We start from the raw sequence: 57671 nt of genomic DNA, 5'->3' as shown, positions 1-57671 counted from the left end.
ATCGAGCCGATGCTCGTCACGCGCGACAACGTGAAGGGCTACAAGGGCTGGAGCAGCCCGCGCTGATCGCGCGACACCAATCGCGATCCCCGGCGGTGCCGGGCCGCCTCGCCGCGCGCGGCGCCCGGCCCTGCCCGTTCCCTCACCTCAACCTGGTCGTGTCGAAACAGCCGCCCGATTATTTCTTCATCGGCGAAAACAGCGCCGATCTCGCGTTCGATCCGGCCGACTTGCCCGACGGCGCGCTCGACGCGGCCGAGATCGTGCACGTCGGCTCGCTCGGCGTCGTGCGCGAGCCGCTTGCGTCGCGCCTGATCGAAGTCGTGCAGGCTGCACGCGCCGCCGGCAGGCGAATCTCGTTCGATCCGAACTATCGCGCACCGATGGCCGCGCCGTCGTATCGCGACACACTGCGCCGGCTGGCAAGTCTCGCCGACTGGATCAAGGTCTCCGACGAAGATCTGCGCGGCCTGTTCCCCGAACTCGATGAAGCCGCCGCGCTCGCGCAATTGCGCGCGTGGGCCCCCGATGCGAGCCTGCTCGTCACGCGCGGCGCGGCCGGCATGCAGCTTCTGCATCGCGATACCGCACTGTTCCAGCCGGCGTTCGCGACCGAGATCGTCGATACCGTCGATACCGTCGGCTGCGGCGACGCCAGCATCGGTGGCTGGCTCGCCAGCCAGCTCGTGCACCCCGGCGCATCGGCCGCCGATCATCTGCGCTACGCGGCAGCCTGCGCGGCAGTCGCCTGTGCGCATGCGGGCGCGTACGCGCCCACGGCTGCCGAGGTAGCAGAGGTCATCGCGAATCCGGCGACCGCCGAATCGGCCGACGCCGCGCTATCGCACTAGGCAGCACCGGAACGCGCTGGACGGCGCGTTCGCCTCACATCGTCACGCATCGCCCTGCGCGCCCTTCCCACCATTGCCGCCATTTCCGCGCGCCAGCAGCAATTGCAGGCTCTCGTCGACACTCAGTTCGGACATCGCGTCGTCGCGCAGCGTCTCGTCGGCCGCGCGGCGCAGCGCATGCAGCGCGTGCTCCTTGAGCCGCACGATCGCGAACTGCAGCCCGCGGGCCGCGCATTCGGCCGCGAACGTGCGCAACGACTCGATCGTCGTGCCGTCCACGTCCGGCGTTTCCTCGAGACTCAGCAGCACGGTACGCGCATCGGGCGCGGCCTTCATCAGCACACGCACGCGATTGAGCATCCGGTCCGCGTTCGCGAAGAATAGCTGCGCCTCGGGCCGCACGATCAGCACTCCGGGTACCGGCTTCGCATCGGCGTGATTCGCGACGTCGACGAAGTCGTGCCCGTCGCGCAGCCGGCCGAGCACGCTCACGTTCGGCTCCGACAACTTGCGCAGCGTCAGCAGCAGGTTCACGCCGATGGCTGCGAGCAGTCCGTGCAGCACGCCGAGCACGAGCACCGCGAGCAGCGCGGCGATCACGACGAGCCGGTCGCGATGCCAGACCCAGTACGGCCGGAACACCGACGGATGCAGCGAGTGGCTGACCGCGAAGATCACGATCGCCGCGAGCACGGGCTCCGGCGTGCGCGCAAGCTGCGGCAGCAGCAGCCACACGATCAGCGCGACCACGCCGGCCGCCCACAAGCCCGCGAAACGCGACCGCGCACCGGCCGCCTCGTTCGCGGCCGTCGCCGAATAGCCGGCGCCGACCGGCATCCCGTGCAGCAGCCCCGACACGAGGTTCGCGCAGCCGAGCGCGACGAGGTCGCGGTTCGCCGACACGCTGTCACCGTGCTTCAGCGCGAAGTTGCGAATCGACCCGTACGACTCCGCATACAGGATCAGCATCAGCGCGAAAGCAAGTTCGACCGTCTGCATCCATGCATTGCGGTCGAGATGCGGCAGCCCGAATTCGATGTGGCGGAAATCGATGTGTCCGACGATCGCGATCCCGTATTGCTGCCAGTCGACCATATACCCGGCCGCGATCGACAGCACGATCACGACCAGTGTCGCGGGCACGCGCGAGCGCCGGCCGAGCACGAACAGCAACGCGAGCGCGGTCGTGCCGAGCGCGACGCTCGCGAGGTTCGCGTGCGATGCGCCGGCGACGAGCTCGAGCGCGACATGCGGCGCGTCACCGTGCTGCGCGGAGATCGCGAGAATCTTCGGCAGTTGCTTGATGACGATCGTCAGCGCCAGGCCGAACGTGAAACCGCGCAGGACCGGACGCGCGACGAAATCCGACATGCCGCCCAGTCGCGCGGCGCCCGCCAGGATGAACAGCACGCCCGTCATCGTGACGAGCGCGGCCGCCAGCGCGAGCTGCGCGACAAGCGCCATCCCGGACTCGGCCAGCACGGTCGCGGCGAGCACGGCCGCCGACGACGACGTCGACGACACGATCGCAAAGCGACTGCTGCCGGTCAGCGCATAGACGACGAGACCCGACAGCAGTGCGATGAGGCCGGCTTGCGGCGGCAGGTTGGCGAGACCCGCGTACGCGACCGCCTCGGGAATCAGCAGCCCGGCGATCGACAGGCCGGCCAGCGCATCGAGACCGATGCGCTGCGTGGCCGACGGCGTTGCCGCATCGAGTGCAGCGAAATGCCCGGGATGCTGCGGGCCGGCATCCGGATGGGGGGGGACGGTCGTCATGAAGTGGCAGGCGCCGGGCGCGTATCAGGGTTTGACGGCGATCACACCCGACCAGCCGGGCAGATAGCGGGCGTCTTGCTCATGCGCACGGCGCAGCGAGAGGTCGAGCGCCTTCGAGAAATTCTTGCGGATCTGGTCGAGCGTCACGTGCTGGCGCAGGTAGTCTGCCCACAGGAATTCGCTGAACGGCGTCGCATCCTTCGCGTAGCCGCCGGCCGTGCGCAGCTCGCCCGCAAGGCTCCGGTACGGATCGTCCTCGAGCCCCGTCAGCGCCTTCGGCAGATGTGCGTATTCGCGACGCGAACCATCCGCACCGAACGGATGCACCCACTGGTTGTGTTCCATCATCCGCCAGAAGATCGTGTTGTCGAGCCAGGACAGATCCTTCAGCAGCATCGCGTTCACACGCGTCTCCCCTTCCTCGATCAGCGCGAGGCCGAGATGGTGATGGTCGGTGATGTAGTGCAGCCCGTCCGGGCCGAGGACGGCCGGAAACCAGTGCGACTCGATCGCGGCCTTGCGTGCGCGCTTGTCGAGCGTCTTCCAGTGCTTGCGCTTCGCTTTCACTTCGCGATAGCCGACCGTCATTTGCGTCGGACGCAGTGCGTCGAGCCGGACGGGAATGAGATGAACGTCGTTGCCCAGTGCCATGGTCGTACCCCATGTTACGAATTTCCGGCAACGATACTCCGGATCTTGCGAGCCGTTAATACGTCGCGGCCTCGATACGCATGCGCTTGACCATCTCTGACAACGGAGCGCACCACTATGCACGCAGGTCGTCGCGCTCGAGACGATGACGAACGTAGGGAATTCCGTCATGAACGACGCTCACGCGCCGCATCCCGAGCTTGCGTGCGACGTTCAGCGAACCCGTGTTCGCCTCGGCAATATCGGCGATCACGCGCGGCAGCCGCACGGTGTCGAACGCATGACGCACGACGGCCGTGGCGGCCTCGCATGCGATGCCGCGCCCCCACTCCGCGCGCACGAGCCGCCAGCCGATCTCGACGTCGCGCGCGCCGCCCGCATAGTCGGGAATCAACAGGATCCATCCGATGAACGCGTCGGGCGCGGCCTTCTCGAAGATCGACCAGTAGCCGAGGCCCGGCGGATACGCGCGTGTGATCCGGTGCGTGACGAAGCGGCGATGTTCGTCCGGGTCGTGCCACGGGCCCGAGATGTAGCGCGTGACCTCCGGATCGCGATCCATCTCGATGCTCGCGTCGAGATCTGCCAGCACGCGCGGGCGCAGCCACAGCCGCCCGGTCTCCAGGACGGGCAACGCGGCAACGGAGGGTTGGGTCATCGGGACTCCTGATTCGGTGGCGATGCGCATCGCGCACATTACATAACTGATACAAAAAGCCTTCCGGCATGATACAGACGCCTGTCGCCTGTCTCGTGCACGTTCATTTCCGTTTTCTCAACAACCCATTTCGTAGGGATTATTCCCGATTCGCGGTTATCGCACCCCACATCGTACGGTGCGGCGGCCTACACTCGATAGATGCCCCCGCACCGCGCGCAAGCCGGGCCGGCATCCGCCTGCGGATCGTGAGCGCGCAAGCTACGAGGAGACCTCGGACATGAGCTGGACCCGCGAACAACGCAACGTCACGATCGCCGCCTACCTGGGCTGGACACTCGACGCATTCGATTTTTTCCTGATGGTCTTCGTGCTGAAGGACATCGCCACCGAATTCGCGTCGACGATCCCCGCCGTCGCGTTTGCGCTGACGCTCACGCTCGCGATGCGCCCGATCGGCGCGCTGATCTTCGGCCGGCTCGCCGACCGCTTCGGCCGCCGTCCGACACTGATGGTCAACATCGCGTGCTATTCGCTGCTCGAACTCGCGTCGGGCTTCGCGCCGAGCCTCGCCGCGCTGCTGGCGCTGCGCGCGCTGTTCGGCATCGCGATGGGCGGTGAATGGGGCGTCGGCTCCGCGCTGACGATGGAAACCGTGCCGACCCACGCGCGCGGCTTCGTGTCGGGCTTGCTGCAGGCTGGCTATCCGAGCGGCTACCTGCTCGCGTCCGTCGTGTTCGGCCTCTTCTACCAGTACATCGGCTGGCGCGGCATGTTCATGGTCGGCGTGCTGCCCGCGCTGCTCGTGCTGTATGTGCGCACGCACGTGCCCGAATCGCCGGCCTGGAAGCAGATGGAAAAACGTGCGCGGCCGAGTCTCGTAACCACGATCCAGCAAAACTGGAAACTCACGATCTACGCGATCGTGCTGATGACCGCGTTCAACTTCTTCTCGCACGGCACGCAGGACCTCTACCCCACCTTCCTGCGCGAACAGCATCACTTCGATCCGCATACCGTGTCGTGGATCACGATCGTGCTGAACATCGGCGCGATCGTCGGCGGCCTGTCGTTCGGCGCGATCTCGGAGAAGATCGGCCGCCGTCGCGCGATCTTCATCGCCGCGCTGATCGCCCTGCCGATTCTGCCGCTGTGGGCGTTCTCGAGCGGCCCGGTCGCGCTCGCCGCCGGCGCGTTCCTGATGCAGATCTCGGTACAGGGCGCGTGGGGCGTGATACCGGTTCACCTGAACGAGATCTCGCCCGACGAGATTCGCGCGACCTTCCCCGGTTTCGTCTACCAGTTCGGCAACCTGCTCGCGTCCGGCAACGCGACGATGCAGGCGTCGCTCGCGGTTTCCCAGGGCAACAACTACGGTTTCGCCCTGGCGCTCGTGGCCGGCATCGTGGCCGTCGTGATCGCCGTGCTGATCCTGTTCAGCCGCGAACGGCGCGGTATCGACATGACGCAATCGGTCAATACGCGTACCACCGTCGGGTGAGCCTGCATATTGCCGCATCGCACCATCACGCGTGCCCCGTCCCGCCGGGGCCACGCGGCATACTTTCCGCAACTGCACATCGAACTAGAGGAATTTGTCCAGATTCCTCGCTTGCCCGTGCTGCCCGCGTTTTTTTATCTTAATAAAAACGGCTGTTTGAATCAGATAATCAAATCACCTGTTCGCGGCCGGGCGACCGGCATTGGGAGGCGGGACATGGCAGTCAGTCAGGAGGGGCGACCGTCGGCGGGACGGCCGTCCGGGACGCGGTCATCCGGCAATCGGCAGACCGGCGGGACGAAGGCGCGCATTCTCGATGCGGCCGAGGACCTGTTCATCGAGCACGGCTTCGAAGCGATGTCGATGCGGCAGATCACGTCGCGCGCGGCGGTGAACCTCGCCGCGGTCAACTACCACTTCGGCAGCAAGGAAGCGCTGATCCACGCGATGCTGTCGCGTCGGCTCGACCAGCTCAACCAGGAGCGCCTCGGCATCCTCGACCGCTTCGATGCGCAGCTCGGTGCGCATATCACCTGCGAACACGTGCTCGGCGCGATGTTCATTCCCGCGCTGAAGGCGTCGCGCGACCCCGACCGCGGCGGCCCCGCATTCCTGCGGCTGATTGGCCGCGCGTACACCGACCCGTCGCCGTTCGTGCGCAACTTCCTGACCGCGCACTACGCGAGCGTCGCCGGCCGCTTCTTCGACGCGTTCCAGCGCGCGCTGCCGCATCTGCCGCGCACGGAGCTCGGCTGGCGGCTGCACTTCGCGATCGGCGCGCTGTCCGGCGCCCTGGCCGGCGCCGAAACCGAAAGCCTGATCGACGAATTCTCGCAAGGCCGCACGATGAACGACGTGCAGATGATCGCGCGGCTGTCGTCGCTGATCGTCGCCGCACTGAAGGCGCCGATGCCCGACAGCGCGCAGCTGTCGATCTTCGCGGCCGTGCTCGACGATGCGGGTGCGAGTGAGGCCTTCGGGCTGTCCTCGAGCGCGCCGGCTGCCGATCCGGCGACGGTGCATTCGGCGAGCTGATCGCGCCGAGCCGCTCAGGCGGCGATTCACGATTTTGGCGGCCCGGACCGGCGTTGATGCGCTGGCCCGGGCCGAACGAATGTCATGCGGCGGGAGCCAACGCTGGCTTGCGCTCGTCGACAAGAAGGCATGGCGAGAACATCGCGCTGAAGCGTCGATTCTCGCCGAACGCAAAGCATGGGGTGAGCGTAAGCGCTGAAGCGCCAACTCTCACCCACAACGGAGACACATCATGTCATCATCCGCAGCAACCGCAGCGGCCCAGCTCCCGCCGAACACCGATGGCATCTGGTACGCGTCGTATCCGCCCGGCGTGCCGCACGAGATCGACGTCACGCAATACGCATCGCTCGTGCAATTCTTCGACGAATGCACGACACGCTTCGCCGAGCGGGTCGCCTACGTGAGCGCAGGCGCATCGATGACCTACCGCACGCTCGCGCAGAAAGTCGAGGCGTTCGCGTCGTATCTGCAAAGCACCGGCGTGAAGCCGGGCGACCGCGTCGCGATCATGCTGCCGAATACGTTCCAGTACCCGGTCGCGCTGTTCGGGACGCTGAAAACCGGCGCGATCGTCGTCAACGTCAACCCGCTCTATACCGCGCGCGAACTCGCGCACCAGTTGAAGGACAGCGGCGCGCAGACGATCGTCGTGTTCGAGAACTTCGCACGCACGCTGCAGGACGCGTTGCCGGAAACGCAGGTGAAGAACATCGTCGTCACCGCGCTCGGCGACCTGCTCGCAGACGGCTTCAATGCAAAGGGGCGCCTGATCAATTTCGTGCTGAAGCACGTGAAAAAGCTCGTGCCGCCCTACACCCTGCCGCAGGCGATCCGGCTGCGCGCAGCCCTCGCGCTCGGCGCACGCGGCAAACCGCAACCGGTGCGGACGACGCGCGACGATCTCGCGTTCCTGCAATACACGGGCGGCACGACAGGCGTCGCGAAAGGCGCGATGCTCACGCACGGCAACCTGATCGCGAACCTGCTGCAGGCCAAGGCGTGGATCGCCGACCAGGTCTCGGGCGACGTCGAGACCGTGCTGACGCCGCTGCCGCTCTATCACATCTATTCGCTGACGGTGAACGCGTTCATCTTCATGGGGCTCGGCGGTCGCAACATCCTGATCGCGAACCCGCGCGACATGAAGATGGTGATGAAGATCATCCGCAACGAAACGTTCACCGGAATCACCGGGATCAACACGCTGTACAACGCGTTCCTCGACAACGAGGAATTCCGCAAGCGCGACTTCTCGAAGCTCAAGCTCGCGATGGCGGGCGGCATGGCGATGCAGCGCGCGGTCGCGGAGCGCTTTCACGAGGTCACGGGGCGGCCGGTCGTCGAAGGCTACGGGCTCACCGAATGCTCGCCGATCGTCACGATGAATCCGGTGAACCTGAACGACATGGCCGCATTCAGCGGCTCGATCGGCCTGCCCGCGCCGTCAACGCTCGTGCGCTTCCGGCGCGAGGACGGCACCTGGGCCGGCATCGGCGAGCCCGGCGAGCTGTGCGTGCACGGCCCGCAGGTGATGCGCGGCTACTGGCAGCGGCCCGATGAGACCGCGAAGGTGATCGACGCCGAGGGCTGGCTCGGCACCGGCGACATTGGCGTGATGGACGAACACGGCTTCATCCGCCTCATCGACCGCAAGAAGGACATGATCCTCGTCTCGGGCTTCAACGTGTATCCGAACGAGATCGAGGAAGTGCTGGTCATGCATCCGGGCATCAGCGAAGCCGCCGCGATCGGCATCCCGGACGAAGTCCAGGGCGAACGCATCAAGGTCTTCGTCGTGCGCCGCGACCCGACGCTGACGGTCGACGACGTGCTCGCGCACTGCCGCAAGAACCTGACCGGCTACAAGATGCCGAAGTTCGTCGAGTTCCGCGACGCGCTGCCGCAGACGAATGTCGGCAAGATCCTGCGCCGCGCGCTGCGCGACGAGGAACTCGCCAAGCTCAACGCCGCGAAGCGAGGCTGAACGATCCATCGCCCCGGGAGACGCTGTCGATGAACGAAGGAACGAAGCGCCGCACGCGGCACGCCGCCGCGGCCATTGTGTGCATGCTGTCGCTCGCGCAAGCCGGCCTGCATGCGCAGGAAACCGCCGCTGCCGCGAGCGCGGTCCAGGAGGACGCACTGCCGGCGGAACTGGCGAAGGTCACGCGCGAGCCGGTCGCGCAGCAGGCGCGCTGGCTGCGCACGGCCGCCCAGCGCGGCACGCTCGCACAACTTGACGACGCGACGCTCACGGCGCTGTTCAAGACACTCGATCCGCTCACCGTTCCGCTCTATATCCGCAATGGTCCCAACGGCTATCCGTCGTACCAGTTCACGATGGTGCGCCAGGAGCGCATCAGCGGGAAATGGTCGGACACGCCCGACCGCATGCTCGTGAAGACGACCCGCGAACCGTTGCGGGTGTATGCGAAATGGCTGCCGGACGGCGCGCATGCGGGACAGGAGACGATCTACGACACGACCCGGCGCAAGGACGAGATGTACGGCCATCTCGGCGGCCTGCTCGGCAAGATTCCGCTGTGGACGGCGCTCGACGGCGCACTCGCACGCGCGCAGTCGAATCACCAGGTGAAGGATCTCGGCACCGAGTTCATCACGAACCTGTACCTGACCGAAGGGAAGAAATACCAGGAAGCCGGCGTGCAGCGGCCGACGCAGGTGGAAGCGAAGACGATCGGCGGGGTGCGCGTCGTCGCGCTCACCTACGAGACGCCGACCGGCCGCCCGCAGTTCTATGCGAAGAAGGAAACCCTCGGGCTCGACCTGCACGCGCCGTACTTCAGGACTGTCGAATCCTATGACAACGACGGCAATATCTTCGAACGGATCATCATCGAGAAGATCGCGCCGGCGACGCTCGACGAATCCGCGTTCGACCCGAAGAATCCGGATTACGCGTTCTGATCGTCACCGGCGCCGCGCGGGTCGCGCTCAATCGTCGTCATCGTCGTGATGCTTGTGCCAATGCCTGTGATCGTGCCTGCGCCATCTCCGGTAACCGTCGTCGTCCTCGTCACCGTAGTAGCCGTATCCGTAACCCGGATAGGCGACCACCGCCGGCTGCGGCGCCACATAGACCGGCGCCGGTTCGGCATAGACCGGTGCGACCGGCACGCCGATGCCCACCGACAGGTCGACGTGTCCCGCCATTGCACTGCCGGAAGCGAGCAACGCCACACTCCCGATCCACACCGCCAATCCCTGCTTGTTCATGTTCCCCTTCCCGGATCCGCCGGCCAGCCCGGCACGCGCGTCGAATGTAATCGCGCCCCGCGCCATCAGGTGCTACGCCGTTGCGAGAGTCGTAACGCGACGTAACGAAACGGCACTAGCCATTCGACCGAATCGCGCAAATGCACGGGAACGTCTATAGTGGGTTACGGTTCGACACAATCGCGACTGCGCACTGGTGGAACGAACAGGGTAAAATCCCGCCAAACCCTTGGTGGGCGACCACGCCACACACGCACAACATATTCTCTGACGCAGGCTCCTGCCGCACCTCAATGGCCAATCCCGCAGAATCCCATCCGCAAAACGACTTCATCAATTCGGCGCGCAAGGAACGTAAGCGTGTTGAAATCTATCTCGTCAACGGCATTCGTCTGACGGGGTGTATCGAGTCGTTCGACCAGTACCTGGTGATGCTGCGCACCCCCGTGGGTCTGCAAGGCATCTACAAGCGTGCGATTTCCACGATCCAGCTCGACACGGGCGGCTCGCGCCCGGGCGGCGGCGGCCCCCGCGGCCCGCGTACCGGTGGTCGGCCGGGCGGCCGCGAAGGCGGCGGCCACAGCCCGTACGGCTCGCACGGCGGCACCCGCGAATCGCGCGGCGACGGCGGCGGCTACGGCTCGCGCGAACCGCGGGAAGGTTATGGTTCCCGTGAACCGCGCGAAGGCTACGCCCCGCGCGAACCGCGCGACGGTTATGGCGCGCCGCGCGAGCCCCGCGAAGGCTATGGCGCCCCGCGCGAAAGCTACAGCACACCGCGCGAAGCCGGCGACGCATCGGGCAACACGTCGCCGTCCGACACACGCGGCGGCAATGGGCCGGTGATCGTTACGCGCCGCCGGCGAATCGTGCCGGACGGCCAGTAAAACGAAAGGGCAAGCCAAATGGCTTGCCTTTTTTCTGGTGGGTCGGCGCGGTATGTCGCCGCACCGGCCGTGCCGTGATCGCTCAGTGTGCCGTCGTCGGCAAGCCTGCGTCGGCCTCGCGCTGCAGCGAACGCACCTGCTGCTGCAATGCGCGCAATTGCGACTGAAGCTGCGCCTGTTGCGCCTGCAACGCCGCCGTTTCGGCGCGGACGCTCTTCTGGCGATCCGCGACCGTTGCCTGCTGCTCGCGTGCGATCGAGATGTCTGCCTGCAGACGCCGCGCCCGCTCCTGCGTGACTTCGATCTGCCGGTCCATCTGCGCCTTCTGCGATTCCAGCTTCGCCGCACGCAGCTCGTTGACGGCCAGCCGTTCCGCCTGACGCGAGAAATCGCGATAGATCGTTTCCGCCCGCGTCTCGTCGTAAGTCTTGATCACACGCCAGAACGCCTTCTGCTGGAACAGCGCGACGAAATAGGAACCGTCCTTCACGCTGAACAGCAGGCTCGCGCCGTAGCTGCCGTTATAGCTGGTGCGCATTTCCGTCAGCGAATGCGCCTGGATCTGGCGCTGAAGTTCGTCGACCGTGCTCTGCCCGGTCGTCTCGCCCGCCTGCGGCTGCACCGACGTCTGAACCTGCTGGTCGATCACCGGAATCGCCGCCACCGGTGCCGACGCCTGCTGTACCGCCGGCGATGCGTTGCCGGCCAACCCCTGCGCGAACGCGCCCTGCATGCCTCCCATCATGGCGAGCAACACACACGCCCGCCCCAACCCCGTCATATGGCTCATGAATATCAATTCCCCGCCCGTGTCGTTGTAATTCAGCGCGATTTTATCTCATTAATTACTCGCTTTCGCGGGTCTCGGGCTCTTCGTCGAATATCTGATATTTGCGCATCTTTTCCCACAGGACCTTCCGGCTGATGCCGAGCTGCTGAGCCGTATCCTGGCGCCGCCAACCGTTTGCGTCGAGGGCAGCGATCACGCGGCTGCGCTCGTTCATGTCCCACTTGCTGCGGTCGACGAAGACCTCTGCCGCACTCTCCACCGGCACCGGCTGCGCCGAATTGCGCGCATGGGCGATCAGCCGCTGCAGTCGAGCGGCATCCCAGCCGCCCGTTTGCCGCACCGTCACCCCGACGCGCTCCGCAAGGTTGCGCAGTTCGCGCACGTTGCCGGGGAAATAGCTGTCCGCTACCGCGTCCGCGAGCCAGTAAGGCAGGTCAGACAACTGCGCGAGCCGCTCGTCGCCCACCACCTCCGCGACGAACGACTTGAACAGCGCGATCTTGTCGACCGCGCCCCGTTCTTCCAGCGACGGAATGCTCAGCTCGATCACCGCGAGCCGATAGTAGAGATCCGCGCGGAACAGGCCTTCCTTCACGAGTTGCGGCAGCTTCTTGTTGCTGGCCGCGACGAGACGGAAATCGACCTTGATCGGCGTCGTCGCGCCGACGCGCAGCACGGTGCCGTCCTCGAGCACACGCAGCAGCTTGACCTGCTGGTACAACGGCAGGTCGCCGACTTCGTCGAGGAACAACGTGCCGCCCGCCGCCTGCTCGAAATAGCCTTTATGCGCAACAACCGCGCCGGTGAACGAGCCTTTCGCGTGCCCGAAGAACAGCGATTCGAACAGGCCATCCGGAATCGCGCCGCAGTTGACCGGAACGAATTCGCCGTTCCGGTAGCGCGAATGCTTTTCGTGAAGCAATTGCGCGATACGTTCCTTACCGACGCCGGTTTCGCCGTGCAGCAGCACGTTGGTGTCGCAGTCGGCGAACGTATCGACCTCGCGCAGCAGCGCCTGCATCGACTCCGAGTGCGCGACGAGTTCGGAAGGTTGCAGCGTATCGGCCGCATGCGCGCGCAGCTGCGTGACGAGCTTGCCGATCATCCCGCGCAGTTCGGCGCAGGTGAAGTCGAGCGGCAGGATGTGCGAATAGTCGGGCGGATACTGCGACGCGTCGTGGTCGCGCGCCGCGCCGACCCAGACAACCGGCATGCCGATGTTGGCCTGCCAGTCGCGCAGGAATGCCGCGCCGGTTTCGATCATCGTCACGCTGATGATCGCGAGCGACGGCCGCAATGCGGCGCGCTCCGGCGAGATTTCCGCATTGTCGGCGCGGATCACTTCGACGTCGAAGCTCGCCATGCAGCGGGCAACGCGGTCGACGATGTCCGCCTTGCCTTCCCAGACGTACAGGTCGAGTTCTGCGATTGCGGAAGTGGTTCTCATGATTCAGGTGCGGCTACGGTTATTGACGAGTGATGCGGCACTGCGGGCCAAGCGCGCGGCATGGGCGGAAGCGCTGCCCGCGCTCCCGACGCAAGTGGACGCCGCGATCTTCATTGCACGAGCATCGGATTGCCGCATTTGATCGAGTCCGGTGTATTTGTGACATAGGCATTCCCCAGACTCAAGCCGAGCAAGCCGGTGACCGAAGTCAGCAGGGAATCGATCGGCTGCAGGAGGAGCGGAACGAGCGTCGTTCCCAGCGCGGACAAAATCGGCCCGAGCACGACGTTCAACACTGGCGTGACGACCAATCCGAGCAACGAAAGCAAGCCGCTATTCGCCGTCAACTGCACCGACAGGCCACTGTTAAGCGCACTTTGGACCGCCGGTGACAGGAATTGATCGGTTCCTACGCTCAACATGTACGGTGATGCCGGACTGCCGGGATAGGTGAACGTCAAGGGCGTCGGCGTTTGATTGGCGACGGGGATCGTCAACTGCCCGGGCGTCAGGTTGATGTTGACCGAGATCTGGGTCAGGTCGAGGGCGCCGAAGGTCAACACGTTGACCAACGTCGTCAACCCGGAAATCAGTCCGCCAAGGTTCAACAGATTGAGCAGGCTCTGCAAGTTGACGGACACAAGCGTGATCGGCGGTGCAGCACTGGGCGTATATCCGCTCGGAGCGCTGAGATTGATCGGCGTATTGGCCGCTCCGCCGAGATACACGGCCACCACTCCGGTCTGCACGTTCACTGTCGCACTCTTCGTGCCGTTCGCGGAACAGGTGACGGAGGCGAGCCCGGCTTTCGCCGGCGCGACATACGCGGTAATCGGCAGTTGCACGGCGGCCAGCGGCGTCGCCTTGCCTGACGGGCAGGTGCCTCCCGGATAGACCAGGGATCCGTTGGAGCACGTCGACAGCAGCGATATCGACGTATTCAGGAACACGTTCCCTTGCGCTGTCGACGTATTGGTCAAGCAATTCGACGTCCCGCAATTCGACGGTCCGGGCGGGCCACTCGCGGTGGCCGGCGGCGTTCCGGCGAGTACGACGGAACCCGACACCGTCGCGTTCAGCAGCGGCGCGAGCGCGGTCGGTGTCTGGACCGTGATGTTCGGGATGGCAACAGGATTCGTGCCGTTCGCGACCTGAAGCGCGGTCGACAACAGTCCGAGCGCGTTGACGCTGGCGTCAACGGCAGAGCTTCCATTGGCCACCGCGGCTGAAACCAGCTGGTTAAGCGCGATCTGCGGTCCACCGCAGACACTGCCGGAACAAAGTGCAACGACGATCGCGTTAAGCACGTTCAGGTTCGCGCCCACCAGGTTCTGTTGGGTCGCCGCCTGCACCAACGCGTTGGCCAACTGACCAAGGGTCACGGAGCCATTCAGTACGGCCGTGCTCGAGCCGACCGGCAAATTGGCAAGAATGCCCGCCAGCTTCAGGTTGACTTGTGCCAGCCCCTGGTAATCGACAGCGTTGAGGCTCAACGCATTGGGCGAGCCGGTCAGCGTCTGGAGCAATTGATTGGCCAGCCCGCCATTCAACGCGGCGAGCGACGTAGTCAGCGTAAAGGTATCGGTCGGCGTGCTCTTCGCCATGGCCGACGCACTGATCGGCTTTACGCCGCGGAAAAAGCCTGTCACCGGTTCGGAAACGCTCACGCACACGGCGTTGGCCGACTGGCCGGTCGTTGATCCGGCAGGTCCTGCCGACAAGCCGCCGCATTGACCGTTGATCGGATCGCCAGCGGTCGGCGTAAACGTCGCCGCACCGCCACTGGTTTGAGGCGCAGTCCAGACGCCGCATGTCACGGAAACGGTGGCGTTTGCCGGTACGGAATTCGCTGTAGGGCTCGCGACCTGTTGGGCCGCCGTCTTCGCCGCCGAGCAGGTCGTATCCGCGCTGGCTTTCATGACCGAGGACAGCGCGGCCAGATCGGCAGCCGCCTGCATATGGCGCCGTTCGGAATAAAAGCGGCCGATATCGATCCCGCTGAGTACGATGACGGCAACCGACAGCCAGATCGCCGCCATGATCGCGATGGAGCCGTGCTGACGCTGCCGTGCCGGCCCGCCGGTGCCGTATCGCCGCCCCACCCGTGACTGATTCGCGCGCATCGCCATGTCGCTTACTGCGCGCCCGATCCGTTACCCGACATGCCACCGGACGAACCGAGCTGCGTGCTCATCGACTCAGGAATCTTGTTCTTGAACGAATCGAGATAACGCTGGTAGATCAACGATGCGACGTCGCCCAGCAACGGTTGCGTCGGCGCTGCCGCCCGATTTTCGCCCTGCATCGTGAGCCAGTCCCTGGTCGAGCGACCCACGTCGGACGCGACCGGTGCCGTATCCTGTTGCTGCGCGTATGCGGTGACGGTTCCGAGTGCCACGCAGGCAATTGCCCCCAGCATCGCAATCCGCCCCGCACGCATGTTCCGACGATCATTGTTGTTCATGTCGTTCCCCCGCCTGTTTGTTCTGTTCATTGTGCAAACCGTTGCAGCAGCGGCACGGTCTGGTCATAGCCGAAATTGTTTGCCATCGGCGTGATCGGCGCGGTCGCGGCGTGCCGCGATACCACCGGCGGCGTCGCGACCGCTCGCTGCAGTGCGCGTGCCGCGGCTGCAATTTTTCCGGCATCGCCAATGATGTCCTTGCGGATATCCGCCGGCAAATGCTGCTGATTCATCAGTCGCTGCGCATCCTGCGTGCGCCCGGAAGCGAGCAGATACAGCGCGAGGTTGCTGACGATCTTCGGATTGCGTTGATCCAGTTCCGCCGCCTTCATCAACGGCACCCGCGCGCCGACCACATCGCCGTTACGCAATTTCGCATAGGCGAGATCGGACAGCAGCGACGCGTCGGTCGGCGCAAGCTCCGACGCCTGCGTCAGTGCCTGCACAGCCAGGCCGAAATCACCGGCCGCACCGGCGATCAACCCCAGCCCCCGGTAACCACGCGAGGCGAGCGGCGTCTTCAGCAACTGCGTATACGCTGCCGCGCTGGCAGCCGGTTGGTCGGTCATCCGCAGCGCGTCCGCACGCAGCAGAATCGTGTCCGGCGACACGCCGTAGGCCTTGTCGTAAGCGTCGATATGCGCGAGCGACGCGTAATAGAGGCCCTGCGCCTGCATCCGCTGGATCAGACCGAGATACATCGCAGGCGTATCCGGCACCGCCTGCTTCTGGTCGGCCGCCTGAATCAGCGCCGCGCGTTCTGCCTGCGCGTTCACGCCGTACCCGCCCTCCTTGGTCGCACATGCGCCGAGCAGCGCTACCACCGCCACCACGCCAGCGTGCCCCGCCATTTCGCTGATCCGCTTCATCGTCTTTTCTTCCGTCCATCAATGATGATGCGCCGTCAGCGCACGCATCACGGCCAACAACCCGGGGCCGGCCGTCACGATCAGCAGTGCAGGCAGCAACGTCACCACCATCACACCGGTCATCTTTACGGTCAGCCGACCGATCCGGTCGCGCAGCATCGCGCGGCGCGTTTCCCGAAGCCGGTCGCCGAACTGCTTGAGCGGCTCCTGTACCGCGCCGCCGTGCTTGTCGACCTGCACCATCAGCCGCGCAATCGCGCGCAAGTCCTCGTTGTCGAATCCGCTCGATAGCCTCTGCATCGACTGCTCGCGCGTGCGGCCCGCTGCGAATTGACGCTGCGCGATCCCAACCTCCGACGACAGAACCGGCATCATCCCGCGGAAATCGTTCGTCACGACCTGCAGGCTTTGATCCAGTGACAATCCGACGCCCTGCAACAAGCGCAGCATGTCGACGAGCAACGGCAGTTCGTCGATGACACTCTGGCGCCGTGCGGCGGCACGACGCTGCAGGTAGAGCTTCGGCAACATGAAGCCGAACCCGAATGCGGCGAACATGCCGATCATCCACATTCCGCTCGTCGTTCGTCCGCTCGCGAATATCGCGAACAGCAACGGCAATGCAATCCCGCATGCAATTCGCGCGATCAGGAACAGCCCGCGCGTACGCGCGTCGACGTAACCACATTGCTCGAGCAGACGACGGTCCTCGTCTGCGACGATGTGCTTGCCGAACCCGGTATCGAGCCAGCGCATCCCCGTTGCCGAGAATCGCGCAAGCATGCGCTCGATGCGCTCGCGCCCGCGCGTGTCCGGTTTCGCGGATTGAGCATCATCCGCAACGGTCCGAGCCTTGGCTGCTTCGAGCGCTGCCATGCGCTGGTCGAGCGCATCGGCCAACGCACGTTCGGCACGCGACGCCGCGCTCGCACGCAACAACGCGATCATTCCAAACAACAGCACGCCCAGCGCGCCAAGTGCCAGTGCGACCGATCCGATCTGAGTTGCTGTCATCGCATCACCTGAGTCGAGCCATTCGATACAGCCACACGCTACCCGCAACCTGCGCCAGGAACGCGAACAGGAGGAGCATTTGTCCGCTCGGATCGTTCCACATCCCTTCCAGGTACTTCGGATTGGTCATCACGACAAAGCCGCCGATCCCGATCGGCAACATCACGAGCACGAATGCCGACAGCCGCGTCTCCGCCGACATCGCCGTCAGCTCGCGCTCCGCTTGCTCGAGGTCGCGCATGAATACGGCCATCCGTTCCAGCATGACGTCCGCGCGACCGCCATACTTCACCGACAACCGCAGTACCGAGCCGAGCAGTTCGAACTCCTCGGTACGGTAGATCCTGGCGATATGAAGCATTGCGCGGTCGATCTCGACACCCGTGCGCAGCATGCGCGACACGTGATCGAGACACCCCCGCAGCGGCTCCTCCGTCGTCAGCAGCGCAGCCTGGAATGCAGCCGGCACGCTGTTGCCGAGCGTCACCAGTCGCACGATCCCGTCGAGAAATGAGGGGATCTGTCGGACGATTTTCAGTCGCCGCTTCTGGATTCGCGACGTGAGCCAGACGCCGAAAATCGCGCCCCCGCACGCAAGCGCCGCGAAACACGCGAGCGCGCCGCCGCGGCTGCCCGCGATCGCCGCAACCGCGACGAGAACGGTCAGCGCGACGATCGCCTTGCCGCGTGCGCCTTCGATCCCCGCACGGTTCACGAGGTTGGTCAGATACTCCGTTGCAACTGCATGCCAGTGCGCCCAGAAAGCACGAGACGCGGCATTGCGCGCGCCACCGGAAGACGACACGGCCCGTGATGCAGCCGATGCCGCCGATCGTGCAGCCGGCGCCGCCACGCGCACGCCCGGTTCGAGCCGACTGTCGATGAAGCGCTTCGCATCGGTGCGTACGCGCCGGGTTTCCGCATGTCGCCATAGCATCAGTGCCGATGCCACGCACAGCATCGCGACCGCGAGTACCCAGATCATCGCGCTATACATTGAAGCCCCCGCCGCGGCCGAAACCGCCGCCACCAAAGCCGCCACCGAAACCGCCCCCGCCCATTGCGCTGTTCGTCAGTGTCTGGCGGAAGCGCGCGAGCTTCGGCGAATGCGGATGGATGCCGAGCGATTCCCAGTGATCGATTTCCTCGCCTTCCGGCGTCACGCGCGCTTCGTAGCGATACAGTTCCTGCGTCGCGATGATGTTGTCGGACAGACCGGTCACCTCGGTGATCGACAGAATCCGGCGGCGTCCATTCGACAGCCGCCCGATCTGCACGATGAAGTCGATTGCGTTCGCGATCTGGCGACGCAAGCTCGACTCGGTCCCCTGGAAGCCGGCGAAGCCCGCGAGCATCTCGAGACGGTACAGACACTCGCGCGGCGAACTCGCGTGCACGGTGCCCATCGAGCCGTCATGGCCCGTGTTCATGGCCTGCAGCATTTCGAGCACCTCGCCGCCGCGCACTTCGCCGACGATGATCCGGTCCGGACGCATCCGCAGCGTGTTGCGCAACAGGTCGCGAATCGTCACGACACCGCTACCGTCGAATCCGCCCGGGCGGCTTTCGAGCCGCACGACGTGCGGGTGATTCAGCGACAGCTCCGCCGTATCCTCGATCGTCACGACACGCTCGGCCTCCGGAATGTGGAATGCGAGCGCATTGAGCAGCGACGTCTTGCCCGAACTCGTGCCGCCCGACACGAGCACGTTGCAGCGTGCCTCGACCGCCGCCTCGAGCAGCGCGCCGATCTCGTCGTTGTACGTGCCGTTGCCGAGCAGGTCCGATGGCTTGAGCGGATCCTTGCGGAATTTCCGGATCGACACGATCGGGCCGTCGATCGACAACGGCTCGATCACGACGTTCACGCGGCCGCCATCGGGCAGTCGCGCGTCGACCATGGGATTCGATTCGTCGAGACGGCGCCCGATCGGCGCAAGGATCCGGCGCACGATTCGCAGCAAGTGCGCATTGTCGGTAAAGCGCACCGGCAGCTTCGCGAGTATCCCGTGCCGCGACACGTACACGTCGTTGTAGCCGTTGATCAGGATGTCCTCGACCGCAGGATCCGCGAGCAGATCCTCGATCGGCCCGAAGCCCGCGAGTTCCTTCGTCAGCGCCTCGGCGATCGCGCGCACCTCGTTCTCGTTGAGCGGAATGCGACGCAGGCGGACGAAGCTGTCGATCTCGAGATCGACGAACTGATTGATCGCCTGGCGCGACCATCGGCCGAACTCGGCGCCCAGTTCCTCGATCCGCGTCAGCAGGTGTTCATGCGCGGCATTCTTGATGTCGTGGAATTGCTGCGTCTGGGAGAACGGCGCTGCGCCGTCGGCGAATTGAATGTCGTGTGCCATCGGTTATGACCGCTTGGACGAGGGTTGAATGAAACGTTTGAGCGCCGACAGGCCGGGCGCCGCGCGCGACGCGCCCGCCATGCCCGAGATACCCGGCAGCCGCGTGGCGAGGGATTCGAGTGCGCGTACATACGGGTCGCGCTCCGCCGCGTCGACGATGAGTCGTCCCTGGTTCGCCGCATGGCCGATCGCGACGCGACGTGCAGGCAAGGTGCCGACCAGCGACAACCCGAGACGCTCGGCGATCTGCCCGGGCATCAGGTCCAGCGCGGAATCGTACTGGTTGACCACGAGCTTGACGCGATCGGTATCGACGCCCGCATCGCGCAGCCCGGTGAGCAGGTCGGCGGCCGAAACGATCGACGCGACGCCCTGATCGCAGACGAGCCACGCCTCGTCGGCCGATGCGGCGATCTGCGTGACGAACTCGCGATTCGAGAACCCGCCGAGATCGACGACCTGCTGGTCGAAGAACGCACGGAAACGGTTCAGCAGCCCGATGCATGACGCATAGGACACGTCGCGCAACCCGCCGAGGTCCGGCGGCAGCGTCGTCAGTGCGACGCCGCTCTGGTGTCGCGTGAGCGCGGTGTTCACGAACGTGCGATCGATGCGGCGCAGATTCTGCACGGCGTCGATGAAGTGAAATTCGCAGCGGGTGTTCAGGAACAGCGCACCGTCACCGGCCGGCAGCCCCAGGTCGATCAGCGCGGTCTGGCGCCCGGCCGGCGCGCCGCCGTCCGGTCCCCCCGTCGCACCCGGGCCGAGCGCCCGCTTCTGCAGCCAGACCGCGAGATTCGCGGCAAGCGTGCTGACGCCCATGCCCGCGCGCGCGCCGAGCAACGCGACGACCTTGCCGTGGCGGCTCGTCGGCTCGCCGACGTCGGACAGCAACCCACGCGTCGTTCGCAGCGCGTCCTCGGCCGATGCCGACACGTCGATGAAGTCGCGCACACCCGCACGCAGTGCGGCGAGCGCGCTCTCCGGCTGGGTGAGCGAGCCGAGCGCGACGATCGGCATCCCCGGATGCGCCGCACGTACCGTGGCCGCGGCTACGCTCGCCGCTTCGCTGCGCTCGGAGAAGTCGATGAATACCAGTGCCGGATTGAGCCCGGTGATGCGCTGTGCCAGCACACCCGGTTCCAGCGACGCGGCCTCGACCGCACCGGCCGAAACCAGCGTATCGGCCAACCAGCGCACATGCGCTTCCTTTGTCGACGCACAAACGAAATAGTCGGTCACGGCGGGTTCACACAATGATTGGGTTCGTGCATTCATGTCGAACACCCCCGATTACGCATGGCGTAGCGATGTGCCGCGACGCGCAATGCTTCAGATTCATTTCGAAAAACCCGGTGCTGCATCCGGCGACGCCACACCGCCCAGATAAGATCGCCACACCGGCCCGTCACGCTGCTCCGACAACTCGCCGGGCGTCGCAGGCAGTACCGCCCCCTTCGCAATCGGTGCGACGAGATGCGGTGTCACGATGATCAGCAATTCCTTGTCGTTCTGCTGGTAGTTCAGGTTCTTGAAGAACGTGCCGATGATCGGCAGGTCGCCGAGCAGCGGCACCTTGCTCACGTTCGACAATGTCTGGCGATCGATCAGGCCGCCGATCACGAAGCTCTCGCCGTCACCGAGTTCGACTGTCGTATCGGCACGACGCGTCGTGATGCCCGGCACCGCGACGCCGCTGATCGTCACGCTGTTCACGAAGTCGAGCTGGCTCGATTCCGGAGCGACCTTCAGCGCGATCCGGCTCGGGCTCAACACCGTCGGGGTCAGCGACAGCCCGACGCCGTATTGCTTCCACTGGATCGCGGTCGAGCCGAGTCCCTGTGGGGACGGCACCGGGATTTCGCCGCCCGCGAGGAAGCTGGCGCTCTGGCCGGACAGCGCGACGAGCGTCGGCTCCGCGAGCACGCGCGCCATGTTGTTCGCTTCGAGCAGCGACAGGTCGGCGAAGATGCCACGTCCCGCTGCATTCACGACCAGATTGAAGGCGGACGCAACCGGTGCGCCAAGCGTCGGAATGTACGAGCCCATGCCCGGGCCCGCTGCACCGTTATACGATTGCACGCCGCCCGGCGCGAACGAACCGAACGAAAAGCCGTTGCTTTGCTTGAAGAAATTGAAGCCGATTTGCTTGAGCACCGAACGGCTGAATTCCACCACCCGCACATCGACCTGCACGACGTTCTTGCCGGCCAGCGTCGAGCGATCGATCACCGCTCCTTTGGGGCTCATGTTTTTGGCGACCGCCGCGGCCCGTTCGTGCGCATCGAGCGACGCCGACGTTCCCCGCAGCACCGACGTCCCGCCGTACGCCTTCACCTGCGGCGTCGAACCGTCGAGTACCGCTTGCGCCGCCGCGTCGACAACCTCTACGCTCCACACCGTCGGCTCGTCGCGACCACGCTCCCACAACATCACGTTCGTCGCACCCGGCGCTTTCGCGGTCAGCAGCACCGAACCGGAACGACTGCCCTTCATGATCAGCACGTCGGCGATTGCCGGATCGCCGACGGCGACCCGCTGCAGCGCGTGGCCGGCGGAAATCTGCCGCTGCGCGCCGACCGCGAGCTCGATCGTGCCGCTCGCGCTTGCAATGGAGGCGAATGTCAGGGTCCAGAGAGCAATCGCGAATGCAGTCAGTGTATTTTTCATTGTTTGTTGGACCGTCGCACGGCCTTTACTTGTCGTCGCTGATATCGATGGCCATCGATGTTGTTCAATACGCGACCGTTTCCGACCGGCCGCCGCGGATCACCTCGATGCTGCCCCCGCCTCCGCTGCCGCCTGGTCGCGTCGCCGGTGGCAGGCGCGACGGCAGCGGCGGCACGTTCACGTTGGCCACCGCGGCCCTCGACGTGCCGGACAGCTGTTGCAGCGACACGCCGGCCGCGGCAAGCGCCGACGGCGACAGCTTGTTGTCGGTGCGCACCGCCACCGTCTGCGTCGCAAGCTCGTCGTCGCGCGGGTTGCGCAGCGCGAGCGTCAGCCGGCCGCTCGCCTCGCCGAGTGTCAGCGCATCGACCTGCGCGGTCGGCACCGCGAGTACCGCGATGCGCGTGTTGGTCGGCTGGCCGTTGTTGCCGTTCGTGTTGTTGCCGCTGTCGCGATCCGGCGTCGCGTCGCCGAACGACAGCACGCGAATCCTCGACATCAGGAGTCGTGCCTGCGTCTGCGAGACTTCACCGTCGAACATCGCGCCGCCCCCTTCCCGCTTCAGGTTCAAGAACACGTCGACGAAATTACCGGGCCGCAGCCGGTTACCGACCGCATTGGTCTCGTCGACGCGAACCGCGATTGCGCGTTCGCCCGGCTCGACGTCCTCGGCAAGGCCCGACACCAGTGCGCTCGAGACGACAGGCGCCGATGCCGGAATGTCGCGCGCCGGTACGCGACCGACCAGTGTGGCCGGATCGGAAAACGCCCCTGCCGGCGCTGGTGCGGTCGGCTGAATCTTCAATGCGTCTGCGGCAATCGGCTGACCGACCGACAGCGTGCGCGTCGCGACCACAACCGGCACCGGATTCGCGGCCGTTGCCGGTTGCGCCGGAACAGGACTAGACGAACTGCGCCCGAGCATCCATGCATAGATTCCGAGCAGAACGGCGATCGCAATCAGCAGCCCCGCGATGATCTTCGTTACGTTATTGGCCATGTTGTCGTATGGATACCGGATAAGGTCCGTTCAAATCTTTTTATCTGACAATTAGCACGACAAAAAACCGCCTCGTCGCGACGCGCAACTCATTGAAGCAACGACTGCGAAATCTGGACGACCGCTGTGCTTGTCAACGGCTGGGTCAGAATGGCGCCCACAAAGGGCATGGTCTTTACCCAAGCTTGCGGTGAATAGCTCACCGTCACCGACAGGCAATACAGCGATCCGTCGTATTTGCATGCAGGTGCCTGCACGACGACGTTCGGCGCACTGATATTTAGCCAACCGACGACGTTTTGCGCGGTCGCCTGCGCCTTCGCGGTTCGAGTCGCCAAATCCGGGGCGTAATTCAGGCCCGCGCGCGCACCCTCACTGGCGGCGAACGTCAAACTTTGCTGAATCACGAAAATCATTCCGAAACAAATGATCCCGTAGCAGATCACGAAGAAAAGCGGAAATATGATTGCGAATTCAACCGCAGTCGCTCCGCGCTGCCGCCCGTATTCGCACCGCTTTCTCTGCCGTTTCATCGCACGCCCCCTCCCGCAACGAGGCAGACGAGCCATACAGCCGCAGGGATGGCAAGGCACGCGCCATACGGTGTCGCGCGATATCGACCGATCGTCAATGCCGGTGGGCCACGCCGCCATAACGTACCGAGCGTCGTGCGAGACAGCAACAGCACGGCGAGCGCGTGAATCCCCGCCGCAATGCTCGCGGCGATCCAGAGCCACACCAGGCCATGAACGCCGCACCACGCGCCGAGGACGGCAAACACCTTCACGTCGGCAGCGCCCATCACCCCCAGGAAAAAGAACGGGAGAAGGCCGACCAGACCGACGAACGTGCCGAGCAGCGCCTGAACGCGCACGATGCCGAACGGATTTGCACCGCAAAAGGCACTTGCAAATGCGGCGACCAACCCGCCGACAACGAGCAAATTCGGAATACGCCGGGAACGAATGTCACTGGCCGTGACGAGCACTGCCCAAGCCAGGAACGCCCCGATAGAAAATAGATATGCCATCGCGCCAGACCGGTCGCGGATATAAGTCGGGCGGCTGGCCGGAGCAAGCCGCCCGATATCACGCTAAAAGACAATGATTGGGACTGCTTAGCCCAATTTGCACGCCGCGGTAGCGCCCGAGCTACCGACCGTGCTGACGCACGTGCCGATGGTCGAGAACATCGTATTGAGATTGCTGCCGAGCGACGATACACCGGCGATGATGGCGACGGCGACCAGCCCCGCGATCAGTCCATACTCGATCGCGGTAACCCCGTCTTCTTCCTTCAGGAAGCGCTTGATGAGTGCTTTCATTTTTTAATTCCTCGTGCCTGTATGTACGTTTTTTGGCCTTTTATACGTTCTACATCCCCGCATATCCGGCCCTTGCCCCGCGCCGTTCGTCACATCAGGTGTAACGACAACCGGGTGCGCCTTCTTTATATGTCACCCCGAAGGGTATGTATCAACATTTGATGCAAGTTAACATTCGCGATAGCGACCCTCCTCGAACGTCGTGTACCGAACTGTACATTTGCTTACATCTGCTCCGGATTCTATATCCGTTCCTATTTAACTTCCAACCTCTTTTAAGACCGGGTCGAAAAAACTTTCCGGGAGCACGACGTATTTGTACGGCGTTTCGGTACGATTTACACATAGGATTTACGATAGGTTAGATGTGCACACCTAGTCCACCAGTAAAACAATCAGACCGCCCGCCAGCCCTCCACGCCCCTCACGTTACGCCGCACGCGTAACGCCAATGTTGTGACGTTACGTTACGAAACGGACGAAACCGTTCCCATTCGACCGTTCTTAAACAGATTCAACAATCTTTCATTTTGCCTAAATCCTTTTTCCAACAAGGAATTGGCTCGTTTGAAACCAATCGTCGACTCGCCGACCGTCGAAATGGCACGACAGTTGCAGAGTAATCCTCGCATCACTCAACACAACATCAGCTTCAATGCGAGGACGAAATGGACATTCAGGTTATCCCTCATGGCACGCTCCGGACGACTATGATCGCGGCCACCGTGGCAGCCATGCTTTCCCTCTCCGCGTGCGGCGGTTCCGGTTCCATCAGCAAGGGGCTCAGCGGTGGCTCCAGCTCCGGCGGTGGTGATTCGATCTCCACATCGGGCGGCGGCACCTCGGGCGGTACCTCGGGCGGCACGTCCGGTTCAACGAGCGGCAGCACGTCGGGGAGCACCAGCGGCTCGACCAGCGGTAGCACGAGCGGCTCGACGAGCGGCAGCACCAGCGGCACCACGAGTGGAACAAGCAGCGGCACAAGCGGCACCTCCGGTGTGTCGTCAAACGCGGTGGGAACCGTCCTCGCAAGCAGCGGCAATCTCGTCACGAATCTCGGCGGCACCGTATCCGGCCTCGGCTCCGTGATCGGCAGCCAGTCGCTGCCCGGCGTCAACCCGGCCACGACGCAGGCCGCAGGCGGCATCGTGCAGAACGTCGGCGGTGCGGTGACTGCGCTCGGCAATGGCCTTGGCAACGGCCTCGGCCAGCTCGGCGCGACGAAGGACCCGGTCGGCGTCACTGTCGCCAGCACCGGCGGCGTGGTGAGCCAGCTCGGTGGCGCGGTCACGCAGACCGGCAACCTGGTCACGAGCCTCGGCAGCGGCCCGCTGTCGCCGCTCGCTCCCGTCACCGGCGCAGTCGGCGGCCTCGTGACGCAGGTCGGCAACGCCGTATCGAACGGCGGCACCACGCTGTCCAACGTGTTGTCGACCGGTCCGATCCAGCAGGTCACGCAGACGGTCAGCTCGGCGATCACGCCGATCACGACGATGGTCGGCCAGACGACGCAGACGATCGGGACGGCCACCGGCCTCGGCGCCCCGCTCAACATGCTGCTCGGCACGATCGGCAACGGCCTGAACCAGGGCGGCGCGCTGATCGCATCGACGGGCGGCAACCCCGTCACGACCGGCCTCGGCAATACCGTCTCGTCGGCCGGCAATACCGTGAAGACCGTCGGCGGCCTGCTCACGGGCAGCACCGGCGGCGCAACCAACCCGCTCGCGCCGCTCACGGGCCTCCTCACGACGGTCACCGGTACGCTCGGCGGCGCAACGGGCGGCACCAGCGGCGGTCCGCTCGCCCCGGTTACCGGCCTCGTCTCCACCGTCACCGGCGCACTCGGCGGCGCGACGGGTGGCACCAGCGGCGGACCGCTCGCCCCGGTCACCGGCCTTCTCTCCACGGTCACGGGCGCACTCGGCGGTGCAGCGGGCGGCACCAGCGGCGGCCCGCTCGCTCCGGTCACCGGCCTGCTCTCCACGGTCACGGGCGCACTCGGCGGCGTAGCCGGTGGCAGCAGCGGTCCGCTCGCCCCGGTTACGGGCCTGGTCTCCACGGTCACCGGCGCACTCGGCAGCGCAACGGGCGGCGGCAACCCGCTCGCCCCCGTGACGGGCGCGGTGTCCTCCGTCACCAGCACGGTCGGCGTACCGGCACTGAGCGGCACCACGGGCGGCGTCACGAATTCGGGCTCGGGCTCGAATCTGCTCGCGCCTGTCACGTCGCTGATCGGCGGCCTGCTCGGCGGCACGCACGGCAAGTAATCGAACATCCATTCATCGACAAGACAGCGAGGAGTCCATCATGTCCCAGCAACGTTCCATCACGACGGCCGTCCTGCGCCAATGGCGCGCGCCCCTCACCGCCTTCGCTGCAGCGTGCCTGCTGGCTGCCTGCGGCGGCAACAGCGTCAGCACGCCACCGTCCAGCAACAACGGCGGCAGTTCCAGCGGCACGAGCGGTACCAGCGGCACGAGCGGCACCAGTGGCTCGTCCACCGGCACCAAGGGCGCTGTCAGCACGATCGGCCAGACCGCAACCGATCTCGGCAGCACGATCGGCAACATCAGCGTGCCGGGCCTCGGCGACGGCGTGACGAAGGGCGTCGGCAGCACCGTCTCGAGCACCGGCACGATCATCAACGCGGCTGCCGATGCGTTGAGCAACGGGCTCGGACAGACCGGCTCGATCAAGGATCCCGTCGGCACGACGGTCGCCGGCCTCGGGAACGTCGTCGGCGCGACGAGCAACACCGTGTCCGGGCTGAGCTCGACGGTCAAGGCACTCGGCACGGGTCAGCTCGCGCCGCTCGCCCCTGTCACGACGCCGGTCGGCACCGTGCTCGACACGGTCGCCAACGGGCTGTCGGCCGCGGGCACGACGATCGGCTCGACGCTGTCATCGGGCGCCGTGCAGCAAGTGACGCAGCCGCTCAGTTCGGCAATCACGCCGCTGGTGATCACCGCGGGTCAGGTCACGCAGCAGGTCGGCACGACCACGGGTCTCGGGCAACCGGTGTCGGGCCTGCTGGGCCAGATCGGCAGCGCAATCAGCTCGGCGGGCAAGCAGGTCGGCAGCACGTCGAATCAGCCGCTCGTCGGCGACGTCGGCCAGCTCGTCACCGCGGTCGGCAACACCGTAACCAACGCAGGCGGGCTCGTGAATCCGAACGGGCCGAACGGCGCGGCGCCGATCCCCGGCCTGATCACGAGCCTCGTCGGCGGCTCGACCGCTACCGTACAAAACGGCTCGTCGTCGGGCTCCAGCTCGACGAACCCGCTCGGCGGCCTGCTGTCCGGTCTCGGTTCGACGCCGCTCGGTTCGCTCACCGGCGCACTCGGTGGCGCAACGGGTGGCTCGGGCAGCAACCCGCTCGCGCCGGTTACTGGCCTCGTCTCCACCGTCACCGGTGCACTCGGCGGTGCAGCGGGCGGCGCCAGCGGCGGCCCGCTCGCGCCGATCACCGGTCTCGTGTCGACGGTGACGGGCACGCTCGGCGGCGCAACGGGTGGCGCAGGCGGTGCAAACCCTCTCGCGCCTGTCACCGGTTTGCTGAATACTGTCACCGGGGCAGTCGGCGGTGCAGCGGGGTCCGGGGCTTCGTCGAGTCCGCTCGCACCGGTCACGTCGCTCGTCGGCGGCGTGACGGGGACGGCATCGTCGGGCAGCTCGACGGGGCTCCTCGCGCCGGTAACGGGGTTGCTGGGCACGCTGGGTAGCGTTGGCAAATAAGGAGGACGTTCGCGCCTTTGCAGCCGGAACAAAAGGCGCGACCGTACAAACACAACCGGCAATGCGGCACGCGGCGCGCGACACCCTGGTGTCGCGCGCCTGCATTAGAAAGAAGACGAAAAGCAAGGCCTACGAGGAAGAACAATGAAATCCAGACTCGACAGATGGATGATGCTGCTCGCCATCGCGGCAGCAGGCACGGCACATGCACAAACGCGCGCGGCAGGTAACCCGCTCGATTCGCTCCCCCAGATCAACGCACCGCAGAAAGGCCCGAGCGTCACCGTGCAGGTCGCGCCGCAGGCACCGCAACTGCAGGAGCTGCTGTCGCGGCATCTGACGCCGACGACGTTCCAGGTCGAAGGCGTCAAGTCGGTGCCGTTCGACGAAATCTCGCGTCGCTTCACGCCCCTCGTCGGCAAGGACATCACGATCGGCGAGCTGATCGAAACCGCGAACGGCGTGACCAAGCTGTACCAGGATCGCGGCTATGCGCTGTCGTTCGCGTTCATTCCCGCGCAGACGTTCGAGAACGGTGTCGTGCGCGTCACGGTGGTCGAAGGCTATGTGTCGGACGTCAAGGTCACCGGCAAGCCCGGCGCGATGGAATCGAAGATCCGCGCGATCGCCGCGCACATCACGGCCGATCGCCCGCTGCGCCGCGCGACGTTCGAACGCTACGTGAATACGTTCGGCCTGCTGCCCGGCGTGACGGTGAAGGCCAATGTTCCGCCGCCGCAGACGACCGACGGCGCAACGACGCTCGAACTGGCCGTCGACCGCAAGGCATTCAACATCAGCACCGGCATCGATTTCAATCACCCGGGCGTGCAGGGCCTCATCACCGCGACGGAGAACGGCCTCACGTCGTTTGGCGAGCAATTGAGCATTTCCGCGCTGGTGCCGCCCGGACGCGACAAGCAAACCTACGTCGCGTTCAGCGGCGCGGTGCCGGTCGGCAGCAGCGGCCTGGTCACGCGCCTCGACGCCAGCACGTATCGCGGCAAGCCGACCGACAATCCGGGGCTGCCGTCGACCGTCGAGCGCACCGTCAAGAACGAGAAGCTCGGTCTTTCGGCATCCTATCCGTTGCTGCTGAACAACCAGCGCAGCCTGCTCGGCACCGTGTCGGGCTATGCGTCGCACAACGAGGACCGTTACCAGAACAAGATTTCGGGCAACAGCATCGACACGCGCTCGCAAGTTCGCGTGCTGCAAATGCAGCTCGACTACACGAGCGTGTCGGCCAAGCAGGTACAGAAGCTGAGCGTCAACGTCGCGAAGGGTTTCAACATTCTCGGCGCGTCGAAATCGCAGGACATCACGATCGGCTCGAACACGACATCGGTGGACAGCCCGATCTCGCTGACGTTCGTCCGCACCGGCGCAACCTTCACGCAGACCAACGAATGGCCGTTCAAGATCGGCACGTCGGTCTCGCTGACCGGCCAGTACAGCCCCGACTCGCTGCCGACGTCGGAACAGATCTCGTTCGGTTCGACGCGCTATGCGCTGGGCTACCAGCCCGGCGAAACGTCGGGCGACTCGGGCTGGGGAATGTCGCTGGAGGTCAACCGCGGCTTCACGCCGGGCTGGACGTATATGAAATCCGTCACGCCATACATCGCGTACGACATGGCGCGCGTGTATCTGCATACCGGCACGCCGTCGCCGAGCCGCCTGTCGTCGGTCGGTATCGGCGTGCGGTTTACGGACAGCCGTTACTACAGCCTCGACCTGAATATCGCGAAGCCGGTGGGCGATGCGCCGGTTGAAAGCGCGTCGCGCAGCCCGCGCGTGAATGCTGCGTTCTCGTATCAGCTCAACTGATCGGTCACCAAACAGCCTGCGTCTCACAGGCTGTTTGGATTAGAACCCCCTCTATCAAACGCAGCGCGCGGTTTCACGTATTCTGGCGAAGCTCGCAACATGCCACCGCCCCATGCAGACGGTCGTGCGGGCGCATCGAATACGAAATGACACAAGGAGGAAGACGATGATTCAACTGACCCGCCCGTTGCGCACTCTGGCAATCGCAAGCGCGCTGCTCGCTTGCGCCGCACCTGCGTTCGCCCAAGCCGACAACCCCGTCGGCATGTGGCAGACGATCGACGACAACACGCATCAACCGAAGGCGCTCGTGCAGATCGCCGATGACGGCGAAGGCTCGCTGTCGGGCAAGGTCGTCAAGGGCCTCGGCGCCAACGACACGCCCGATCGCCGCTGCACCGCGTGCACGGACGAGCGCAAGGATCAGCTCATCAAGGGCATGACGATCATCAAGGCGATGAAGAAGGACGGCGACCACTGGGACGGCGGCAATATCCTCGACCCGGAAAACGGCAAGGTCTACAAGTGCAAGATGTCGCTGGAAGACGGCGGCCAGAAGCTCGTCGTGCGCGGCTACATCGGCGTGTCGCTGCTCGGCCGATCGCAGACCTGGGTTCGCGCGCAATAACGCGAAGCGCATCGATACGCGCAACGCAATGAAAAATCGGCCTGACGACGACGTCGCAGGCCGATTTTGTTTTGATATGAGCGTGAATGAAATCGATCGACATCACGCTGCATGCTTCAGCGCGTCCGGTGCATAGCTACCGGGGGCACGATACGCAGGCGCCGCAGCACTGCGCACCTCCGCCGCCTTCGACTGCGCGTGCTTGCGCATGCGCGTGGACAGTTCCTTGCACAGATTCACGCCGGCGTCGCCGTACAGCTCGCGCATCACCTGCATCAACGTGCCGGTCTCGTGCCAGACCTTGAAGCGGCGATGGCATGTCTGGTACGAAGGGTAGCGACGCGGCATCGCGGACCAGGTCGCGCCGCTGTAAATCACCCAGAGTACGCCGTTCAGGACGGCGCGCGTGTTGGCCAACGGACGGCCGCGCAACTCGGTGCGCGGCTGCATTTCGGGCAGAAGCGGCACGACGCAGCGCCACTCATGGTCGGTCAGATCGCGATACGGTGTCATGGACATCTCCAGCCTTAGGAACCATGACACACGATATCGACTGCCCTCAACCCTGAACATAAGACAAGTCCGAAAATACCCCGAGATTGCGGGAATTTGACCGGAATTGACGTTTGAACTCCGTCGCTTGTCGAAAACCGCGATCAGGTCAGCGAAGTATCGACGATACGGCGCGGCGTTTCGAGGTACTCCTTCGACTGCATCTCGACGATCCGCGATACCGTGCGCGCGAATTCGTTCGCCATCGGTCCTTCGACGTACAACTGCTCCGCCGGCACCGCGGCGGACATCAGCAGCTTGACCTTGTGGTCGTAGAGCACGTCGATGAGCCAGGTGAAGCGCCGCGCCTCGGACGCCATCCGCGGCGACATCTGCGGCACTTCCGACAGCACGATCGCATGGAAGCGGCTGGCAAGCTCGAGATAATCGTTCTGCGAACGCGGGCCGCCGCACAGCGTCGCGAAATCGAACCAGACGACCCCGTCGGCCTTGCGCAGCGCCTTCAGCTCGCGCTTCTCGATATGCAGGATCGGGCTTTCGTCCGGCACCGCGGCGAGCTTCCCGAATGCATGACGCAGTTCGCGATCGGCGTCCGCGCCGAGCGGCGTGTGGTACATCTGCACCTGCGCGAGCGTGCGCTGGCGATAGTCGACGCCCGCGTCGACGTTCAGCACGTCGAGCTTTTGCTTGATCAGCGCGATCGCCGGCAGCATGCGGTCGCGATGCAGGCCGTCGGGATACAGATCGTCGGGATCGTAGTTGGACGTCATCACGAACTGCACGCCGTTGTTGAACAGGCGATCGAGCAGCCGGTACAGGATCATCGCGTCCGCGATGTCCGACACATGGAATTCGTCGAAGCAGATCAGTCGGTAGCGCTTGGCGATGCGTCGCGCGAGCTCGTCGAGCGGATCGGCCTGTCCTTTCAGTTCCTCGAGTTCGCGGTGTACCTCACGCATGAATTCGTGGAAGTGCAGGCGCGTCTTGCGCTGCACGGGCACCACCGCGTAGAAGCTGTCCATCAGGAAGCTCTTGCCGCGGCCGACGCCGCCCCACATGTAGACGCCGCGCGGCAGGTCCGGATGAATGATGAGCTTCTTGAACGCGTTCGAGCGGCGCGACTTGTATTCGACCCACTCGTCGAAACAGCGCTGCAGGCGATCGACGGCCGCGCGCTGGGCGGGATCGGACTGATAGCCGCGCGTGGTCAATTCGCGCGTGTAGTATTCGGTGACGTTCATCGGGCAAACCGGAAAGAACGAAGGCGAGCGGGAAACCCCGCCCGCCTTCGTCATGAGACGGCTGCGCCGGCCGGTGGCCGGCAGGCGCTACACCGTGCTCAGCTGTTCAGCGAGCGCTTGTCGACGGCGAGCGCCGCTTCGCGCATCACTTCCGACATCGACGGGTGCGGATGGCAAATGCGGGCGATGTCTTCCGACGCCGCCTTGAACTCCATCGCCACCACGGCTTCCGCGATCAGGTCCGACGCGTTCGCGGCGATCACGTGCACGCCGAGCAGTTCGTCGGTCTTCGCGTCCGCGATCATCTTCACGAAACCGTCCGGCGCGTTCATGCCGAGCGCGCGACCGTTGATCGAGAACGGGAACTTGCCCGACTTGATCTCGCGGCCTTCCGCCTTCAGTTGCTGTTCCGTCTTGCCGACCCATGCAATTTCCGGGTACGTGTAGATCACCCACGGAATGCAGTTGTAGTCGATGTGCGGCTTCTGGCCGTCGATCACTTCCGCGACCAGCACGCCTTCGTCTTCCGCCTTGTGTGCGAGCATCGGGCCACGCACCACGTCGCCGATCGCATAGACGTTCGGCACCGCGGTACGGCAGTGGTCGTCCACGTCGATGAAACCGCGCTCGTTCGCCTTCAGGCCGATCGCCTCGAGGCCGAGGTTGTCGGTGTTCGGCACGCGGCCGACCGACACGATCAGGCGGTCGGCGTCGAGCGTCTGCGCGTTGCCGTCCTTGTCGGTGTAGGCGATCGACACACCGTTCGCCGTCGTCTTCACGTCACCGATCTTCACGCCGAGATGGATGTCGAGGCCTTGCTTCTTGAACAGCTTGGCCGCTTCCTTCGCGAGCGCTTCGTCAGCCGCGCCGAGGAAGGCCGGCAGCGCTTCGAGCACCGTCACTTCGGCGCCCAGGCGACGCCACACCGAGCCGAGTTCGAGGCCGATCACACCTGCGCCGATCACGGCGAGCTTCTTCGGCACCGAGTCGAACGTCAGCGCACCTTCGTTGTCCGACACGATCTTGTTGTCGACCGGAATGTTCGGCAGGTGACGCGCCTTCGAGCCCGTCGCGATGATCACGTTCTTCGCGGTGACGACTTCGGCTTCACCCTCGCCGCTCACTTCGATCTGCACGCCGGCGTCGGTCTTGCCGGTGAACTTGCCATGGCCCTTCAGCCAGGTGATCTTGTTCTTCTTGAACAGGAACTCGATCCCGCTCGTCATCTTCTCGACGATCGCATCCTTGCGGCCGAGCATCTTCGCGACGTCGATCTTCACGCCGTCGACCGTGATGCCGTGGTCGGCCAGGTGATGCGACGTGTTCTCGAACTCTTCCGACGAAGCGAGCAGCGCCTTCGACGGAATGCAGCCGACGTTCAGGCAGGTACCGCCGAGCTTCAGCGCGCCGGCCGGGTTCTTCCACTTCTCGATACAGGCAACGGTCTTGCCGAGCTGCGCGGCGCGAATCGCGGCGATGTAGCCGCCGGGGCCAGCGCCGATCACGACGACGTCAAATTCCTTGGACATGACAATCCTTTCTACTTGTACGCCCGCACGGTCGCGCGTGTACGCGAGCGTGCGGAGCGGGTCAATGCAGTGAGACTCGGCTTACAGGTCGAGCAGCAGGCGTGCCGGATCTTCCAGCGCATCCTTCATCGCGACGAGCGACAGGACGGCTTCGCGGCCGTCGATGATGCGGTGGTCGTACGACAGTGCCAGGTAGTTGATCGGACGGATCACGATCTGGCCGTTTTCGACGACCGGGCGCTCCTTCGTCGCGTGCACGCCGAGGATGGCCGACTGCGGCGGGTTGATGATCGGCGTCGACAGCATCGAGCCGAACACACCGCCGTTCGAGATCGAGAACGTACCGCCCGTCATTTCCTCGATCGACAGCTTGCCGTCCTTCGCCTTCTGACCGAATTCGGCAATCTTCTTCTCGATGTCCGCGAGGCTCAGTTGATCGGCATTGCGCAGGATCGGCACCACGAGGCCGCGCGGCGAGCCGACGGCGATACCGATATCGAAGTAGCCGTGGTAGACGATATCGTTACCGTCGATCGACGCGTTCACGAGCGGGAACTTCTTCAGCGCATGCACGGCCGCCTTCACGAAGAACGACATGAAGCCGAGCTTCACGCCATGTTCCTTCTCGAACTTGTCCTTGTACTTGTTGCGCAGCTCCATGACCGGAGCCATGTTGACTTCGTTGAACGTCGTCAGGATTGCGTTGGTCTGCTGCGACTCGAGCAGACGCTCGGCGATACGCGCACGCAGGCGCGACATCGGCACGCGCTGTTCCGGACGGTCGTTCAGCCACGTCGCGGCCGACGCCGGCACCTTCACTTCCGGCAGCGACGGCTTTGCTGCGGCGGTCTTCGCCGGTGCGGCGGCCGGAGCGGCCTTCGGCGCGCTGCCTGCGGCCAGCGCGTCGCCCTTCGTGACGCGGCCGTCGCGGCCCGAACCCGCGACGTCGCCCGTCGACAGGCCCTTCTCGGCCAGCAGCTTCGCTGCGGCCGGCGATGCAGCGGCCGAGCTCGATGCAACTGCGGCAGCCGGCTGCGCTGCCGGTGCGGCTGCAGCGGGTGCTGCTGCCGGCTTGACTTCGGCGGCGCCCGCCGCTGCTTCGGCAGCACCTGCCTTCGCTTCGGTGTCGATCGTCGCGATGATCTGGTCGGCGACGACCGTGTCACCGTCGTTCTGCAGCACTTGCGCGAGCACGCCCGCGGCCGGCGCCGGCACTTCAAGCACGACCTTGTCGGTCTCGAGTTCGATCAGGATTTCGTCCTGCGCGACTGCTTCGCCCGGCTTCTTCTTCCACTGCAGCATGGTGGCTTCCGAAACCGACTCCGAAAGCTGGGGGACTTTGACTTCTACGATAGCCATGTGATTTTCCTGGATGCTTAATCTGGGTAATGACGAGGTTCGTGCGATTCCTTCGGCCGGTGCGGCGCGCGACGCGCCCGGCGGGCCAAAAGAGACGGGAAAGCGCCGCGCGCCCTCCCGTTTCGCTTGACGTCGGTTATTTCGCGATCGATGCGCTCTTCAGGCGGCCGAACGCACCTTCGATGAGGGCCTTCTGCTGCTCGTAGTGCTTCGCGTAGTAGCCAACCGCCGGCGAGGCCGAAGCCGGACGGCCGCTGTATGCCAGCTTCTGCCCTTCCTTCATGCCTTCCTTCAGGTGGTGCTCGACGTAGAACCAGGGGCCCTGGTTCTGCGGCTCGTCCTGCACCCAGACCACTTCAGTCGCGTTCTCGTACTTCTTCATTTCGGCTTCGAACTGCTTGTGCGCGAACGGATACAGCTGCTCGATACGGATGATCGCGACGTCGTTCGCCTTCGCTTCGCGGCGGTGTGCGACGAGGTCGTAATACACGCGGCCCGAGCATGCCAGCACGCGCTTGACCTTCTTCGCGTCGATGCCGCCGTCGGTTTCGCCGATCACCGGCTGGAACGAACCCTTCGCGAGTTCCGACAGGTCCGACACCGCTTCCTTGTGACGCAGCAGCGACTTCGGCGTTGCGACGATCAGCGGCTTGCGGAACAGACGGATCATCTGGCGACGCAGCAGGTGGAAAATCTGCGCCGGCGTCGTCGGTTGAACGACCTGCATGTTGTGATCGGCACACAGCTGCAGGAAACGCTCGATACGCGTCGACGAGTGTTCCGGACCCTGGCCTTCGTAGCCGTGCGGCAGCAGCATCGTGAGACCCGACACGCGGCCCCACTTCACTTCGCCCGACGAGATGAACTGGTCGATCACGACCTGCGCGCCGTTGACGAAGTCGCCGAACTGGGCTTCCCACAGCACGAGCGTGTTCGGCTCGGCGGTCGAGTAACCGTATTCGAAGCCCAGCACCGCTTCTTCCGACAGCACCGAGTCGATCACCGTGAACTTCGCCTGGCCTTCAGCGATGTTCTGCAGCGGCACGTACGTGCCGTCGTTCCAGCGCTCGCGGTTCTGGTCGTGCAGCACCGCGTGACGGTGCGTGAACGTGCCGCGGCCCGAGTCCTGGCCCGTCAGGCGCACCGAGTAGCCCGATGCGACGAGCGAAGCAAATGCGAGGTGTTCGCCCATGCCCCAGTCGAGCGGCTGGTCGCCGCGCGCCATGTTGCGGCGGTCATTGATCACGCGCTCGACGAGCGGGTGGACCTTGAAGTTTTCCGGGACCGTCGTGATGCGTTCGCCGAGGCGCTTCAGTTCGGCGAGCGGCACGGCCGTATCGGCTGCATCCGTCCACTTGCGGTTCAGGAACGGAACCCAGTCGACCGCGTACTTGCTCTTGTAGTTCGACAGAACCGGATCGACGGTGTGGTGGCCGTCGTCCATCGCCTTGCGGTACGCCTTCACGTAGTTGTCGGCGTCTTCCGCGGTGATCACGCCCTGCTGCACGAGCTTCTCGGCGTACAGCGCACGGGTGCCCGGGTGCTGCGCGATCTTCTTGTACATCAGCGGCTGCGTGACCGCCGGCGTGTCCTGCTCGTTGTGACCCAGCTTGCGGAAGCAGACGATGTCGATCACGACATCCTTGTGGAACTGCATCCGGTAGTCGATCGCGATCTGGATCGCGAGCACGACGGCTTCCGGATCGTCGCCGTTCACGTGCAGCACCGGCGCTTCGATCATCTTGACCACGTCGGTACAGTACAGCGTCGAGCGCGCGTCGCGCGGGTCGGACGTCGTGAAGCCGATCTGGTTGTTGATGACGATGTGCAGCGTGCCGTGCGTGCCGTAACCGCGCGTCTGCGCGAGGTTCAGCGTTTCCATCACGACGCCCTGGCCAGCGAAGGCCGCGTCACCGTGGATCTGAACCGGCAGCACCTGCAGGCCGTCTTCGTCGCCGCGACGATCCATCCGTGCCTTCGCCGAACCTTCGACCACCGGGTTCACGATTTCGAGGTGCGACGGGTTGAACGCGAGCGACAGGTGAACCGGGCCGCCTTCGGTCGACACGTCCGACGAGAAGCCCTTGTGGTACTTCACGTCACCTGCCGGCAGGTCGTCGACGTGCTTGCCTTCGAATTCGGCGAACAGGTCGGCCGGCATCTTGCCCAGCGTGTTGACCAGCACGTTCAGACGGCCGCGGTGCGCCATGCCGATGATGATTTCCTGCACGCCGGTCTTGCCTGCGTGCTGGACGACTTCGTCCATCGCCGCGATGAAGCTTTCGCCGCCTTCGAGCGAGAAGCGCTTCTGGCCGACGTACTTGGTGTGCAGATAGCGCTCGAGACCTTCCGCTGCCGTCAGGCGATTCAGGATGTGCTTCTTCTTGTCGATCGAGAAGGACGGCGTCGCGCGGGTCGATTCCAGACGCTCCTGCCACCAGCGCTTCTGCTCCGGATCGCTGATGTACATGTATTCGGCGCCGATCGTGCCGCAGTACGTGTCACGCAGGCCCTTGACGATGTCGCGCAGCGAAGCCTGGTCGAAACCGAAATACAGGTTGCTTGCGCTGTACGTCTGGTCGAGGTCGCCTTCGGAGAAGTCGTAGAACGCGGGTTCGAGTTCGGGGATGGCGGGACGTTCGCGACGCTTCAGCGGATCCAGATTGGCCCATTGCGAGCCGAGGAAGCGATATGCGCTGATGAGGGACTGGACGTGGACCTGCTTGCGTGCGGTCGCCAGATTGCTCGTGCTTTCGCGCGGGATGAAGGCATTGGCCTTCGCACGCTCGGCAAACGATTCGACGATCGGGAAATGAGCGACGTCATTGGCATTCGATCCGTCGGTTGCAGGCACGTTCTGCAGCGCGTCGAAATACTCTCGCCAATTCTCCGGCACCGATGCCGGATTGTTGAGGTATGCATCGTACAGTTCTTCAACGTACGAAGCATTGCCGCCGAACAGATAGGAGTTCAGCTGAAACTGCTTCATTACATCTGACATTTTACGCTCACCTTTCTTCGAGCTTCTCGAGAAATAGCGGGTTACTCAACCTTCCGCGACACGGCCTGACCGTTTAGCGGATTGCGAATCAAGTCTTGCTTGGAAGGACCTAAAACTTGCGTGCGCGCAGCATATCACAGAACCGATACCGGAGTTCACGACGAAATGTGCCTGAAAGCACCGCGTGGCGGCGTTTCGCCGGATTGCCACGACGCGCGGGAACAGTGTTTTGCAACCCGCCCGATTGCACACTGCGCAGATGCAAAAAAGGCCGCCCAAGGGCAGCCTTTTTCGTCATGCACGGGAACAGCCGATGCTTAGTCGACCGCGCCTTCACGGCTCGCGCGGCGACGCTCGTGCTCCTTCAGGAAGCGCTTGCGCAGACGGATCGACTGCGGCGTCACTTCCACGAGCTCGTCGTCGTCGATGAATTCGACCGCGTATTCGAGCGACATCTGGACCGGCGGCACGAGACGCACGGCTTCGTCGGTACCCGACGCACGCACGTTGGTCAGCTGCTTGCCCTTGATCGGGTTGACGACGAGGTCGTTGTCGCGGCTGTGGATGCCGATGATCATGCCCTCATACAGCGCATCGCCCGGCTTCACGAACATGCGGCCGCGATCCTGCAGCTTCCACAGTGCGTACGCCACGGCAGCGCCGTCGTCCTGCGAGATCAGCACGCCATTGCGGCGCTCGAAGACCGAACCGTCCTTGACCGGTGCGTACGAGTCGAAGATGTGACTCATCAGACCCGTGCCGCGCGTAAGCGTCAGGAATTCGCTCTGGAAGCCGATCAGGCCACGCGCCGAGATCTTGTACTCCAGGCGCGTGCGGCCGCGGCCGTCCGATGCCATGTCGAGCATTTCGCCCTTGCGGCGACCCAGCTCCTCCATCACGCCGCCCTGATGCTCGTCCTCGACGTCGACGGTCAGCAGCTCGTACGGCTCGTGCCGCACGCCGTCGATTTCCTGCATCACGACGCGCGGACGCGACACGGCCAGCTCATAGCCTTCACGGCGCATGTTCTCGACGAGAATCGTCAGGTGCAGTTCGCCGCGGCCCGACACTTCGAACACCGTTTCGTCGCCCGTGTCCTTCACGCGCAGCGCGACGTTGTGATTCAGTTCCTTCATCAGACGATCGCGGATCTGGCGGCTCGTCACGAACTTGCCTTCGCGGCCGGCCAGCGGCGACGAGTTGACGAGGAAGTTCATCGTCAGCGTCGGCTCGTCAACGGTGATCATCGGCAGCGCTTCCGGCGTATCGACCGCGCAGATCGTCGCGCCGATGCCGACGTCTTCGATACCGTTGATCAGCACGATGTCGCCGGCTTCCGCCGACTCGACCTGCACGCGCTCGAGGCCCTTGAACGACAGCACCTGGTTGATCTTGCGGTTCAGCACGTCGCCTTCCGGACCGAAGCGCATCACGACCGGTTGACCCGGCTTGATGCGGCCGCGCGTGATGCGGCCGACGCCGATCCGGCCGACGTACGTCGAATAGTCGAGCGACGTGATCTGGAGCTGCAGCGGCGCTTCCGGATCGGCCGGGCGAACCGGCACGTGCGCGAGAATCGCCTCGAACAGCGGACGCATGTCGCCTTCGCGGGTCGCCGGATCGAGCGACGCGTAGCCGTTGAGGCCCGATGCGTAGACGATCGGGAAGTCGAGCTGCTCTTCGGTCGCGCCGAGCTTGTCGAACAGGTCGAAGGTCTGGTTGATGACCCAGTCGATCCGCGCGCCCGGACGGTCGATCTTGTTGATGACGACGATCGGCTTCAGGCCGAGCGCGAGCGCCTTCTTCGTGACGAAGCGCGTTTGCGGCATCGGGCCCTCGACGGCGTCGACGAGCAGCAGCACCGAGTCGACCATCGACAGCACGCGCTCCACCTCGCCACCGAAGTCCGCGTGCCCCGGCGTATCGACGATGTTGATGTGCGTGCCTTCATATTCGACCGCGCAGTTCTTCGCGAGAATCGTGATCCCGCGCTCTTTTTCGATGTCGTTCGAGTCCATCACTCGCTCGGCAATCTGCTGGTTCTCGCGGAAGGTGCCGGACTGGCGGAGCAGTTGGTCGACGAGCGTGGTCTTGCCGTGGTCGACGTGAGCGATGATGGCGATGTTGCGAAGGGCGCGGGTCATAGAAACCTGGAAATCGTTGAACGCGCAAACGCGCACGCTCGTCAGTCACCGGGACACGTGCGCGCGCGTTGCAGCTTGGAAACCACAAATTATAGCACGTGAGAGTGGCGAGAGCCGGGCTGTTCGTTGCAGCGCAACAAACGACCCCGCCCTGCCGCTGCCCAGCTCGCGACCAACGGGCCCGACGGCACGCCGAAAACCCTGACGCCGATAAGGGGATTTTGGGGCACGGAGCGCGCCCTCACCTGTTCGATTAACATTTGCCGCGGCAAGCAATTGTGCCTATACTGCTGCCTAGTCAACTATTGCAGCTTCAGGGTTTTATGTCGGATTCTCCTTCCCAATCGCCTGTTTCGCCGCTGTCTTCGTATCAGATGAACGACAGCGTCGGTTATCTGATGTCGCGCGTGAAATCAGTGATGACCAACCTCGTCACGCAGCGCACGCAGGAAGAGCTCGGCATCACGGGCACGCAGGCGAGCATGCTGTTCATGATCGCGGTCGGCAAATGCTCGACGGCCGCCGAGCTCGCTCGGGAATACGGGATCGACGCGAGCGCGGTCACGCGCCTGCTCGATCGCGTCGAGAAGCGCGGCCTGCTGTCCCGTGTGCGCAGCATCGAGGATCGGCGGGTCGTGCGCCTCGAGCTGACCGACGAAGGCCGCGCGCTGGCGGAGCGGCTGCCGCCGGTGTTTCGCAGCGTACTCGACGAGCTGCTCGACGGGTTTACGCCGGAAGAAGTCGGGTTCCTGAAGAGCATGCTGCGCCGCATTCTCAGCAACTATTGCGAGACGGGCGGCGGCACCATCACGTAATAGTTGCCATAACAATTACTTTTGACAGATTAATGTAAGGAAATCCTTGCAGTGTCCATCATTCATTCCGAGTCAGAAAACAGCGCGATGAAATCCTCCCCGTTGTCCCTGCGCGCCGGGTCGTGCCGCGCCGCCGTCGCCGCTGCCGTCGCCGCGCTGGCGCTGGCGGGCTGCGCAAACTACATCGGCATCAAGAGCGACGAGCAGATCGCTCCCGCGTCGCAATTCGAAACCGCCCAGAGCCTGCCCGCCCAGGGCGGCCAGTGGCCGGCGCTCGACTGGGCAAACCAGTTCGGCGATCCGCAGCTGCCGAAGCTGATCGACGAGGCGCTTCAGGGCAGCCCGTCGATCGCGCAGGCACAGGCGCGCATCGCGAAGGCGTCGTCGTACATCGAATCGTCGCGCTCGAACCTGATGCCGAAGGCCGAAGCCAGCTACTCGTGGACGCGCGAACTGTATTCGTCGAACGCGCTGTTTCCGCCCCCGTACGGCGGCCAGTGGTACAGCGAGAACAACGCGCTCGCGAGCGCGTCGTGGGATCTCGACCTGTGGGGCAAGAACCGCGAGCGCCTGCATACGGCCGTGTCGCAGGAAAAAGCCGCCGAAGCCGATATGCAGCAGGCGCGCATCACGCTCGCATCGTCGGTCGCCCGCACCTACAACTCGCTTGCGCAACTGTACGCGCTGCGCGACATCGCGCAACGCGAGATCACCAACCGCCAGACGGTCGGCAAGATCACCGACGGCCGCGTGTCGGCCGGCCTCGACACCAACGTGGAGCGCCAGACCGCGCGCGGCAACATCGCGACGACCCAGGCGTCGCTGTCCGACCTCGACGGCCAGATCACGACCGTGCGCTACCAACTCGCCGCGCTGCTCGGCAAGGGGCCGGACCGCGGGCTGCAGATCGCCGCGCCGGTGATGAACCCGACGGCCGACGTCGCACTGCCCGGCAACCTGCCGGCCGACCTCGTATCGCGCCGTCCCGACATCGTCGCCGCGCGCTGGCAGGTCGAGGCGGCGATGCACGACGTGAAGGAGGCGAAGGCCGAGTTCTTCCCGGACGTGAACCTCGCGGCAGGTTTCGGCTTCGATGCGTTCGGCTGGGGCAAATTCCTGAACTTCGCGAGCCGCCAGGCGCAGTTCGGCCCGGCCATCCATCTGCCGATCTTCGATGCCGGCGCATTGCGCGCACAGCTCAAGGGCCGCTATGCGGACTTCGACCTGTCGGTCGCCAACTACAACCAGACGCTGATCAACGCGCTGAACGACGTCGCCACCCAGGTCGCGTCGATCCGCGCGGTCGATCGCCAGATGGACGACGCGCAGCGTGCGCTCGACGCGTCGACGCGCGCGTACGACCTCGCCGTGATCCGCTACAAGGCCGGCCTGTCGCCGCAGTTGCAGGTGCTGACCGCGGACAGCAACCGCCTCGCATCGGAACAGACCGTGACCAACCTGAAGATGCGCCGGCGCGACATGCAGCTCGCGCTGATCAAGGCGCTCGGCGGCGGGTTCGACGCGACCGGCACGCGGCTCGCCGCGCCCGACGCCGACCAGCACACGAAACAGGCCGCCAACTGATCCGGCGCCACCACTACGCAGACACTCGAAATAACGGACGGAGAAAATCGCCATGAGCGACCCTCAACAAAATGCCGCCAGCGCCCAGCCGCAGAACAACGGGAAACGCAAGCGGATGATGACGCTGCTGATCGCGGTCATCGTGATCGCGGCCATCGCGTATGGCCTGTACTACTTCCTCGTCGCGCGCTTCCATGAAGAGACCGACGACGCATACGTGAACGGCAACGTCGTGCAGATCACGCCGCAGGTCACCGGCACCGTGATCGCCGTGAAGGCGGACGATACGCAGACGGTCAAGGCCGGCGATCCGCTCGTCGTCCTCGATCCGGCCGATTCGCAGGTCGCGCTGCAGCAGGCCGAGGCCAACCTCGCGCAGACGGTGCGCCAGGTGCGCGGCCTGTTCGTCAACGACGACCAGTACCGCGCGCAAGTCGCGCTGCGCCAGTCCGACCTGTCGAAGGCGCAGGACGACCTGCGCCGCCGGATGGCCGTCGCGCAGACGGGCGCCGTATCGCAGGAAGAAATCTCCCATGCACGCGACGCGGTGCGCGCCGCGCAGGCGTCAGTCGACGCGGCGCAACAGCAGCTCGCATCGAACCGCGCACTGACCGCGAACACGACGATCGCGTCGCACCCGAACGTGATGGCCGCGGCAGCGAAGGTTCGCGACGCGTACCTCGCGAACGCGCGTAACGTGCTGCCCGCGCCGGTCACCGGCTATGTCGCGAAGCGCTCGGTGCAGGTCGGCCAGCGCGTGTCGCCCGGCAACCCGCTGATGTCGGTCGTGCCGCTGAACGCGGTGTGGGTCGACGCCAACTTCAAGGAAGTCCAGCTCAAGCACATGCGCGTCGGCCAGCCGGTCGAACTGACGGCCGATATCTACGGCTCGTCGGCGGTCTACCACGGCAAGGTCGTCGGCTTCTCGGCCGGCACGGGCTCGGCGTTCTCGCTGCTGCCGGCGCAGAACGCGACGGGCAACTGGATCAAGGTCGTGCAGCGCCTGCCGGTGCGCATCGAGATCGATCCGAAGGACCTCGAGAAGCACCCGCTGCGCATCGGCCTGTCGATGCAGGTCGACGTCGACATCAAGGACGAGCGCGGCGACCAGCTTGCGAACGCGCAGAACACCGTCTACGAGACGAACGTGTTCGCGAAGTATGGCGACGAAGCCGACGCCGAGATCGCGCGCATCATCGCCGAGAACGCCGGCGGCAGCGCGCCGGCCCCGGCCGCGGCGAAATCGACCAACACCGCCAAGATGATGTAACGGTTCCGACTCCGGAAAACTACCGACATGGCACAGGCTCCTGTCTCCCACCCGCCGCTGCAAGGCGGGCAACTCGTGCTCGGGACGATCGCGGTATCGCTCGCGGTGTTCATGAACGTGCTCGACACGTCCATCGCGAACGTCGCGATCCCGACCATCTCGGGCGACCTCGGCGTGTCGTCCGACCAGGGCACGTGGGTCATCACGTCGTTCGCGGTCGCGAACGCGATCTCCGTGCCGCTCACGGGCTGGCTGACCGACCGGTTCGGACAGGTTCGCCTGTTCCTCGCGTCGATCATCCTGTTCGTCATCTCGTCGTGGATGTGCGGCCTCGCACCCAGCCTGCCGTTCCTGCTCGCGTCGCGCGTGCTGCAGGGCGCGGTCGCCGGGCCGATGATTCCGCTGTCGCAATCGCTGCTGCTGTCGAGCTACCCACGCGCGAAAGCGCCAATGGCGCTCGCGCTATGGTCGATGACGACGCTGATCGCGCCGGTCGCCGGGCCGATTCTCGGCGGCTGGATCTCGGACAACTATTCGTGGCCGTGGATCTTCTACGTGAACATCCCGGTCGGCATCGCCGCCGCACTCGCCACGTGGTCGATCTATCGGACACGCGAATCGACGGTGCGCCGCGCGCCGATCGACGGGGTCGGTCTCGCGCTGCTCGTGCTGTGGGTCGGCTCGCTGCAGATCATGCTCGACAAGGGCAAGGATCTCGACTGGTTCGCGTCGACGACGATCATCGCGCTCGCGCTGATCGCACTCATCTCGTTCGCGTTCTTCGTGATCTGGGAGCTGACTGCCGAACACCCGGTCGTGGACCTGTCGCTGTTCCGGATGCGCAACTTCACGGGCGGCACGATCGCGCTCGCGGTCGGCTACGGCCTCTACTTCGGCAACCTCGTGCTGCTGCCGCTCTGGCTGCAAACCCAGATCGGCTACACGGCAACCGACGCAGGCCTGGTCATGGCGCCGGTCGGACTGTTCGCGATTCTGCTGTCGCCGCTGACCGGCAAGTTCCTGCCGCGCACGGATCCACGCTACATCGCGACCGCCGCGTTTCTCACGTTCGCACTGTGTTTCTGGATGCGCTCGCGTTACACGACCGGCGTCGACGAGTGGTCGCTGACGTTGCCGACGCTCGTGCAAGGCATCGCGATGGCGGGCTTCTTCATTCCGCTCGTGTCGATCACGCTGTCCGGCCTGCCCGGCCACCGCATTCCCGCGGCATCGGGCCTGTCGAACTTCGTGCGGATCATGTGCGGCGGTATCGGCACGTCGATCTTCCAGACCGCGTGGGATCACCGCAACAACTTCCATCACGCGCAACTGGTCGAGCAGACCAACGTGTACAACCCGACGTTCAACCAGGCCGTCACGCAGATGGGCAACCTCGGGCTGACGCCGGACCAGGCGCATGGCCTCATCAACAACATGGCCACGCAGCAGGCCGCGCAGCTCGGCGTGAACGATCTCTTCTACATCTCGGCGGCGATCTTCGTGCTGCTGATCGGACTGATCTGGATCACGAAGCCCGAACGCGCGGGCGGCGGCGATGCGGGTGCGGCCGCGTCGGCTGCACACTGAGCCGGCCCGCGCCCCCACACGCTCACGCAGCAAAAAGCCCGGTCGAGACCGGGCTTTTTTCATTTCGATGGGCGCCAGCGCGCCGTGCATCATTGAGCCGTCACGACGAGACGTTCAGGCGCAAGCACGCCGTTTGCCTTGCGGGCGACGCCGAGCAGCCGCACCGCGTCGTACACGCGCACCCGCTCGCCTTCTGCCGCGTCGATCGGATCGAGCGCCGACAGCGGCAGACGCTGGCCATGCAGGAACCGCTTCGCGCAGGCTTCGTCGAGACGCACCAGCGGAAACGTCGACAGCAGCGCGTCGACCGGCTGAAGCCACGCGTCGCGCGCTGCTTCGGTGGCGTCGGACAGCGCGTCCAGCGTCACCGCGTGCTCGAGCGTCAGAGCGCCGACGCCCGTGCGACGCAGCATCGTCAGATGCGCGCCGCAACCGAGCGCTTCGCCGATATCCTCCGCCAGCGTGCGCACATACGTACCCTTGCTGCAAGTCACGCGAAACGTCACGTCCGGAAGTTCGCAGGCCAGCAGGTCGAGCGCATGGATCGTCACGTTGCGGCCTTCCCGTTCGACGGTCTGGCCCGCGCGCGCATATTCGTACAGCGGCTTGCCGTCGCGCTTGAGCGCCGAATACATCGGCGGCACCTGCACGATCTCGCCGGTAAAGCGAGCGAGCGCCGCCTCCACCGCAGGCCGGTCGCATTCGACGGCGCGCGTGTCGAGCACGTCGCCTTCAGCATCGCCGGTGGTCGTGCGCACGCCGAGGCGCATCGTCGCTTCGTAGGTCTTGTCCGCTTCCAGCAAGTCCTGCGAGAACTTCGTCGCCTCGCCGAAGCACAGCGGCAACAGACCCGAGGCCAGCGGATCGAGCGTGCCGGTATGGCCGGCTTTCTTCGCGAGAAGCAGGCGCTTCGCGCGAATCAGGGCGTCGTTACTCGACAGGCCGACCGGCTTGTCGAGCAGAAGGACGCCGTCCAGCGCGCGCCGCGGCACGCGTGGACGCTGAGGAGCTGCAGTCGTCATTGGGGCACGCGCGCTCACTCGCCCTTCGCAGGCGCGTCGGCTTCGTCGTCGTCCTTCGCGCGCGTCGAGTTGGCTTCCTTGATCAGGCGCGACATTTCCACCGCCTTTTCGATCGTCTGGTCGTAATGGAAATGCAGCGTCGGCACCGTATGGATGTGCAGGCGCTTGAACAGCAGGTTGTGCAGGTGACCCGATGCGTGGTTCAGCGCTTCCTGCGTCTTCTCCGGATCGCCGGTGAGCGCCGTGAAATAGACCTTCGCGTGCGCGTAGTCCGGCGTGAGCTCCACACTCTGGATGGTCACGATGCCGATGCGCGGGTCCTTGACCTCGCGCATGATGAGTTCGGACAGATCGCGTTGAATCTGGTCTGCAATCTGAACGTTGCGATTGGGGGAAGTACGTTTCCTGGACATGATCGATCCGTGATCCGTTTATCAGGATAAAGCGGCGCGCTATTGACACGCCACCATGAAAATGGGCGGGACAGGCTCAAGCCTGCCCCGCCCACGAGCCGATACGCGATGATTACAGCGTACGTGCGACTTCAGTCACTTCGAAGACTTCGAACTGGTCGCCTTCGATGACGTCGTTGAAGTTCTTCACCGACATACCGCACTCGAAGCCTTGCTTGACTTCCTTCACGTCGTCCTTGAAGCGCTTCAGCGATTCGAGTTCGCCCGTGAAGATCACGACGTTGTTGCGCAGCACGCGAACCGACGACGAACGCTTGACGATACCGTCGGTGACCATACAGCCGGCAACCGTACCGACCTTCGGCACCTTGAACACCTGGCGCACCTCGACCATGCCCGTCACGACTTCGCGCTTCTCCGGCGCCAGCATGCCCGACATCGCGGCCTTCACCTCATCCACTGCGTCGTAGATGATGTTGTAGTAGCGAATGTCGATACCGTTCGCTTCGGCCAGCTTGCGCGCCTGTGCATCCGCACGCGTGTTGAAGCCGATGATGACCGCCTTCGATGCCGTCGCGAGGTTGACGTCGTTTTCGCTGATGCCGCCCACCGCGCTGTGCACGATCTGCACGCGCACTTCGTCGGTCGACAGCTTGAGCAGCGACTGCACGAGTGCTTCCTGCGAGCCCTGCACGTCCGCCTTGATGATGAGCGGCAGGTTCTGCACTTCGCCTTCGCCCATCTGCTCGAGCATGCTTTCCAGCTTCGCGGCCTGCTGCTTCGCCAGCTTGACGTCGCGGAACTTGCCCTGGCGGAACAGCGCGATTTCGCGCGCCTTGCGCTCGTCCGGCAGCACGATCACTTCCTCGCCCGCACCCGGCACTTCCGACAGACCCTGGATTTCGACCGGGATCGACGGGCCGGCTTCCTTCGTCGGCTTGCCGTTCTCGTCGAGCATCGCACGCACGCGGCCATAAGCCGTGCCTGCCAGCACGATGTCGCCACGGTTCAGCGTACCGGACTGCACCAGGATCGTCGCGACCGGGCCCTTGCCCTTGTCCAGCTTCGCTTCGATCACGATGCCCTTGGCCGGCGCCTCGATCGGTGCCTTCAGTTCCAGCACTTCGGCCTGCAGCAGCACGTTCTCGAGCAGGTCGTCGATACCGGCACCCGTCTTCGCCGACACCGGCACGAACGGCGAATCGCCACCGTATTCTTCCGGCACGACGCCCTCCGCGACCAGTTCCTGCTTGACGCGGTCCGGGTTCGCTTCCGGCTTGTCGATCTTGTTGATCGCCACGACGATCGGCACGCCACCCGCCTTCGCGTGAGCGATGGCTTCCTTCGTCTGCGGCATCACGCCGTCGTCGGCAGCCACCACCAGCACGACGATGTCGGTCGCCTTCGCGCCGCGTGCACGCATTGCCGTGAACGCCTCGTGACCCGGCGTATCGAGGAACGTGATGACACCGCGCGGCGTTTCGACGTGATATGCGCCGATGTGCTGCGTAATGCCGCCCGCTTCGCCCGCTGCAACCTTCGCGCGGCGGATGTGGTCGAGCAGCGAGGTCTTGCCGTGGTCGACGTGACCCATCACGGTGACGACCGGCGGACGCGGCAGTTGCTCCGCATCGGTACCGGTCTCGCCTTCGACCAGCAGTGCTTCCGGATCGTCCAGCTTCGCGGCGACCGCGCGGTGACCCAGTTCCTCGACGACGATCATCGCCGTTTCCTGGTCCAGCACCTGGTTGATCGTGACCATCTGGCCCATCTTCATCATCACCTTGATGACTTCGGAGGCCTTGATCGACATCTTGTGTGCAAGATCGGCAACCGAGATGGTTTCCGGCACGTGCACTTCACGCACGATCGGCTCGGTCGGTGCCTGGAACGTCGATGCGCTGTCCTGGTGACGGCCGCGACCCTTCGGGCCGCCGCGCCAACCGCGGTCGACGCCACCGCTCGAATCGCCGCGCGTCTTGATGCCGCGGCGCTTGGCCGCGTCGTCCTGCCAGCCGCCCTTGCCGCCGCCCGGCTTCTTGTTGCGGTCGCCCGCGCCTGCCGGTGCCTGCGTCGTCGCCGGCGCTGCGCCGGCCGGCTTCTTCACGGCCGGACGTGCCTGCGCGCCTGCGCCTGCCGGCTTGGCCGGCTTGTGCAGCGTGCCCTTCGCTTCGGCCGGCTTCGGCGGTTCCACCGGCTTCGGCGGCTCGACTGCCTTGACCACGGCCTTGCGCGGCGTGTTCATCATTTCGCGGATCGCGCGCGCTTCGGCCTCGGCCGCCTCGCGACGCTTGCGAATCTCTTCCTGCTCGGCCCGCGCCTTGTCGGCCGCCTCGCGGGCAGCGTCCTCGGCCTTCTTCGCCGCTTCACGCTGGGCCGCACGTTCGGCGGCCGCGCGTGCTTCGTCCTGCGCGGACTGCGCACCGGTTGCTTCCTGCTTGGCTTCAGCGGCCTGCTGGGCCGCAGCCTGCTGTGCCGCTACGGCTTCGGCCGCGGCGCGCTTCGCCGCTGCTTCTTCCTCGGCACGGCGGCGCTCTGCTTCGGCCGCTTCCTCGCGGGCACGGCGCTCGGCTTCCTCGCGCTCGAGGCGTTCCTGGCGCTCGCGCAGTTCCTGCGCCTGCTTTTCGAGCAGCTCGGCCTCGCGGCGCGCTTCTTCCTCGCGACGCTTCAGATCCGCATCGTCATCCGCTTCGGCGACCTGCGCCTGACCCTGCTCCGCACCCTCGGCCACGTCGTCGCGCTTGACGAACGTACGCTTCTTGCGGACCTCGACCTGAATGGTGCGAGCCTTGCCCGTCGCGTCAGACTGCTTGATCTCCGACGTATGCTTGCGGGTCAGCGTGATCTTGCGCTTGTCGCCGTCGGTTGCGCCGTGCGACTTGCGCAAATGATCGAGCAGACGCGCCTTGTCCGCCTCGGACAGCGCATCGTCTTCACTCGCTTTCTGGACGCCCGCTGCCTGCAGCTGTTCGAGCAGCACACCAGCAGGCATTTTCAGTTCCGCGGCAAATTGGGCTACGTTGTTACTCGCCATTCATTCCTCTTAGTGCAAGGACCGATTCCTTGCGGTTAGCATCGGGTCAGGCCATACGGCCGCCATCAAATCAGTGCGCCATGGTCATTTCTCACTGGAACCAGTGTTCACGTGCTTTCATGATCAACGCCTTAGCGGCATCCTCTTCCATCCCGGTCATGTCGACCAGTTCATCCACAGCCAGCTCGGCGAGATCGTCCCGCGTCTGCATGCCGTGTTCGGCCAGCTTCGCGAGCAACTCCGGCGTCACGCCGTCGAGGCCCTTCAAATCCAGCGCTGCGTTTTCGACCTTTTCTTCGTTCGCGATCGCCATCGTCAACAGTGCGTCGCGCGCGCGGTTGCGCAACTCGTGCACGGTGTCCTCGTCGAACGCCTCGATTTCGAGCATTTCGTTGAGCGGCACGTAAGCGATCTCTTCGAGGCTCGTGAAGCCTTCGTCGATCAGGATGTCGGCAACTTCTTCGTCAACGTCGAGACGCGCCATGAACAGCGAACGCAGTCGATCGCGCTCTTCACCCTGCTTCAGGGCGGATTCGTCCGGCGTCATGATATTGATCTGCCAGCCGGTCAGCTCGCCGGCAAGGCGAACGTTCTGACCGCTGCGGCCGATCGCGACAGCCAGCTCGTTCTCGTCGACGACGACGTCCATCGAGTGCTTTTCTTCATCGACGACGATCGACTGGACGGCTGCCGGCGCGAGCGCGCCGATCACGAACTGGGCGGGATCCTCGGACCATAGCACGATGTCGATGTTTTCGCCACCGAGCTCGTTGCGCACGGCCTGCACGCGCGAACCGCGGATGCCGACGCAGGTGCCGATCGGATCGATCCGCTTGTCGTAGGCGATCACGCCGATCTTCGCGCGCACGCCCGGATCGCGAGCGGCTGCCTTGATCTCGAGCAGGCCCTGCTCGATTTCCGGCACTTCCATCTCGAACAGCTTCATCAGGAACTCGGGCGCCGTGCGCGAGAGTTCGATCTGCGGGCCGCGCGCGGTGCGGTCGACCTTCGCGATGTATGCACGCACGCGGTCACCCACGCGCAGGTTTTCCTTCGGGATCAGCTGGTCGCGGCGCAGCAGCGCTTCGACACGGCCCGATTCGACGATGAAGTTGCCCTTGTCGAGGCGCTTCACCGTGCCCGTCATGATCTTTTCGCCGCGCTCGAGGTAGTCGTTCAGGATCTGCTCGCGCTCGGCGTCGCGCACCTTCTGCAGGATCACCTGCTTGGCGGCCTGCGCGCCGATACGGCCGAACTCGATCGACGGCACCGGCTCCTCGATGAATTCGCCGACTTCGACGTCGGGCTTCTGCTCACGCGCTTCGAACAGCAGGATCTCGCGATCCGGCTCCTGCAAGCCTGCCTCGTCGGGCACGACGAGCCAGCGACGGAAGGTTTCGTGCTCGCCGCTTTCGCGATCGATATGGACGCGGATTTCGGCGCCTTCGTCGAACAGCTTCTTGGACGCGGACGCGAGCGCAGCCTCGAGGGCGCCCAGCACCACATCCTTGTCGACGTTTTTCTCGCGCGCCAGCGCATCCACCAGCATCAAAACTTCGCGACTCATTATTTGCGGCTCCTAAAGTCAACTTGCGGAATCAGGCGGGCTTTGTCGATATCGGCCAGCGTGAAATCCAGCATGGCTGCCTCGCCCTTCTTCCTCTCAAATTCCAAACCGATCGTTTCGCCATTCGGCGCGTGCAGAATGCCCCGGTACGTCTTGCGCCCGTCCAGCGGCTTTTTCAAGGTCACGGAAACTTCGCTGCCAGCGAAGCGCTCGAAGTCGGCCAGCTTCTTCAACGGGCGGTCGAGCCCCGGGGACGAGACTTCGAGCCGTTCGTAATCGATGTTTTCGACCGTCAAGACGTGCTGGAGCTGACGTGTGACCTTTTCGCAATCTTCGAGCGAGATGCCGGCAGGCTGATCGATATAGATGCAAAGCATGCCGCGCCCGGTGCGCTCGAGATCCACCAGCTCGTAGCCGAGCCCGGTGACCGTGGTTTCTATCAGTTCCGTCAGTTGCACAGTGTCCTCTCAGGTGTTCGCGCCCGCCGCTCGCGATTCACCCGCGGGCGCGCGCCTTAGCCGGCGCAGGAAGCGCTACCCGAGATGCCTAACCGTTTCAGCAAAAAAAAATGGGCGGAACGCCCATCTTCTTACTGGTGGTCGCACCTGAGCCGCACATTGAATCCGTACGCCCAGCGACTCCGCGATTATAGCGATTTTTGGCGCAAACGCCAAGCCAGCCGGTAAAAGCAGCGTCCAGACCGCCTTTACCGACCAAAAATGCGAAACCGGACTGTCCGACCAGGCGGCACAAATCCGGCAGCGCGATATATATACAGTCAAAAGCAAACCACGCAAGGCGAAGTGCCGCCCCGACCGGACTCGCACCGATATTGCCGGCACACCGGCGGCTTCACGCCGCCGACCGACCGGAAACGCTCAGCGACTGCGCGAGCGACTGCGCTGCGGACGCTGGCCGCCGCGCGCGCCACCACCGCCGTTGCCGGCGCCTTCGGCGCGATTGCCGTTGGGATTGCGATTGCCGCCCTTGCCGCCGCTGCGCTTGCCGGCCGCGCCTTCACGCTTGGGGCCGGCGCCATACGACGCGCGATTGCCATCGACATCGCGACCGCCACCCGAGCGATTGCCATAGCCCGACGGCGAAACCGGCAGGCTGCCGTAGCCGCTCAGGCCGGGCAAGCCCGGGGCGCCACGTCGACCGCCACCGCGACGCGGCTGATCGAGCTGACCATGCGTGGTCAGCACCGGCTCGCGGCTGATGAAGCCCATCGATGTCTGCATCGGATCCGGCTGGCGGCGCTCGGCCTGCCCGCCACCACCACGCTTGCCCTTTTCCTCGGACGGCGCCTTCAGGCCGACGGTCGCCATCAGCTTGCGCACCTGCGCTTCGTCGAGCTCTTCCCAACGACCGCGCTTCAGGCCGCGCGGAAGCGGAATCGGACCGTGACGGGTACGGATCAGGCGACTCACCATCAGGCCGGCCGCCTCGAACATCCGGCGCACTTCGCGGTTGCGGCCTTCTGCCAGCGCGACGTGATACCAATGGTTCGTGCCTTCGCCGCCGCCGTCGCGGATGCGCAGGAAGTTCGCCGGGCCGTCATCGAGTTCGACGCCGTGCAGCAGCTTCTGCCGCATCCCTTCGGACAGCTCGCCGACGACGCGCACCGCATACTCGCGCTCGACGCTGTAGCGCGGATGCATGAAACGGTTTGCGAGATCGCCCGACGTCGTCAGCATCAGCAGACCTTCGGTGTTGAAGTCGAGACGACCCACCGCGAGCCATTTCGCCGTCTTCATCGGGGGCAGGCGATCGAACACCGACGGACGACCTTCCGGGTCCGCGTGGCTGACGATCTCGCCCGTCGGCTTGTGGTACAGCAGCACGCGCGGCGGCTTGTTCGGCAGCTTGCGCTTGACCGGCTTGCCGTTGATACGGACCTGGTCGGTCGGCATGATGCGCTGGCCGATGTGCGCGGGCTCACCGTTCACCGACACGCGGCCGGCGACGATCAGCTCTTCCATTTCGCGGCGCGAGCCCATGCCGGCTTCTGCGAGCACCTTGTGGAGCTTCGGCGCATCGTCGTCCGGCGACAGCACGCGCTTGTTCGTCGGCTGGTTGCGGCCGCGACGCAGCATCGGCGCACGTACGCCGCTGCCGCCCGCCGAATTGTCGGCATCGAACGCCGGCGACGTCACATAGGCGAACAGGTCGTCCTGCGACGCTGCGTCGCCGTCGGCCTTCGCTGCGCCGCCCTCGGCCTTCGCAGCGCCACCCTCGGCCTTCGCCGAACCGCCGCGCCGCCCCTGGCCGCCTTGCCCGCCCTGGGCACCCTTGGCCGCACCTTCACGCTTACCGGCCGGCTTGCGGCCGCCCTTGGCCGCGCCTTCCTTGCGCGGCGCGCGTGCGGGCTGAGCTTCCGCGGCCGCGGCCGGTTGCGCGTCCGCGCCCTCGCCGCCCTGCGACTCGCCATCGCCCTTCGACTTGGCCGCCGCGCGGCGGCGCGCGATCAGGCTGCGCGGGCCGCGCCGCAGCCCGCGGCGGGGACGTTCGTCACCACCCGTGGCCGGAGCATCCTGCTCCGGCCCATCGTCGGCACGCGCGGCCTGCACGGCAGGCGCGGACGATTCAATATCGTGGATATCAGTCAAAACAACCTCAAAATGTCAGGTCTCGCGCCCGGCTCGGGCGCGGCAAGAAGTCGGCCGCAATCAGGCGCGGCGCTGTTCGGGTTCTGCTTCGTCGTCCGGCAGTGCGTCGGCGCCGATGGGCGCGCTCGCACTGCGTACGGCGTCGGCGAGGCTGTCGGACGTATCGTCCAGCAGCTCGCCCTCAGCGGGACGGGCGCGTGAGGCATCGGCCTGGCCAGCCTCGCCCGGCATGTCGCCGGCCGCTTCCGCTCCGTCTCCGGCAACCGCGTCGGCGGTCGCCTTGCGATCTTCCTCGTTCCCTTCCGCGCGCAGCGGCTCGGGCTGCCCGCCGGCCGGCGCTGCGTCGGCGCCGCCCTGTTCCATCTGAACGCGATCAGTTCCCAGCGTATCGCGGTTCGGCATTTCCTGCGTCGACGTACCTTCTGCCGCGGCGTCGTCCGGCAATTCATCCGGCCGCATGTGCGACACGTCGGCCGCCGCTTCGCCGGCTTCCGGCACCCCGTCCGCTACCGGCGCATCGCCGTCGAAGTCCATCGCCTGCTGCGCGAGCAACGCGGCCTCGATGTTCGCGGCCGGCTCCTCGAGCGCCGGCAGGTCGTCGAGCGCCTTCAGTCCGAGATCGTCGAGGAACTGCTTGGTCGTCGCGTATAGCGCCGGACGTCCCGGCACGTCGCGATGCCCGATCACCTCGATCCAGCCGCGATCCTCGAGCTGCTTGACCACCTGCGTATTGACCGTGACGCCGCGAATCTCTTCGATGTCGCCGCGCGTGACGGGTTGCCGATACGCGATGATCGCGAGCGTTTCGAGCACCGCGCGCGAATATTTCGGCGGCTTCTCGGGATGCAGCCGGTCCAGATACTGGCGCATCGCCGGCTTGCTCTGAAAGCGCCATCCGGTTGCCAGCGCCACCAATTCGACACCGCGGCCGGACCAATCCTGTTTCAGATCTTCGAGCAACGCGCGGACCGTGTCAGCCGACACGACGTCGGCAAAGAGCTTGCGCAAATCGCCGAGTTTCAGCGGTTCTTGCGCGCAGATCAAGGCAGTCTCGAGGACGATCTTCGCCTCTTGGGTATTCATGCAGCTAGGCCAGACCCTGTGGTCAAACGAACCGGATCAACAAACAGACGAAAGGAACGGAAGACGCGCTCGCCCGATTCTGATCGGTCATATTGATGGGAGCACGAACCGGGGGCGGCGAACCAACTTCAAGCCAGGCCCAAACCGGACGGAACAGCACGGCTCAACGACGGAACCGCGTGACTGAGCGCCATCTTACGCAAAATTGCCCGGTGCGTAAAGATGAGCCGAACGGCCCGCCGCCGCAGCTCCGCCCCACTTCAACGCAGGCCCGCGCCGCGCGTGACGAACGCCCGCAGGCGCTCGACGCCCGCGTCGAGCCGCACCGGATCGCACGCGTAGCACCAGCGCACGAACCCTTCCCCCTCCGGACCGAACGCGCGCCCCGGCGCCAGCCCAAGCCCGACCTCGCGCACCAGCGACTTGCAAAACGCGAGACTGTCGTCCGCGCCCGGCAAACGCAGGAACAGGTACATCGCGCCCGGCGGAGGCGGCACATCGACGCCCGGCAACGCGCGCAGCGCGGCAACCAAGTGGTCACGTGCGCCACGCAGCGCCGCAACGAACGACTGCACGAACGGCTCGCCGTCGCGCAGCGCGACTTCCCCCGCGGCCTGGATGAAACCCGGCGCGCACGACGTGTTGTATTCGACCAGCTTCGACAGATCGCCCATGATCGACGCCGGCGCGACCAGCCATCCGAGCCGCCAGCCCGTCATCGCCCAGGCCTTGGAGAACGAATTCACGACGATGACCCGCTCGTCGCGCGACGCGATGTCGAGAAACGACGGCGCGCCGTCTGCGCCGAACGCGAGCCGTTCGCACACTTCGTCGGAGACGACCCAGATGCCGTGACGCCGGCAATGCGCAAGCACGGCCCGCTGGTCGTCGCGGGACATCGCCCAGCCGGTCGGATTGTTCGGCGAGTTCACGAACAGCATTCGTGTGCCGGGCGTCAGCGCCGCGAGCAGCCGGTCGATGTCGAGCCCCCAGCCCGCATCACCATGGCGGAGCGGTATGCACTCGACTTGTGCACCGAGTATCTTCGGGATTTCAACGAGGTTCGGCCAGAGCGGCGTGACCGCGACGACGCGATCGCCCGGGCCGACCAGCAGCTGCGCGGCCAGCATCAGCGCGCTCACGCCCGAACTCGTCACGGCGATCGCATCGGCCTCGGTCGCGCCGTGACGCGCCCTCACATAGGCCGCAATCGCGTTGCGCAACGGTACCGTGCCGAGATTGTGCGTGTAGAAGGTTGCGCCGTCGCGCAGTGCCGCGGCAGCCGCGTCGCGAATGAATGCCGGCGTCACGCGATCGGATTCGCCGAACCAGAACGGCAGCACGTCGGGCACGCCGAAGCCGGCGTTCGCGACTTCCCTGATCAGCGACGGACGCAGCGCCTGGACCGCGCTGCGTGCCGTCGGCTCGCCCGTCGCCGGGTCGACATCTGCGGAATGCGTCATCGAGAACCGCCACCGAGGAACACGATCCACGCAGTGTACCGGTGTGCGCGCCGGTTCAGCACCCTCAGTCGAGGTCTTCCGCCCGCGCCGGCATCTGGCGCGCGAGTTCCCAAATCGCCTGCGCGGCCGGCGACAGCGACCGGTCGCGGCGGCGCACCAGCTCGACGGTGCGCTCGGTACGCGGCGTCAGCGGCCGCGCAACCAGCGACGATCCCGCCGGCAGCGGCAGCGACAGCCACGGCTGCACGCTCACGCCGACACCAGCCTCGACGAGCGCGAATACCGTCGCCGAATGCCCGAGTTCCTGCATGACCGTCGCGTTCACCCGATGGGCAGCCAGCGCGGCGTCGATCAACGGCCGGCTTCCGGACGCATGGTCAAGCAGGACGAGGCGCTCGCCGTCGAGCGCCGTCCAGGGCACCTCGGCCCGCGCCGCGAGCGGATGATCGGCGCGCGCGACCAGGCAGAACGAGTCGGTCATCAACGGTTCGCAGACGAGGTCCGCAACGGCGAGCGGCCCGATGACGACGCCGAAATCGACCTCGCTCGACTTCACCTTTCGCAGCACGTCGCTCTGCACGTCGTCGCGCAGGCCGAGCGTGACGAACGGAAACTGGCGCTCGCAGGCCGCGACGACGCGCGGCATCAGCCGGCACGCAATCGTCGGACTCGCGGCGACGATCACGCGCCCCCGCCGCTGCTCG

The 57671-nt window shown here is 65.2% G+C and carries 47 protein-coding genes and 1 pseudogene (2 of these 48 cut by a window edge); 15 read left to right on the top strand and 33 right to left on the bottom strand.

The annotated features are described in order from the left end of the window. Both LGM71_RS04705 and LGM71_RS04700 read left to right on the top strand, forming a co-directional pair. On the top strand, positions 1 to 66 hold the 3' end of the coding sequence (locus LGM71_RS04705) for an ABC transporter substrate-binding protein (protein ID WP_124625723.1). Its footprint begins 879 nt before the window's first position; only the last 66 of its 945 coding nucleotides appear in the window; its start codon lies beyond the left edge, outside the window; the stop codon is at positions 64 to 66. Between the two features lie 74 nt (positions 67 to 140). Continuing rightward, positions 141 to 851, top strand: a pseudogene (locus tag LGM71_RS04700) (PfkB family carbohydrate kinase); the annotation flags it as partial. A 42-nt stretch (positions 852 to 893) separates the two neighbouring features. Here the strand turns inward: LGM71_RS04700 and LGM71_RS04695 are convergent. The 3 genes from LGM71_RS04695 to LGM71_RS04685 form a co-directional block, all read right to left on the bottom strand. After that, entirely contained in the window at positions 894 to 2630 is a 1737-nt protein-coding gene (locus LGM71_RS04695; RefSeq protein WP_226114120.1) for a SulP family inorganic anion transporter, read from the bottom strand. Between the two features lie 24 nt (positions 2631 to 2654). After that, positions 2655 to 3281, bottom strand: coding sequence for a ParB-like protein (locus LGM71_RS04690; protein WP_124625718.1), 627 nt, complete (start codon positions 3279 to 3281; stop codon positions 2655 to 2657). 115 nt (positions 3282 to 3396) lie between these two features. Beyond that, positions 3397 to 3939 (bottom strand): GNAT family N-acetyltransferase, encoded by a 543-nt coding sequence (locus LGM71_RS04685; protein WP_226114119.1) that lies wholly within the window; start codon positions 3937 to 3939, stop codon positions 3397 to 3399. A 280-nt stretch (positions 3940 to 4219) separates the two neighbouring features. On the opposite strand from LGM71_RS04685, the gene LGM71_RS04680 reads away from it, so the two are divergent. From LGM71_RS04680 to LGM71_RS04665, 4 genes are all read left to right on the top strand, one after another. Then, positions 4220 to 5440: an MFS transporter gene (locus tag LGM71_RS04680; RefSeq protein WP_226114118.1), complete on the top strand. Its 1221-nt coding sequence runs from the start codon at positions 4220 to 4222 to the stop codon at positions 5438 to 5440. A gap of 216 nt (positions 5441 to 5656) precedes the next feature. Next, complete coding sequence (locus tag LGM71_RS04675; RefSeq protein WP_059608531.1) at positions 5657 to 6475, top strand: TetR/AcrR family transcriptional regulator; 819 nt, start codon at positions 5657 to 5659, stop codon at positions 6473 to 6475. Between the two features lie 232 nt (positions 6476 to 6707). Further along, positions 6708 to 8462, top strand: a complete 1755-nt coding sequence (locus LGM71_RS04670) for an AMP-binding protein (RefSeq protein WP_226114117.1) — start codon at positions 6708 to 6710, stop codon at positions 8460 to 8462. Between the two features lie 29 nt (positions 8463 to 8491). Then, complete coding sequence (locus tag LGM71_RS04665) at positions 8492 to 9406, top strand: DUF1571 domain-containing protein (RefSeq protein ID WP_226114116.1); 915 nt, start codon at positions 8492 to 8494, stop codon at positions 9404 to 9406. Between the two features lie 27 nt (positions 9407 to 9433). Here the strand turns inward: LGM71_RS04665 and LGM71_RS04660 are convergent, their stop codons facing one another. Continuing rightward, positions 9434 to 9715, bottom strand: a complete 282-nt coding sequence (locus LGM71_RS04660; RefSeq protein ID WP_059608534.1) for a hypothetical protein — start codon at positions 9713 to 9715, stop codon at positions 9434 to 9436. A 293-nt stretch (positions 9716 to 10008) separates the two neighbouring features. Between LGM71_RS04660 and hfq the strand changes: the two genes are divergently transcribed. Next, positions 10009 to 10602, top strand: coding sequence for an RNA chaperone Hfq (gene hfq, locus LGM71_RS04655; protein ID WP_226114247.1), 594 nt, complete (start codon positions 10009 to 10011; stop codon positions 10600 to 10602). A gap of 82 nt (positions 10603 to 10684) precedes the next feature. Here hfq and LGM71_RS04650 read toward each other — a convergent pair whose 3' ends face one another. The 14 genes from LGM71_RS04650 to LGM71_RS04585 form a co-directional block, all read right to left on the bottom strand. Continuing rightward, positions 10685 to 11392 (bottom strand): DUF2968 domain-containing protein, encoded by a 708-nt coding sequence (locus LGM71_RS04650; protein ID WP_059608536.1) that lies wholly within the window; start codon positions 11390 to 11392, stop codon positions 10685 to 10687. A gap of 55 nt (positions 11393 to 11447) precedes the next feature. Beyond that, positions 11448 to 12839, bottom strand: a complete 1392-nt coding sequence (locus LGM71_RS04645; RefSeq protein WP_124904614.1) for a sigma 54-interacting transcriptional regulator — start codon at positions 12837 to 12839, stop codon at positions 11448 to 11450. 110 nt (positions 12840 to 12949) lie between these two features. Beyond that, positions 12950 to 14968 carry a pilus assembly protein TadG-related protein gene (locus tag LGM71_RS04640; RefSeq protein WP_226114115.1) on the bottom strand — a complete coding sequence of 673 codons (2019 nt, stop codon included), beginning with the start codon at positions 14966 to 14968 and terminating at the stop codon, positions 12950 to 12952. 5 nt (positions 14969 to 14973) lie between these two features. Next, positions 14974 to 15303: a DUF3613 domain-containing protein gene (locus LGM71_RS04635; RefSeq protein ID WP_124625981.1), complete on the bottom strand. Its 330-nt coding sequence runs from the start codon at positions 15301 to 15303 to the stop codon at positions 14974 to 14976. A gap of 26 nt (positions 15304 to 15329) precedes the next feature. After that, positions 15330 to 16172 carry a pilus assembly protein gene (locus LGM71_RS04630; protein WP_226114114.1) on the bottom strand — a complete coding sequence of 281 codons (843 nt, stop codon included), beginning with the start codon at positions 16170 to 16172 and terminating at the stop codon, positions 15330 to 15332. A gap of 18 nt (positions 16173 to 16190) precedes the next feature. Then, entirely contained in the window at positions 16191 to 17186 is a 996-nt protein-coding gene (locus LGM71_RS04625; RefSeq protein ID WP_226114113.1) for a type II secretion system F family protein, read from the bottom strand. A 4-nt stretch (positions 17187 to 17190) separates the two neighbouring features. Beyond that, positions 17191 to 18183 carry a type II secretion system F family protein gene (locus LGM71_RS04620; protein ID WP_124904608.1) on the bottom strand — a complete coding sequence of 331 codons (993 nt, stop codon included), beginning with the start codon at positions 18181 to 18183 and terminating at the stop codon, positions 17191 to 17193. Beyond that, the gene (locus LGM71_RS04615) at positions 18176 to 19543 is read right to left on the bottom strand and encodes a CpaF family protein (RefSeq protein WP_059818084.1); all 1368 of its coding nucleotides are present in this window, start codon (positions 19541 to 19543) and stop codon (positions 18176 to 18178) included. The genes LGM71_RS04620 and LGM71_RS04615 overlap by 8 nt, the downstream gene beginning before the upstream one ends. A gap of 3 nt (positions 19544 to 19546) precedes the next feature. After that, complete coding sequence (locus tag LGM71_RS04610) at positions 19547 to 20821, bottom strand: fimbrial protein (RefSeq protein WP_174911476.1); 1275 nt, start codon at positions 20819 to 20821, stop codon at positions 19547 to 19549. Between the two features lie 60 nt (positions 20822 to 20881). Further along, complete coding sequence (locus LGM71_RS04605) at positions 20882 to 22213, bottom strand: type II and III secretion system protein family protein (protein WP_226114112.1); 1332 nt, start codon at positions 22211 to 22213, stop codon at positions 20882 to 20884. Positions 22214 to 22277: 64 nt separating this feature from the next. Beyond that, positions 22278 to 23213, bottom strand: coding sequence for a Flp pilus assembly protein CpaB (gene cpaB / locus LGM71_RS04600; RefSeq protein WP_174911482.1), 936 nt, complete (start codon positions 23211 to 23213; stop codon positions 22278 to 22280). Positions 23214 to 23302: 89 nt separating this feature from the next. After that, positions 23303 to 23746, bottom strand: a complete 444-nt coding sequence (locus tag LGM71_RS04595; RefSeq protein ID WP_226114111.1) for a TadE/TadG family type IV pilus assembly protein — start codon at positions 23744 to 23746, stop codon at positions 23303 to 23305. Continuing rightward, complete coding sequence (locus tag LGM71_RS04590; protein ID WP_226114110.1) at positions 23743 to 24243, bottom strand: prepilin peptidase; 501 nt, start codon at positions 24241 to 24243, stop codon at positions 23743 to 23745. The genes LGM71_RS04595 and LGM71_RS04590 overlap by 4 nt, the downstream gene beginning before the upstream one ends. An 87-nt stretch (positions 24244 to 24330) precedes the next feature. Continuing rightward, positions 24331 to 24537 (bottom strand): Flp family type IVb pilin, encoded by a 207-nt coding sequence (locus tag LGM71_RS04585; protein WP_124625690.1) that lies wholly within the window; start codon positions 24535 to 24537, stop codon positions 24331 to 24333. Positions 24538 to 25205: 668 nt separating this feature from the next. Here LGM71_RS04585 and LGM71_RS04580 point away from each other — a divergent pair. From LGM71_RS04580 to LGM71_RS04565, 4 genes are all read left to right on the top strand, one after another. After that, positions 25206 to 26807: a collagen-like triple helix repeat-containing protein gene (locus LGM71_RS04580; protein ID WP_226114109.1), complete on the top strand. Its 1602-nt coding sequence runs from the start codon at positions 25206 to 25208 to the stop codon at positions 26805 to 26807. Between the two features lie 40 nt (positions 26808 to 26847). Beyond that, entirely contained in the window at positions 26848 to 28275 is a 1428-nt protein-coding gene (locus LGM71_RS04575) for a collagen-like triple helix repeat-containing protein (protein WP_226114108.1), read from the top strand. A 144-nt stretch (positions 28276 to 28419) separates the two neighbouring features. Beyond that, positions 28420 to 30105 (top strand): ShlB/FhaC/HecB family hemolysin secretion/activation protein, encoded by a 1686-nt coding sequence (locus LGM71_RS04570; protein WP_059608550.1) that lies wholly within the window; start codon positions 28420 to 28422, stop codon positions 30103 to 30105. Between the two features lie 166 nt (positions 30106 to 30271). Further along, complete coding sequence (locus LGM71_RS04565) at positions 30272 to 30733, top strand: DUF2147 domain-containing protein (RefSeq protein ID WP_124625684.1); 462 nt, start codon at positions 30272 to 30274, stop codon at positions 30731 to 30733. A 102-nt stretch (positions 30734 to 30835) separates the two neighbouring features. Here the strand turns inward: LGM71_RS04565 and LGM71_RS04560 are convergent, their stop codons facing one another. The 6 genes from LGM71_RS04560 to typA all read right to left on the bottom strand — a co-directional run bounded on the left by LGM71_RS04560 (position 30836) and on the right by typA (position 40520). Continuing rightward, positions 30836 to 31246 (bottom strand): transposase, encoded by a 411-nt coding sequence (locus LGM71_RS04560; protein ID WP_059608552.1) that lies wholly within the window; start codon positions 31244 to 31246, stop codon positions 30836 to 30838. 143 nt (positions 31247 to 31389) lie between these two features. Continuing rightward, positions 31390 to 32487 carry a cell division protein ZapE gene (zapE, locus tag LGM71_RS04555; RefSeq protein WP_124625682.1) on the bottom strand — a complete coding sequence of 366 codons (1098 nt, stop codon included), beginning with the start codon at positions 32485 to 32487 and terminating at the stop codon, positions 31390 to 31392. Positions 32488 to 32585: 98 nt separating this feature from the next. After that, positions 32586 to 34016 (bottom strand): dihydrolipoyl dehydrogenase, encoded by a 1431-nt coding sequence (lpdA, locus tag LGM71_RS04550; RefSeq protein ID WP_057924323.1) that lies wholly within the window; start codon positions 34014 to 34016, stop codon positions 32586 to 32588. A gap of 81 nt (positions 34017 to 34097) precedes the next feature. Beyond that, entirely contained in the window at positions 34098 to 35375 is a 1278-nt protein-coding gene (odhB, locus tag LGM71_RS04545) for a 2-oxoglutarate dehydrogenase complex dihydrolipoyllysine-residue succinyltransferase (RefSeq protein ID WP_124625680.1), read from the bottom strand. A 136-nt stretch (positions 35376 to 35511) separates the two neighbouring features. Further along, positions 35512 to 38376 carry a 2-oxoglutarate dehydrogenase E1 component gene (locus tag LGM71_RS04540; protein ID WP_059608555.1) on the bottom strand — a complete coding sequence of 955 codons (2865 nt, stop codon included), beginning with the start codon at positions 38374 to 38376 and terminating at the stop codon, positions 35512 to 35514. 317 nt (positions 38377 to 38693) lie between these two features. Next, complete coding sequence (gene typA, locus LGM71_RS04535) at positions 38694 to 40520, bottom strand: translational GTPase TypA (RefSeq protein WP_059467636.1); 1827 nt, start codon at positions 40518 to 40520, stop codon at positions 38694 to 38696. Positions 40521 to 40843: 323 nt separating this feature from the next. Between typA and LGM71_RS04530 the strand changes: the two genes are divergently transcribed. From LGM71_RS04530 to LGM71_RS04515, 4 genes are all read left to right on the top strand, one after another. Next, positions 40844 to 41335 carry a MarR family winged helix-turn-helix transcriptional regulator gene (locus LGM71_RS04530; protein WP_226114107.1) on the top strand — a complete coding sequence of 164 codons (492 nt, stop codon included), beginning with the start codon at positions 40844 to 40846 and terminating at the stop codon, positions 41333 to 41335. Positions 41336 to 41422: 87 nt separating this feature from the next. Next, positions 41423 to 42919, top strand: coding sequence for an efflux transporter outer membrane subunit (locus LGM71_RS04525; RefSeq protein WP_226114106.1), 1497 nt, complete (start codon positions 41423 to 41425; stop codon positions 42917 to 42919). A gap of 52 nt (positions 42920 to 42971) precedes the next feature. After that, complete coding sequence (locus LGM71_RS04520; RefSeq protein ID WP_226114105.1) at positions 42972 to 44189, top strand: efflux RND transporter periplasmic adaptor subunit; 1218 nt, start codon at positions 42972 to 42974, stop codon at positions 44187 to 44189. Between the two features lie 27 nt (positions 44190 to 44216). Continuing rightward, a complete protein-coding gene (locus LGM71_RS04515; RefSeq protein ID WP_151048709.1) occupies positions 44217 to 45776 on the top strand; it encodes a DHA2 family efflux MFS transporter permease subunit in 1560 nt (519 codons plus the stop codon). Between the two features lie 89 nt (positions 45777 to 45865). Here the strand turns inward: LGM71_RS04515 and truB are convergent, their stop codons facing one another. The 9 genes from truB to LGM71_RS04470 form a co-directional block, all read right to left on the bottom strand. Beyond that, complete coding sequence (gene truB / locus LGM71_RS04510) at positions 45866 to 46798, bottom strand: tRNA pseudouridine(55) synthase TruB (protein ID WP_226114104.1); 933 nt, start codon at positions 46796 to 46798, stop codon at positions 45866 to 45868. A 14-nt stretch (positions 46799 to 46812) separates the two neighbouring features. Further along, positions 46813 to 47133, bottom strand: a complete 321-nt coding sequence (gene rbfA / locus LGM71_RS04505; protein ID WP_409360411.1) for a 30S ribosome-binding factor RbfA — start codon at positions 47131 to 47133, stop codon at positions 46813 to 46815. A 190-nt stretch (positions 47134 to 47323) separates the two neighbouring features. Beyond that, positions 47324 to 50245: a translation initiation factor IF-2 gene (gene infB / locus LGM71_RS04500; protein WP_226114103.1), complete on the bottom strand. Its 2922-nt coding sequence runs from the start codon at positions 50243 to 50245 to the stop codon at positions 47324 to 47326. 91 nt (positions 50246 to 50336) lie between these two features. Further along, positions 50337 to 51812, bottom strand: coding sequence for a transcription termination factor NusA (nusA, locus tag LGM71_RS04495; RefSeq protein WP_124625665.1), 1476 nt, complete (start codon positions 51810 to 51812; stop codon positions 50337 to 50339). After that, positions 51812 to 52270, bottom strand: coding sequence for a ribosome maturation factor RimP (gene rimP, locus LGM71_RS04490; RefSeq protein WP_014897219.1), 459 nt, complete (start codon positions 52268 to 52270; stop codon positions 51812 to 51814). Before rimP ends, nusA begins: the two co-directional genes overlap by 1 nt. A 420-nt stretch (positions 52271 to 52690) precedes the next feature. Continuing rightward, positions 52691 to 54421: a 23S rRNA pseudouridine(2605) synthase RluB gene (gene rluB / locus LGM71_RS04485; RefSeq protein ID WP_226114102.1), complete on the bottom strand. Its 1731-nt coding sequence runs from the start codon at positions 54419 to 54421 to the stop codon at positions 52691 to 52693. Positions 54422 to 54481: 60 nt separating this feature from the next. Then, the gene (scpB, locus tag LGM71_RS04480) at positions 54482 to 55504 is read right to left on the bottom strand and encodes an SMC-Scp complex subunit ScpB (protein ID WP_226114101.1); all 1023 of its coding nucleotides are present in this window, start codon (positions 55502 to 55504) and stop codon (positions 54482 to 54484) included. A 260-nt stretch (positions 55505 to 55764) separates the two neighbouring features. Next, the gene (locus tag LGM71_RS04475) at positions 55765 to 56967 is read right to left on the bottom strand and encodes a pyridoxal phosphate-dependent aminotransferase (protein WP_226114100.1); all 1203 of its coding nucleotides are present in this window, start codon (positions 56965 to 56967) and stop codon (positions 55765 to 55767) included. Positions 56968 to 57031: 64 nt separating this feature from the next. Further along, a protein-coding gene (locus LGM71_RS04470) for a LysR family transcriptional regulator (protein ID WP_059608567.1) crosses the window boundary here: on the bottom strand, positions 57032 to 57671 show its 3' portion. The gene runs 263 nt beyond the window's last position; the window shows 640 of its 903 coding nt (coding positions 264-903); the start codon falls outside the window, past its right edge — the gene reads right to left on this strand; it ends in the stop codon at positions 57032 to 57034.

This window comes from Burkholderia sp. AU33545 (assembly GCF_020419685.1).
Classification (GTDB): domain Bacteria; phylum Pseudomonadota; class Gammaproteobacteria; order Burkholderiales; family Burkholderiaceae; genus Burkholderia; species Burkholderia diffusa.
This window is presented reverse-complemented; position numbering and strand designations above follow the sequence as displayed.

Bases quoted from the DNA above. Each gene is read 5' to 3' on its own strand.
- LGM71_RS04610 (WP_174911476.1), bottom strand. From the start codon at position 20,821: ATGAATGCACGAACCCAATCATTGTGTGAACCCGCCGTGACCGACTAT.
- typA (WP_059467636.1), bottom strand. From the start codon at position 40,520: ATGACCCGCGCCCTTCGCAACATCGCCATCATCGCTCACGTCGACCAC.
- LGM71_RS04575 (WP_226114108.1), top strand. From the start codon at position 26,848: ATGTCCCAGCAACGTTCCATCACGACGGCCGTCCTGCGCCAATGGCGC.
- LGM71_RS04525 (WP_226114106.1), top strand. From the start codon at position 41,423: ATGAAATCCTCCCCGTTGTCCCTGCGCGCCGGGTCGTGCCGCGCCGCC.
- infB (WP_226114103.1), bottom strand. From the start codon at position 50,245: ATGGCGAGTAACAACGTAGCCCAATTTGCCGCGGAACTGAAAATGCCT.
- LGM71_RS04635 (WP_124625981.1), bottom strand. From the start codon at position 15,303: ATGAACAACAATGATCGTCGGAACATGCGTGCGGGGCGGATTGCGATG.
- nusA (WP_124625665.1), bottom strand. From the start codon at position 51,812: ATGAGTCGCGAAGTTTTGATGCTGGTGGATGCGCTGGCGCGCGAGAAA.
- LGM71_RS04620 (WP_124904608.1), bottom strand. From the start codon at position 18,183: ATGTATAGCGCGATGATCTGGGTACTCGCGGTCGCGATGCTGTGCGTG.
- LGM71_RS04515 (WP_151048709.1), top strand. From the start codon at position 44,217: ATGGCACAGGCTCCTGTCTCCCACCCGCCGCTGCAAGGCGGGCAACTC.
- cpaB (WP_174911482.1), bottom strand. From the start codon at position 23,213: ATGGCCAATAACGTAACGAAGATCATCGCGGGGCTGCTGATTGCGATC.
- zapE (WP_124625682.1), bottom strand. From the start codon at position 32,487: ATGAACGTCACCGAATACTACACGCGCGAATTGACCACGCGCGGCTAT.
- LGM71_RS04530 (WP_226114107.1), top strand. From the start codon at position 40,844: ATGTCGGATTCTCCTTCCCAATCGCCTGTTTCGCCGCTGTCTTCGTAT.
- LGM71_RS04580 (WP_226114109.1), top strand. From the start codon at position 25,206: ATGGACATTCAGGTTATCCCTCATGGCACGCTCCGGACGACTATGATC.
- LGM71_RS04520 (WP_226114105.1), top strand. From the start codon at position 42,972: ATGAGCGACCCTCAACAAAATGCCGCCAGCGCCCAGCCGCAGAACAAC.
- scpB (WP_226114101.1), bottom strand. From the start codon at position 55,504: ATGAATACCCAAGAGGCGAAGATCGTCCTCGAGACTGCCTTGATCTGC.
- LGM71_RS04590 (WP_226114110.1), bottom strand. From the start codon at position 24,243: ATGGCATATCTATTTTCTATCGGGGCGTTCCTGGCTTGGGCAGTGCTC.
- hfq (WP_226114247.1), top strand. From the start codon at position 10,009: ATGGCCAATCCCGCAGAATCCCATCCGCAAAACGACTTCATCAATTCG.
- LGM71_RS04630 (WP_226114114.1), bottom strand. From the start codon at position 16,172: ATGAAGCGGATCAGCGAAATGGCGGGGCACGCTGGCGTGGTGGCGGTG.
- LGM71_RS04475 (WP_226114100.1), bottom strand. From the start codon at position 56,967: ATGACGCATTCCGCAGATGTCGACCCGGCGACGGGCGAGCCGACGGCA.
- LGM71_RS04615 (WP_059818084.1), bottom strand. From the start codon at position 19,543: ATGGCACACGACATTCAATTCGCCGACGGCGCAGCGCCGTTCTCCCAG.
- LGM71_RS04585 (WP_124625690.1), bottom strand. From the start codon at position 24,537: ATGAAAGCACTCATCAAGCGCTTCCTGAAGGAAGAAGACGGGGTTACC.
- LGM71_RS04650 (WP_059608536.1), bottom strand. From the start codon at position 11,392: ATGAGCCATATGACGGGGTTGGGGCGGGCGTGTGTGTTGCTCGCCATG.
- truB (WP_226114104.1), bottom strand. From the start codon at position 46,798: ATGACGACTGCAGCTCCTCAGCGTCCACGCGTGCCGCGGCGCGCGCTG.
- LGM71_RS04540 (WP_059608555.1), bottom strand. From the start codon at position 38,376: ATGTCAGATGTAATGAAGCAGTTTCAGCTGAACTCCTATCTGTTCGGC.
- LGM71_RS04605 (WP_226114112.1), bottom strand. From the start codon at position 22,213: ATGAAAAATACACTGACTGCATTCGCGATTGCTCTCTGGACCCTGACA.
- odhB (WP_124625680.1), bottom strand. From the start codon at position 35,375: ATGGCTATCGTAGAAGTCAAAGTCCCCCAGCTTTCGGAGTCGGTTTCG.
- LGM71_RS04595 (WP_226114111.1), bottom strand. From the start codon at position 23,746: ATGAAACGGCAGAGAAAGCGGTGCGAATACGGGCGGCAGCGCGGAGCG.
- lpdA (WP_057924323.1), bottom strand. From the start codon at position 34,016: ATGTCCAAGGAATTTGACGTCGTCGTGATCGGCGCTGGCCCCGGCGGC.
- LGM71_RS04565 (WP_124625684.1), top strand. From the start codon at position 30,272: ATGATTCAACTGACCCGCCCGTTGCGCACTCTGGCAATCGCAAGCGCG.
- LGM71_RS04625 (WP_226114113.1), bottom strand. From the start codon at position 17,186: ATGACAGCAACTCAGATCGGATCGGTCGCACTGGCACTTGGCGCGCTG.
- LGM71_RS04570 (WP_059608550.1), top strand. From the start codon at position 28,420: ATGAAATCCAGACTCGACAGATGGATGATGCTGCTCGCCATCGCGGCA.
- LGM71_RS04690 (WP_124625718.1), bottom strand. From the start codon at position 3,281: ATGGCACTGGGCAACGACGTTCATCTCATTCCCGTCCGGCTCGACGCA.
- LGM71_RS04695 (WP_226114120.1), bottom strand. From the start codon at position 2,630: ATGACGACCGTCCCCCCCCATCCGGATGCCGGCCCGCAGCATCCCGGG.
- LGM71_RS04645 (WP_124904614.1), bottom strand. From the start codon at position 12,839: ATGAGAACCACTTCCGCAATCGCAGAACTCGACCTGTACGTCTGGGAA.
- LGM71_RS04660 (WP_059608534.1), bottom strand. From the start codon at position 9,715: ATGAACAAGCAGGGATTGGCGGTGTGGATCGGGAGTGTGGCGTTGCTC.
- LGM71_RS04685 (WP_226114119.1), bottom strand. From the start codon at position 3,939: ATGACCCAACCCTCCGTTGCCGCGTTGCCCGTCCTGGAGACCGGGCGG.
- LGM71_RS04680 (WP_226114118.1), top strand. From the start codon at position 4,220: ATGAGCTGGACCCGCGAACAACGCAACGTCACGATCGCCGCCTACCTG.
- LGM71_RS04665 (WP_226114116.1), top strand. From the start codon at position 8,492: ATGAACGAAGGAACGAAGCGCCGCACGCGGCACGCCGCCGCGGCCATT.
- LGM71_RS04560 (WP_059608552.1), bottom strand. From the start codon at position 31,246: ATGACACCGTATCGCGATCTGACCGACCATGAGTGGCGCTGCGTCGTG.
- LGM71_RS04670 (WP_226114117.1), top strand. From the start codon at position 6,708: ATGTCATCATCCGCAGCAACCGCAGCGGCCCAGCTCCCGCCGAACACC.
- LGM71_RS04640 (WP_226114115.1), bottom strand. From the start codon at position 14,968: ATGGCGATGCGCGCGAATCAGTCACGGGTGGGGCGGCGATACGGCACC.
- rbfA (WP_409360411.1), bottom strand. From the start codon at position 47,133: ATGCGCGAGGTCAAGGACCCGCGCATCGGCATCGTGACCATCCAGAGT.
- LGM71_RS04675 (WP_059608531.1), top strand. From the start codon at position 5,657: ATGGCAGTCAGTCAGGAGGGGCGACCGTCGGCGGGACGGCCGTCCGGG.